The sequence below is a fragment of the Streptomyces sp. NPDC015171 genome, assembly GCF_043079545.1.
Lineage (GTDB): Bacteria > Actinomycetota > Actinomycetes > Streptomycetales > Streptomycetaceae > Streptomyces.
In genome coordinates, this window is sequence record NZ_JBIBUO010000029.1 from 1 (window position 1) to 54,877 (window position 54,877).

Here is a 54,877-nt window from a genome sequence, read left to right on the forward strand (position 1 = left end):
AAACGCCCGGTTACATTCCGAACCCGGAAGCTAAGCCTCACAGCGCCGATGGTACTGCAGGGGGGACCCTGTGGGAGAGTAGGACGCCGCCGAACTCCTTTTAAAGCTCCGGCTCTTGGGCACTGCCCAGGAGCCGGAGCTTTTTTGCGTTGAGGTAAGGTCAGGGGGCATCGTTGGCTCATTTCGCACAGGAGGCCCCCGGGTGGAGGTCCAGGAGACCCGTGTCCAGACAGACCGGGTCCTCACCATCCCCAATATCCTCAGCATGGCGCGGCTCGTTGGCGTACCCGTCTTCCTGTGGCTGATCCTCAGGCCGGAGTTCGGAGGCCCCAACAGCGACGGCTGGGCTCTTCTCGTGCTGGCCTTCAGCGGGGTCAGTGACTATCTCGACGGCAAGCTCGCCCGGCGCTGGAATCAGATCAGCAGCCTCGGCCGGCTCCTCGACCCCGCAGCGGACCGCCTCTACGTGCTTTCCACGCTGCTCGGGCTCACCTGGCGCGAGATCCTGCCGCTCTGGCTGACCGCGCTCCTGCTGCTGCGAGAGCTGGTCCTCCTGGTGATGGTGGGCATCCTCCGCCGGCACGGGTATCCGCCGCCGCAGGTGAACTTCCTCGGGAAGGCCGCCACCTTCAACCTGATGTACGCCTTCCCGCTCCTGCTCCTCAGTGACGGAAGTGGTTGGATCGCGTCACTCGCTGCCATTTTCGGATGGGCGTTCGCCGGATGGGGTACAACCCTGTATTGGTGGGCAGGAGTGCTCTACGTGGTACAGGTCCGCCGTTTGGTCCGGGCGGACACCATGGCCGATTGAGCTCGGCGATTGTCCAGACATAACACTTCGATGGCCCGCGGTCGAAAAGTGCGGGACAATCTGGACGGGTGAAGTCGGCTAGACCGTCATCTCTTGAGGAGGACGCTTCCGACATGAAGGCCGTCGTGATGGCCGGGGGCGAAGGCACGCGCCTGCGCCCCATGACCTCTAGCATGCCCAAGCCGCTCCTGCCCGTGGTCAACCGCCCGATCATGGAGCACGTGCTACGGCTGCTCAAAAGGCACGGGCTCACCGAGACCGTCGTCACCGTGCAGTTCCTGGCATCGCTCGTCAAGAACTATTTCGGTGACGGCGAAGAACTCGGCATGGAGCTCACCTATGCGAATGAGGAGAAGCCACTCGGTACCGCCGGAAGCGTCAAGAACGCCGAAGAGGCGTTGAAGGACGATGCTTTCCTCGTCATCTCCGGTGATGCCCTGACCGACTTCGACCTCACAGAGCTGATCAACTTCCACAAGGAGAAGGGTGCGCTGGTCACGGTCTGCCTGACCCGTGTGCCCAATCCGCTGGAGTTCGGCATCACCATCGTCGACGAGGAAGGCCAGGTCGAGCGCTTCCTGGAGAAGCCGACCTGGGGGCAGGTCTTCTCCGACACGGTCAACACGGGCATCTACGTCATGGAGCCCGAGGTCTTCAACTACGTCGAACCCGATGTTCCCGTCGACTGGTCCGGCGATGTCTTCCCGCAGCTGATGAAGGAAGGCAAGCCGATCTACGGCTTTATCGCCGAGGGCTACTGGGAGGACGTCGGCACCCACGAGAGCTATGTGAAGGCGCAGGCCGACGTCCTCGAAGGCAAGGTCGACGTCGACGTCGACGGCTTCGAGATCTCCCCGGGTGTGTGGGTGGCCGAGGGCGCCGAGGTGCATCCCGACGCGGTGCTGCGCGGTCCGCTGTACATCGGCGACTACGCGAAGGTCGAGGCCGGCGCGGAGATCCGCGAGCACACCGTCGTGGGATCCAACGTCGTCGTCAAGAGCGGGGCCTTTCTGCACAGAGCCGTCGTGCACGACAACGTCTATGTGGGCCAGCACAGCAATCTGCGCGGCTGTGTGGTCGGCAAGAACACCGACATCATGCGTGCCGCCCGGATCGAGGACGGCGCTGTCATCGGTGACGAGTGCCTGATCGGTGAGGAATCGATCGTCCAGGGCAATGTCCGGGTGTACCCGTTCAAGACCATCGAGGCCGGCGCCTTCGTCAACACCTCGGTGATCTGGGAGTCCCGGGGGCAGGCCCATCTGTTCGGCGCGCGTGGTGTGTCCGGCATCCTGAACGTGGAGATCACACCTGAGCTGGCGGTGCGGCTCGCCGGTGCGTACGCGACGACCCTGAAGAAGGGCTCCACCGTCACGACCGCCCGCGACCACTCCCGGGGTGCCCGGGCGCTCAAGCGTGCTGTCATCTCCGCATTGCAGGCCAGCGCCATCGACGTACGCGATCTGGAGAACGTACCGCTGCCCGTGGCCCGGCAGCAGACCGCGCGGGGCAGTGCCGGCGGCATCATGATCCGGACCTCGCCGGGCGTCCCGGACTCGGTCGACATCATGTTCTTCGACGGGCAGGGCGCCGACCTGTCGCAGGGCAGTCAGCGGAAGCTGGACCGGGTGTTCGCACGCCAGGAGTACCGGCGGGCGTTCCCCGGCGAGATCGGCGACCTCTACTTCCCGTCGAGCGTGTTCGACTCGTACACCGGATCGCTGCTGCGCAACGTCGACACGACCGGGATAGCGGAGTCGGGTCTCAAGGTCGTCGTGGACGCCTCTAACGGCAGCGCCGGGCTCGTGCTGCCCAGCCTGCTCGGCAAGCTCGGTGTGGACTCGCTGACCATCAACCCCGGTCTGGACGAGTCGCGGCCCACGGAGACGAGCGAGGTGCGGCGCAACGGACTGGTGCGGCTCGGGGAGATCGTGGCCTCCTCGGGTGCCGCGTTCGGTGTGCGGTTCGACCCTGTCGGCGAGCGGCTGTCGCTGGTGGACGAGAAGGGAAGGATCATCGAGGACGACCGGGCCCTGCTGGTGATGCTGGACCTGGTCGCCGCCGAGCGGCGCAGCGGGCGGGTCGCGCTGCCGGTCACCACGACCCGGATCGCCGAGCAGGTGGCCGCCTATCACGGCACCCAGGTCGAGTGGACCACCACCTCGCCCGACGACCTCACGCGCGTGGGGCGCGAGGAAGGCACCATCTTCGGCGGTGACGGCAAGGGCGGGTTCATCGTCCCCGAGTTCAGCGGCGTCTACGACGGCACGGCGGCCTTCGTACGGCTGATCGGGCTGGTGGCGCGGACGCAGCTCACGCTGAGCCAGATCGATGCCCGGATTCCGCGTGCGCACGTCCTCAAGCGGGACCTGGCCACGCCGTGGGCCGTCAAGGGGCTGGTGATGCGGCGGGTCGTCGAGGCCGCGGGGGACCGCTCTGTCGACACGACCGACGGTGTACGGGTCGTGGAGAGCGACGGCCGCTGGGTGATGGTGCTGCCCGACCCGGCCGAGGCGGTCACCCATCTGTGGGCGGAGGGGCCGGACGACGCCTCCGCGCAGGCTCTGCTGGACGAATGGGCGGCGGTCGTGGACAGCGCGGGGCGGTAGTCCCGGCGGCTGAGGACCGCAAAAGCCGCTGCACGCGTGCGTGCCGGACAAGTGTCCCCAAGGGGGCCTGTCCGGCACGCCGGTGGGGCCGTTCGGAGGTACTGCTCGCGACATGCGACGATGTGCGGCATGCCGCAGCAACCCCCCGTTCGGAGCAGCCCTACGCGGCCGCAGCGCCCGGACGCCTCCATGTCGTTGATCACCAACGTCATGGACCACAGCCTCGACGACGGGTACGCCGAGGCGGCCGCCCGTAAGAAGGCGGCGGGGGAGGGCGGTCTGCCGAAGACTCTCCGGGCCAAGCTGGGCCTTGCCGCGGGTCTCGTCCTCGCCGCGCTGGTCGTGACCGTGGGGGCGGCTCAGGCGCGCGTGACGGCGCCCGTGGTGGCCAAGGAGCGCCAGGAGCTGATCGATCGCATCGACAGCGAGACGGCGGACGCGGACGAGCTCGAAAGCACGGTGGACGAGCTGCGGGACGACGTCGGCGCACGCCAGCGGGCGGCCCTGAAATCGAGCGGGGGCAGCGCCGAGGCGGACCTGGCGGGGCTGCTGTCGGGGGCCGCCGCGGTGCACGGACCCGGCGTCAAGCTCGTCGTGAACGACGCGAAAGAGGCCAGTGGCGGCGGTGACGCCGCCAATCCGCGGGAGACGTCCGGGTTCTCCGACACCGGCCGGGTACGGGATCGCGACATGCAGCGCGTGATCAACGGACTGTGGGCCTCCGGGGCCGAGGCGATCTCCATCAACGGGCAGCGGCTGACCGCCCTGTCCGCGATCAGGGCCGCGGGTGACGCGATACTGGTCGACAACCGGCCGCTGGTGCCGCCGTACACGGTGCTGGCGGTGGGGGACGGGCAGCGGTTGAGCACCAGGTTCCAGAACAATGCGGACGGCCTGTATCTGCATGCCCTGGAGGGGAACTACGGCATCCGCGCCACCATCTCCACCGAGGGTGACGTCCGGTTGCCCGCCGCCCCCAGTGTGATCGTACGAACAGCACAGCCGAAGTCCGAGAAATCCGAGAAGGGCACATCGTGATCGCCGTACTGGGCCTCGTCGTGGGAGTCGTGGCCGGCCTGTTGGTCCGGCCCGAGGTTCCGGCGGTCGTCGAGCCTTATCTGCCGATCGCCGTCGTGGCGGCGCTGGACGCCGTCTTCGGTGGTCTGCGGGCCATGCTCGACGGCATCTTCGACGACAAGGTCTTCGTGGTGTCGTTCCTGTCGAACGTGGTCGTCGCCGCCCTCATCGTCTTCCTCGGCGACAAGTTGGGCGTGGGCGCGCAGCTGTCCACGGGTGTCGTCGTGGTCCTGGGTATCCGGATCTTCTCCAACGCCGCGGCGATCCGACGGCACGTCTTCAGGGCGTGATGTCGATGAGTGAGCAGAACGACCGGCACGACCGGAACGATCAGCCGGAGAACCCGTTGCGCAAGGAGCTGCCGGCCGAGGTGCCCGCGGCCCCGCCCGAGGCCGGGGGGACGGCGCAGGGGCAGCCGGGGCAGGCGCAGACGGGCAGGCAGCGGCTCGTCAAGGGCCTGTGGCCGCCGCGTTTCACCCGGGCCCAACTCATCGTGGCGCTGCTGCTGTTCGGCCTCGGCTTCGGCCTGGCCGTGCAGGTGGCGTCCAACAGTGACACCGACAGCGCACTGCGCGGCGCACGTCAGGAAGATCTTGTACGCATCCTCGATGAACTGGATTCGCGTACTCAGCGTCTTGAGGACGAGAAGCAGGGACTCGAAAAGCAGCGGTCGGAACTGCAGAGCAGCTCCGACCAGGCCGCGGAGGCACGCAAGCAGACCGCCGAGAAGGAGAAGCAACTCGGCATCCTGGCGGGCACCGTGGCCGCGGAGGGTCCCGGCATCACCATGACGATCGAGGACACGAAGGGGACGGTCCAGGCGGACATGCTGCTCGACGCGATCCAGGAGTTGCGCGCGGCCGGCGCGGAGGCGATCCAGGTCAACGGGGTCCGGGTCGTCGCCGGCACCTACTTCACCGGCTCCGACAAGACGGTGAGCGTCGACGGGAACAAGATCAACGCCCCCTATCGTTTCAAGGTCATCGGCAAGCCGCAGGACCTCGAGCCGGCGCTGAACATTCCTGGAGGCGTGGTGCAGACCCTGGAGAAGGAGCAGGCCACGGTGACCGTCGAGCGGTCGGACAAGATCATCGTGGACGCCTTGCGACAGGGGAAGCGGCCTGACTACGCTCGGTTGTCCTCCCAGTGAACCGGCGGTGCATGGGGCTCGTCCGGCGAGGGCATGAGGTTGCGGGGGGTCGGCGCACCGAAGGGGTGGTGCGTGGTGGAAACTGTTTGGTGGATACGGACGTTGTGAGAATGTCCGGCTCGGCCGGTGTAGGCAATCAGGGTTCGTCCTGCCCCACGGGCGGGTCTGTTTCGGTCAAGGGGAATCGCCCGTGAAGTTGTTTGCGAAGTTGTTCGGCAAGAGCGCGCGAGAGGGCCGCGACAACGCGACCGCCCGCCATCGCGCACAGCCTGACGCGGAGGGCCAGCGCCCACTGTTCCGGGACCAGGTCGCTGGTCCGGGCGGTGACATTTCCGGAGGTCAGAGCGCGGCGTCAGTTGACCCTGCCCAGTCCGGCGGCATAGGTTTCGGGCAACCGTCAACCTCAGGTACGGGTGGAGGGTTCACCCCCGACCCGTACGCGTCGAACGCCCCGGCGGGGCAGCCGTGGCAGGAGGATCCGTCGATGTCGGTCCTGGTGTGTACGAGGTGCGGTAACCGGAATGCGGAGAACGCCCGGTTCTGCTCCAACTGTGGGGCGCCGTTGCGCCCCGGGGTGGCGCCGGAGCGGGCCTCCGAGACGACGTCCACGATCTCGATCTCCGGTCTTGAGGCCTACGACTCCGAGGTGACCGGTCAGACGCCGCTGCCGATGCTCTCTCCGGAGGCACAGGCCGCGGTGGACGCGCTGCCGCTGGGCTCGGCGCTGCTGGTGGTGCGCCGCGGTCCGAACTCGGGCAGCCGCTTCCTGCTGGACAGCGATCTGACGACGGCCGGCCGGCATCCGCAGAGCGACATCTTCCTGGACGACGTGACGGTCTCCCGGCGGCATGTGGAGTTCCGGCGCTCCCCGGACGGCTCCTTCGCGGTGGCGGACGTGGGCAGCCTGAACGGTACGTACGTCAACCGCGAGCGCATCGATCAGGTCGCCCTGTCGAACGGTGACGAGGTGCAGATCGGCAAGTACCGGCTGGTGTTCTACGCGAGCCGGCAGGGCATCTGACCCGCCCCCGGACCGCTGTCCGGGGGGACCCCAGGGAAGGTCCATGCTGCAAACACCGAGCGGCGGTGCCGGAAGCGGTGCCGCCGCCAGGGACCGTGGGCTGATGAGCATCGGCGCGGTGCTGAACACGCTGCGCGACGAGTTCCCCGAAGTCACCATCTCCAAGATCCGCTTTCTGGAGTCGGAGGGGCTCGTCGAGCCGCAGCGGACCCCGTCGGGGTACCGCAAATTCAGTGCCGAGGACGTCGAGCGACTCGGTCACGTCCTGCGGATGCAGCGGGACCACTATCTGCCGCTCAAGGTGATCCGTGAGCACCTGGACGCCATGGAGCGGGGCGAGGCCGCTCCGCTGCCGCTGGTGGGGCGCCAGCGCACCGCGGACGACGCGGCGGCTGCCCTGGAAGGGCCCACGGTCGCCAGGATCGGCAAGGCCGAGCTGCTCGCGGCGGCGGGTATCGACGAGGCTGAGCTGAAGGAGTGGGAGTCCTACGGGCTCATCGCTCCCCTGGAGGGCGGGGCGTACGACGCCGAGGCCGTCACCGTGGCCTCGCTCGTGTCCGAACTGGGCCGGTTCGGGATCGAGCCGCGCCACCTTCGGGTGATGAAGGCCGCGGCCGATCGTGAGGCGGGGCTGGTGGACCAGGTGGTGGCCCCGCTCAAGCGCCATCGCAACCCGCAGACCAGGGCGCACGCCGAGGCCCGTGCGAAGGAGCTGGCGGGGCTCACGGTGAAGCTGCACGCGGCTCTGGTGCAGACCGCTCTGGGCGTACGGCTGCCCTGAGGCGGCGGGGCTGCCGAGCGGCCGGATCGGGCAGCTGTTCTGGGCCCGACTACCCAAACGTCCCGGGCACGGCCTAGGGTTGCTGTGTGAACGAGCTCGATGTCGTAGGTGTCCGGGTCGAAATGCCCTCCAACCAACCGATCGTGCTCCTGCGCGAAGTGGGGGGCGACCGTTACCTCCCCATCTGGATCGGGCCGGGGGAGGCTACGGCGATCGCATTCGCCCAGCAGGGCATGGCCCCCGCGCGGCCGCTGACCCATGACCTTTTCAAGGACGTGCTGGAGGCTGTCGGCCAGGAGCTGACCGAGGTGCGCATCACCGATCTGCGGGAAGGCGTCTTCTACGCGGAGCTGGTGTTCGCCAGCGGAGTGGAGGTCAGCGCCCGTCCCTCCGATGCCATAGCGCTCGCCCTGCGCACCGGAACGCCGATCTACGGCAGTGACACGGTGCTGGACGACGCGGGTATCGCCATTCCGGACGAACAGGAGGACGAAGTGGAGAAGTTCCGCGAGTTCCTCGACCAGATCTCGCCCGAGGATTTCGGCACCAGCAGCCAGTGAGGCAGGGGGCCCGGCCCGCCGTACCGGGGGATTCTCCGGGACGGCCGGGGTTCCGTGCGGTCCGCGCCCCGGCAATTGCCTCCGGCCAGTGAGAGCGTCCTACGGCTCCTCGCGAGCGCATTCGGCTAGCCTTTCCCCGCGGTGGGACACGGGAAACCACTCCTTGGGTGATTATCACTCGGCGTGCCGAGTGTGGCGATCGTTGACGCACCCCTGGTGACTGCCTACCGTCGAGAAGGCAGGTCAAGGACGGAGGTCGGCGTGAGAACGAGCGGCGACGGTACGGCTGGGGGTGCCCCCGGACGCAGTTTCGGGGAGAGCGGTCCGTACCCGCCCCCTGGCTCGCGGCCGCGCTCAGGCGGGGGACACCACCATCCCGGCAGCGCGGTGGAGCACGCTCCGCAGCTGCCGACGGCGGTGCCGAACGGCGGAGGGGTGGCGTCCATGACGTCCGAGCAGATCGGCTACCGCGGGCCCACGGCCTGCGCGGCTGCCGGCATCACATACCGGCAGCTCGACTACTGGGCGCGCACCGGTCTGGTCGAGCCCAGCGTGCGGCCGGCCCACGGATCGGGTACGCAGCGTCTCTACAGCTTCCGGGACGTGGTCGTCCTGAAGATCGTGAAGCGGTTCCTGGACACCGGGGTGTCGCTGCAGAACATCCGGACGGCCGTCCAGCACCTGCGGGAACGCGGTTTCTGCGACCTGGAGCGGATGACGCTGATGAGCGACGGCGCCACCGTGTACGAGTGCACGTCGCCGGACGAGGTCCATGCCCTGCTCCAAGGCGGTCAGGGCATCTTCGGGATCGCCGTGGGGGTGGTGTGGCGGGACGTGGAAAGCGCCCTCTCCCAGCTGCACGGCGAACGCATCGACACCGGCGAGACCCTCGTCGGGCACAACCCCGCCGACGAGCTGGCGCGGCGCCGCAACCGGGCGGTCTGACCGGCCGGGATCCCGGCCGGGTGCTCCGGCACCACGGCATTGTCAGTGCCGTGGTGCAGCATCGGAGATGTGAGAAACGCGCCCACGATCCTGCATCTCGACATGGATGCCTTCTTCGCCTCGGTGGAGCAGGCGTCCAAGCCGAGCCTGCGCGGGAAGGCGGTCGTCGTGGGCGGTCTCGGACCGCGTGGTGTGGTGGCCACCGCGTCGTACGAGGCACGGGTGTTCGGGGTCCACTCGGCGATGCCCATGGCCCAGGCTCGCCGGCTGGCACCCAACGCCGCCTATCTGGCGCCGCGCTTCACGCTGTACCGGACGATCAGCGAGCAGGTGATGGCGCTGCTGCAGGAGCTGTCACCGCTGGTCGAGCCGCTCAGCCTGGACGAGGCGTTCGTGGACCTGGAGGCCGGGGGGAGGGCCTGGGACGAGCCGTCGGCGCTGCGGGCGGGGGTGCAGCTGAGGGCGGACATCCGGGCGGTCACCGGGCTGACGGGGTCGGTGGGGCTCGCCGCCTCCAAGATGCTCGCGAAGATCGCCTCCGAGCAGGCCAAGCCCGACGGTCTGGTGCTGATCGAGCCGGGCACCGAGCGGGTGCTGCTGGGGCCGATGCCGGTGCGGATTCTGCCGGGGGTCGGGCCGGCCACCGGGGACCATCTGCGCCGGGCCGGGATCAGCACGGTGGAGGAGCTGGCGGAAGCGGGTGAGGACGAGCTGGTCCGGCTGCTGGGCAAGGCGCACGGGCACGCGCTGTACGCCATGGCGCTGGCCCGGGACGAGCGGCCCGTGGTGGCCGAGCGGGAGACGAAGTCGGTGTCGGTGGAGGACACCTACGACGTGGACATCCACGACCGGCTGCGGGTCGGTCTCGAAGTGCAGCGGCTGGCCGACCGGTGTGTGCGGCGGTTGCGCGGGGCCGGGCTGTCCGGGCGGACGATCGTGCTGAAGGTGCGGCGGTACGACTTCTCGACCCTGACCCGCTCCGAGACGCTCAGAGGGCCCACGGACGACCCCGCGGTCATCCGGGAGGCGGCGGCGCGGCTGCTGGACTCCGTGGACACCACGGGCGGGGTGCGGCTGCTCGGGGTGGGCGTGTCCGGGCTCGCCGACTACACGCAGGAGGACCTCTTCGCGCAGGCGGCGGGGGTTCACGCGGAGCAGGTCGGTGACCTCGCCGAGGAGGCCGTGCCGGAGGCGCCGGAGGCGCGGCCGGAGCCGGCGGAGAGGCAGTGGTGGGCCGGAGAGGACGTGCGGCACGCCGAATGGGGGCACGGGTGGGTGCAGGGCAGCGGGCTGGGGCGGGTGACCGTGCGCTTCGAGACGCCTGAGTCGGGGCCGGGGCGGGTGCGGACGCTGCGGGTCGGGGATCCCGCGCTGGAGTCCGCTGAGCCGTTGCCGTTGGTCGCGGCGAGCGGTCCCGCCCACTCACCCCCCGCCCGACTCGGCCAGCCGCACAGCTACCCCCACGGCGGTCCGCCCCGGATCCCGGAGGGCTCGGGCGGGGCGCCGGCCGCGGATGCGGGGGCGGGCAGTGGCGCGGAAGAGGACGCGGCTGCGGATGCGGACGCGGATCCGGTGGTGGACGCGGGGTCGGATCGATGTCCGGCCGAGGCTCCGCCTGCGGAGGCGGGCGGAGCCCCGGACGCAGACCGTGCTTCGGACGCAGACCGTGCTTCGGACGTACACCGTGCTTCGGACGCGGGACCGGCCCCCTCGGACATGGGCCAGCCCTCGGACGTGGGCCAGCCCCCGGACATAGGTCGCGCCCCCGGCCGTGGCCCGCGGCGACCACCGGACGCAGGGCTTTGGGGGGAGGGGCGTCAGCCCTCCTCCGAGCCTGCCAGTTTGCCGAAGTTGTGGTCCGGGAGGGCGGGGGGTGAGGCTACATCCAGGCCGTAGTGGTGGTAGAGCTGGAGTTCCTGTTCGGGGGAGAGGTGGCGGCCCACGCCGAAGTCGGGGGCGTCCTTGATCAGTGCGCGGTCGAAGGGCACCTTGAGGGTGTCGTCGACGAATTCGCTGGGCTCCAAGGGGACGAAGGCGTCACGGGAGAACAGACCGGTGCGTATGGCCGCCCACTCGGGCACCCCGGTCGCGTCGTCCAGGTACACCTCGTCGATGGTGCCGATCTTGGTGCCATTGCGGTCGAACGCCTTGCGGCCGATCAGGTTGCGCGGATCGATATCGGTCTGCACGGTCCCTCTCCCTCCACTTGGTCGCAACTCATCCGTAAGCACTACAAAAGAGCACATTCAATGAGGCGGCCACTCGAAGACTCCGGCATTGACCTCGCTGGTAGGCTGGCACCGGCTGTCGACCCTGTGCGGGAGAGTCCTCCGACCACCTCGGAGGCGCCGAAGGAGCAAATCCTCCCCGGAATCTCTCAGGCTCACGTACCGCACGGACGAGGTCACTCTGGAAAGCAGGGCGGGTATTGGCTCCCGCCCTCACCGACGGTGAAAGCCGGCGCCGAAGGGCGTCCGGTGAAGCTCTCAGGTTGAGATGACAGAGGGGGAGGCCGTCGGGGTACCCGCGCCGGGGTGCCCCTCGCAGGTCGTGTCAGACCAGGAGGCCTCCGTAATGACCGCCCATCGCATTCCGCTCTCCGAGCTCGAAGCGGGCATCCCGTTCGAGCAGCGTCACATCGGGCCCGACCAGGAGGCGCGGGCCAAGATGCTCGCGCAGGTCGGATACGGCTCGCTCGACGAGCTGACCGCCGCGGCGGTCCCGGATGTGATCAAGAACGCCGATGCCCTGGACCTGCCGGGGGCCCGCACCGAGGCCGAGGTCCTCGCCGAGCTGCGCTCGCTCGCCGACCGCAACCAGGTCCTCGGCTCCATGATCGGCCTGGGCTACTACGGCACCTTCACGCCGCCCGTGATCCTGCGCAACGTCATGGAGAACCCGGCCTGGTACACGGCCTACACGCCGTACCAGCCGGAGATCTCCCAGGGCCGCCTCGAGGCGCTGCTGAACTTCCAGACCGTGGTCGCCGAACTCACCGGTCTGCCCACCTCCGGCGCCTCCCTGCTGGACGAGGGCACGGCCGCCGCCGAGGCGATGTCGCTGTCCCGGCGCATGGGCAAGAACAAGAAGGGCCTGTTCCTGGTCGACGCGGACGCGCTGCCGCAGACCATCGCCGTCATCGAGACCCGCGCCGAGCCGACCGGCGTCGAGGTCGTCGTCGCCGACCTCAGCGACGGCATCCCGGCCGACATCGCCGCACGCGAGATCAACGGCGTGCTGGTCCAGTACCCCGGTGCCTCCGGTGCCGTACGGGACATCAAGCCCGTCATCGACCAGGCGCACGAGCTGGGCGCCCTGGTCACCGTGGCCGCTGACCTGCTGGCGCTGACCCTGCTCACCTCGCCGGGCGAGCTGGGCGCGGACATCGCCGTCGGCACCACCCAGCGCTTCGGTGTGCCGATGGGCTTCGGCGGCCCGCACGCCGGCTACATGGCCGTGCACGAGAAGTTCGCGCGCAGCCTGCCCGGCCGCCTGGTCGGCGTCTCCGTCGACGCCGACGGCAACAAGGCCTACCGGCTCGCGCTGCAGACCCGTGAGCAGCACATCCGCCGGGAGAAGGCGACCAGCAACATCTGCACCGCGCAGGTGCTGCTCGCCGTGATGGCCGGCATGTACGCCGTCTACCACGGTCCCGAGGGGCTCAAGGCCATCGCCCGCCGTACGCACCGGTACGCCACGATCCTCGCCGAGGGCCTGAAGGCCGCCGGTGTGGAGATCGTCCACGGCGCGTACTTCGACACCCTGACCGCCCGCGTGCCCGGCAAGGCCGCCGAGGTCGTCGCCGCCGCCCGCGAGAACGGCGTCAACCTCCGCCTGGTCGACGCCGACCAGGTCTCCCTTGCCTGCGACGAGACCACGAACCGGGCGCAGCTGAGCGCCGTCTGGTCCGCCTTCGGCGTCGACGCCGACATCGAGGCGCTGGACACGGCCGCCGAGGACAGCCTGCCCGAGGCGCTGCTGCGCACCGACGCCTACCTCACGCACCCGGTGTTCCAGCAGCACCGCTCCGAGACCGCGATGCTGCGCTACCTGCGCAAGCTGTCCGACCGCGACTACGCGCTCGACCGCGGCATGATCCCGCTGGGCTCCTGCACCATGAAGCTCAACGCGACCACGGAGATGGAGCCGGTCACCTGGCCCGAGTTCGGCCAGCTGCACCCCTTCGCGCCGGCCGAGCAGGCGCAGGGCTACCTCACGCTCATCCACGAGCTGGAGGACCGTCTCGCCGAGGTCACCGGCTACGACAAGGTCTCCCTCCAGCCGAACGCCGGTTCGCAGGGCGAGCTGGCCGGTCTGCTGGCCGTCCGCGGCTACCACCGCGCCAACGGCGACGAGCAGCGCACCGTCTGTCTGATCCCGTCCTCCGCGCACGGCACCAACGCGGCCAGCGCCGTGATGGCCGGCATGAAGGTCGTCGTCGTCAAGACCGCCGAGGACGGCGAGATCGACGTCGCCGACCTGCGCGCCAAGATCGAGCAGTACCGCGACGAGCTGGCGGTACTGATGATCACGTACCCGTCGACGCACGGCGTCTTCGAGGAGCACGTCGCCGACATCTGCGCCCAGGTCCACGAGGCCGGCGGCCAGGTCTACGTCGACGGCGCCAACCTGAACGCGCTGGTCGGCCTCGCCAAGCCGGGCCACTTCGGCGGCGACGTCTCCCACCTGAACCTGCACAAGACGTTCTGCATCCCGCACGGCGGCGGCGGTCCGGGCGTCGGCCCGGTCGCGGTCCGGGCGCACCTGGCGCCGTACCTGCCGAACCACCCGCTCCAGCCGGAGGCCGGCCCGGAGACGGGCGTGGGCCCGATCTCGGCGGCCCCCTGGGGCAGCGCGGGCATCCTGCCGATCTCGTGGGCGTACGTCCGTCTGATGGGCGGCGAGGGCCTGAAGCGGGCCACACAGGTGGCCGTGCTGTCGGCGAACTACATCGCCAAGCGCCTGGAGCCGCACTTCCCGGTGCTCTACACCGGCCCCGGCGGCCTGGTCGCGCACGAGTGCATCATCGATCTGCGCCCGCTGACCAAGGCGACCGGCGTGAGCGTGGACGACGTGGCCAAGCGCCTGATCGACTACGGCTTCCACGCGCCGACCATGTCCTTCCCGGTGGCCGGCACGCTGATGATCGAGCCGACCGAGTCCGAGGACATCACCGAGCTCGACCGGTTCTGCGAAGCGATGATCGCCATCCGCGCGGAGATCGAGAAGGTCGGCTCGGGCGTGTGGCCCGCGGAGGACAACCCGCTGCGGAACGCCCCGCACACCGCCGCCGCGCTGGGCGGCGAGTGGGCGCACGCCTACAGCCGTGACGAGGCCGTCTTCCCGCCCGGTGTCTCGACCGCCGACAAGTACTGGCCGCCGGTGCGCCGCATCGACCAGGCCTTCGGCGACCGCAACCTGGTGTGCTCCTGCCCGCCGCTGGACGCCTACGAGGACTGAGTGAACGACGCCTGAGGGCCCCTCCGCACTGCGGACGGGGCCCTCAGGCGTCGCCGGACGGTCAGGGCCGCCGCCGAACCGTCAGGCGGTCGCCAGGGACACCTCGGTCGCCTTGATCAGGGCGATGACGTCCGAGCCCACGAACAGGCCGAGATCGCCGACCGCGTCCTTCGTGATCACGGCGGTCAGCTCGTCGCCCGCCAGGGAGACCTTCACGGAGGCCATGGCCTCGCCGGTGGTGAGCCGGGCGATGGTGCCGGGGAGCTGGTTGCGGATCGACAGGCCCTCGACGCGCTGGGTGGCGAGCGACACCTCGGTCGACTTCACCAGCGCGCGGACGGGCATGCCGGGGGAGAGGGCGAGCTGCTCGACGGCCTCCAGGGTGATGGCGGCCGTCAGCTCCGGGCCGCTGTCCAGCCGGACCTTGACGGTGGCCATGACCTCGCCTGGGTGGACCTCGGTCACGGTGCCGGGGAACTGGTTGCGGATGCTCAGGGTCATGGGCACCCACCGTAGAGCGCCCGTCCGCTCAGGCCGGGTATGCGTGGGTCTGCGTCGCCTTGACCGTCGCCCAGACCGACGCACCCGGGTGCAGGTCGAGCTCGGCGGCGGCGACCGTGGTCAGATCCGCGGCGAGCGGCAGCTCGCCGGTGAGGTCGGCGCGGATCTGGTCGCCGTGCGTCTCCAGTCCCGCGACCTCGCAGCGCCACAGGTTGCGGGCACTGGCGCCGGAGGGCCGGTCCCGGAACAGGGTCACCGAGGACGGCGGGAACGCCACGAAGACCGGGCCGTCCAGCTCCTCCGTGGTGGTGATCGAGGGGCCGCCGTCGAGCCGTACCGTGTGCCCGGCCGCCTGCCCCCGGTAGAGGTTGAGGCCCACGAGCTGGGCGATGTAGTCGGTGCGGGGGTGGCGGGCGATGTCGGCGGGGGCGCCTTCCTGGACGATCCGGCCGTGCTCGACGACCACCAGCCGGTCCGCCAGCACCATGGCGTCGAGCGGATCATGGGTGACCAGCACCGAGACCGCTTCGAACTCGGCCAGGTGGCGGCGGAGCTGGGAGCGGACCTCCAGGCGGGTGCGGGCGTCCAGGGCCGCGAGCGGTTCGTCGAGGAGGAGCAGCCGGGGCCGGGTGGCCAGGGCGCGGGCGAGGGCGACGCGCTGGGCCTGGCCGCCGGAGAGGCGGCGCGGCTTGACGCCCGCGTGGTCGGCCAGGCCCATCCGCTCCAGCCACGCTGCCGCCTGGGCGCGCGCCTCCGCCTTGCCCACGCCCTGGCAGCGCGGTCCGAAGGCCACGTTGTCCAAGGCGCTCAGATGCGGGAAGAGCAGATAGTCCTGGAAGACCACGCCGACCGGGCGGGATTCCGGCGGGGTGCGCTCCAGCGAGGCCCCGTCCAGGCGCAGATGGCCGTCCGTGAGCGGGGTGAGCCCGGCCAGGGCGCGCAGGGCGGTGGACTTGCCGGCGCCGTTGGGGCCGAGCAGCGCGACGACGTCCCCGGGGGCGGCCGTCAGGGTCACGTCCAGCCGGAACGTGCCCCGGTCGACCACGAGCCGGGCGTCGAGGCCGGCCTCGGGTACGACCGCGGCGGCCGGGCTCCGGTGGGCGTCGATGTCGGTCATGGGTCCGTCCGTCGGCACAGGTGCGGGGGTCCGCCTCCATCCTCCCGGCACCATCACACTCCCGTCATCCAGCGGTCCCGGAGGCCCGCGAGCACCGCGATCGACACGGCCAGCAGGACGAGGCTGAGGGCGATGGCGGCCTCGGGGTCGTTCTGCAGGGCGAGGTAGACCGCCAGGGGCATGGTCTGCGTGCGGCCGGGGAAGTTGCCGGCGAAGGTGATCGTCGCGCCGAACTCGCCGAGCGCCCGGGCCCAGGCCAGCACCGCGCCCGCCGCGATGCCGGGTGCGATCAGCGGCAGCGTCACCCGCCGGAACGCGGTGAAGCGGGAGGCACCGAGCGTGGTCGCCGCCTCCTCGTAGCGCGGGTCGGCGGCGCGCAGGGTGCCCTCGACGCTGATCACCAGGAAGGGCATCGCCACGAACGCCTCGGCGATCACGACCCCGGTGGTGGTGAACGGCAGGGTGATCCCGAACCAGGCGTCGAGCGACTTGCCGATCACGCCGTTGCGGCCCAGTGCGAGCAGCAGTGCCACACCGCCGACCACCGGCGGCAGCACCAGCGGGAGGGTCACCAGGGCCCGTACGAGACCCCGGCCGGGGAAGTCCGTACGGGCCAGCAGCCAGGCCAGTGGCACGCCGAGTACGAGACTGACGGCGGTCGCCGCGGTGGCGCTGATCAGCGACAGCTGGAGCGCCTGCCACACCTCGGTGCTGGTCAGCAGGTCGGGCAGGCTGCGCCAGGGCGCGCGGAGCAGCAGCGCGAGCAGCGGCAGCAGCAGGAAGGCCAGGGCGAGGACCCCCGGCAGCAGCAGCGGCAGCGGCACCCCGGGCCGGCCGCGCGGGCCGACGCGACGGCGCCGCGGCCGGCCCGTGCGGGGGCCGGCCGCGGCGCCGGGCTTGTCGAGCGAGGTCACGGCTTGAGGAACCCGGCCCCGGTCAGGACCTTCTGGCCTTCGGCGGACCGCACCAGCGCGATGAACGCCTTCGCCGTGTCGGCGTTCTGGGCGTTCTTCAGCAGCGCGATCGGGTAGTCGTTGATCGCCTCGGTGGACTCGGGGAACTCCACGCCCTCCACCTTGTCGCCCGCGGCCTTCACGTCGGTCTTGTAGACGACGGCGGCGTCGGCCTCCTTCAGCACCACCTTGTTGAGGGCGGACTTGACGTCCTGCTCGTAGGAGGCCGGGGTGAGCTTGAGCTTGCTGGCGTCCAGGGCCTTCTCGGCGGCGGCGCCGCACGGCACGGTCTTGTCGCACAGGACGACCTTCAGACCGGACTTGGTGAGGTCCTTCAGCGAGGCCACCTTGTCGGGGTTGCCCGGCAGGGTGGCGATCTCCAGCTGGTTGCGGACGAACGTGGCCGGGGTGCCGACCGCGTCCTGCTTGTCCGTCACGATCTTCATCGTCTTGGGGCTGGCGGCGGCGAAGACGTCCGCCGGGGCGCCGCTGGTGATGCTGGCGGCGAGGGTGTCGCTGCCGCCGAAGTTGAAGGTGACCTTGGTGCCGGGGTGAGCCTGTTCGAACTCCTTGCCCAGGGTCGTGAAGCTCTCCTTGAGGGAGGCGGCAGCGAACACGGTGACCGTGCCGGACAGCTTCGGGGAGGCGGAGCCGGACTTGTCCGCCTTGGGGGCCGGGGAGTCGTCGGAGTCGGAGGAGGAGCAGGCGCTGAGTGCCATCAGGGCGGCGGCTCCCGCACCGGCCAGCTGCAGCATACGGGTCCGGCGCACGGAACGGGTCATGAATCTACTCCTCGGGTCCTGTGGAACAACTGTCGCGCCCCTGACACGACCGGGCATCGGCCGTGCCGCGATGATAATGCCGCATCTGCCAGGGGGATGTCTTCTGTCACATCGCATGAGCTGCGGTCTTGCGGTTTGTAGCTTGCATGTGCGTTTGTACGGCGCGCTGCTGCGGGTACGGTTCTGCGGGAGGTGGTCGACGGTGACGCTCGCGGAACTGGCCCTGACCGGCGATCTGGTACGACCCGCCCGGCTGACCGTGCCCGACCTGCGGCGCTGGCCGCAGCACCGGGCGGACGTCAGCTTCGACTGCGCGACCAGCGGCGTGCAGCACCACCGCTTCACCGGTCCGCGCCTGTACGACGTGCTGGCCGACGCGGGCCCCGGCTTCGACCCGGTCCGGCGCAAGGACCGGCTGCGGTTCCTCATCGCGGTCGCCGGCACCGACGGCCACCACGCGCTGCTGTCCTGGGCCGAGATCGACCCCGACTTCGCCGACGCGCCCGTCCTGCTGGGGGTCACCATCGACGGCACCGCGCTGGACGAGGAGGGCCCTCAGCTGGTGCTTCCCCAGGACCGCTGCGGGGCCCGCCATATCAGCGCGATCACCACGATCCGGGTGGACGGGGCATACCGCTTCGAGCCCGCCGGTGCGCCGCACGGGACAGCGGATGCCGCACGCGGTCGCGCGGCGACGGCGGCTCCGTGAACCGCACGCCCGTCGTGTCCCGCACGGCGTCGGCCGGGGCGTCGCGGAAGCGGCGCTGACCCGCACCGACCCGCGCTCCGGACGGCACCGCCGCCCGCCGTCCGCCGTGCGGGTGGGCGAGCCGGCTGCGGTCAGACGCGGTCGATGTGCACGTTGGTGGACTTCACGCGCGCGGTGGCTTCCATCCCCACCTCCAGGCCCAGCTCCTCCACCGCTTCCCGGGTCAGCAGGGAGACGAGCCGGTGCGGGCCCGCCTGGATCTCCACCTGGGCGGCGACATCGCCGAGCTTGATCGCGGTGACGATGCCGGGGAAGGCGTTGCGCACCGAGGTGTGGGAGGCGTCGTCCTCGCCGCCGCCCTTGGCCAGTTCGACCGAGAACGCGGCCAGGTCCCCGCCGTCGATGAGCCGCCGCCCGGCCTCGTCGCGGTGGGTGGTGACCCGGCCCGCGTCGGCCCAGCGGCGGGCGGTGTCCGGGCTGACGCCGAGCAGCCGCGCGGCCTGGCCGATCGTGTAGGACTGCATGCCGGTCACGATAGGGCCATCCGCCGGGAACCGTGGAGGTGGGGTTGGCCGTTGGGTATAACGCGATATAGCTTTAGTTCGTCGATGGGGCTCCTTCGGGAGCGGGCGGAATCGGGGTGAGGGTGATGGCGGCCGAGCCGGTACGGACGGGCGAGCCGTCCGGTCCGCGTGCCTCGCACGCGGACCGGGACCGGGTGGTCGAGGTACTCACGGAAGCCGCGGCGGACGGCCGGATCACGGCCGGGGAGCTGGACGACCGCGTGGGGGCGGCCCTTTCGGCGCGCACGCTCGCTGAGCTGGCGCCGCTGACGGCCGATCTGCCCGGGGAAGCCGTCCCGGCACCGGCCAAGGAGGTCGTCCGGATCGAGCAGCAGGCATCCTCCGCCACTCGGAGCGGTGACTGGACCGTGCCGCGCCGGATGGAGATCGAGTCCGCCTGGGGAGACGTGACGCTGGACTTCAGCTCCGCGGTGATCAGATACGACACGCTCCGCATCGACCTGGACATGCGCGGCGGCACCCTGCGGCTGATCACCCGGCCCGGGGTGGTCGTGGACGCCGACTCCCTGGTGATCGACTACGGGCAGACCAGACTGCGGCCGGCCGGTGAGCCCGGTGAGCCGGCCGTCCTCCGGGTGGAGATAGCGGGCCGGCTCAGCATGGGGCGGCTGGAGGCGCGGCCCCGGCGGCGCTGGTTCGGCAGAGGGGCCGCCGCCGCTGCGGTGCCGAGGGGCGGGGACGCGTTGAACGCGGGGCTGTGACACCGCTCTGTGCCGGTCGGGGTACGTCCTCGTCCTCGGTCTCGGGTCTCGGCGGATGTGTGTCCGTGGCTCCGGCAGTGTGTGCCCGCCGGGCCGGCCGGTGTGGGCACACCGTCTCAGCCGGTGTGTACCCGTGGCCGGCGGGCCGGGTTCGGTTCCGCCTCGCGGAGCACCTCGCGGGTGACCGGGGCGACCTCGCCCTGGCCGAAGAGGAAGAAACGGAGGAAGTTGGCGAACGGACTGCCCTCGGTCCACTCGAAGTAGATGTGCGGCGTGCAGCCCGTCATGTCCCGGACGTGCAGCAGCAGCGCGGCGAGCGCGTTGGGGATGGAGGCGGACTCCAGGGTCAGGACCCGGTAGCGGTTGTGCAGCACCTCGCCGCGCACGGTCAGCCCGGCCTCGAACTCGGAGGGATCCGTCACCGTGACCTCGACGAAGACGAAGTCCTCCTGCTCGGGCATCTCGTTGTCGGCCCGGATCTGCTCGACCTTGTCGCGGTACTCGGCCTTGTCGCGCCGGTCGGGCTCGTTGGCGATGAACCGTATCTTGCGGCTGGCCATGTCCCTGACGAACCGTTCCGCCATCGGGTCGAACGTCACGCTGGTCACGCGCAGCTCGAAGGCGCGGGCCAGCCGGGACAGCAGCGAGACCAGGATGATGCCGACGATGAAGCAGGCACCGATCTTCACACCGTCGGGGCGTTCGATGACGTTCACGACGGTCGTGTACAGGAACACCACGGAGATGATCGCGAAGGTGACGGTCCAGCCGCGCTGGCCGGCCTTGCGGGCCGCGATGGTCACCGCGATCGCCGCGGAGCTGATCAGCACGAGCACACCGGTGGCGTAGGCGCCGCCCTGCGCGTCGACGTCGGCGTCGAAGATCCAGGTGACCAGGAAGGCGATCAGCGTGAAGACGATGACCATCGGGCGGACGGCGCGCGCCCAGTGCGGAGCCATGCCGTAGCGCGGCAGATAGCGCGGCATGAGGTTCAGCAGGCCGGCCATCGCCGAGGCACCGGCGAACCAGAGGATCGCGATGGTCGAGACGTCGTACACCGTGCCGAAGGCGCTGCCGAGGTACTCGTGCGCGAGGAAGGCCAGCGCACGGCCGTTGGCCTGGCCGCCGGACTTGAACTCGTTCTCGGGGATGAGCAGCGTGGTGATGAAGCTGGTGGTGATCAGGAAGCCGCTCATGACGAGGGCGGCGGTGGTCAGCAGCTTCTTGGTGTCCCGGATCCGGCCGGTCGGGCGTTCCTCGGTGTCACCCTCGTCGCCCTTGACGTGCGGCATGACGGCGACGCCGGTCTCGAAGCCGGACAGACCGAGGGCGAGCTTCGGGAAGACGATCAGGGCCACGCCGATCATGACGAAGATGTTGCCGTGCTCCGTGGTGAGGGCGCTGCTCCAGTCCGTGATCACGTGTCCGGCGGTCACGACGTGGTAGAGGCCGGCGATCACGACGACGACGTTGAGCGCGAGGTAGAGCCCGACCAGCGCGGTGGCGACGCCGATGGCCTCCAGGAAGCCCTTGAGGAACACCGCGCCGAGCAGTGCCACGAGGATCAGCGTGATGATCAGCTGTTTGTCGTGCAGCGCGTTCGTCAGGTGCGGGTTCTCCACGAGGTGGGTGGAGGCGTCGGCGGCGGAGAGGGTGATGGTGATCAGGAAGTCGGTGGCCGCGAAGCCCAGCAGGGTCAGCACGAACAGCTTGCCCTGCCAGAAGGAGAGCAGCCGCTCCAGCATCGCGATGGAACCCTGGCCGTGCGGGCTCTCCTCGGCGACCCGGCGGTACACCGGAAGGGCGCCCGCCAGGGTGACTATGACGAGCACGATGGTCGCGATGGGTGAGAGCAGACCGGCCGCGAGGGCCGCGATACCCGGCTGATAGCCGAGGGTCGAGAAGTAGTCGACACCCGTCAGGCACATGACGCGCCACCAGCGCTGCACGCTGTGGACGTTCTCCGGCTCCGCCGGGTGTCCGGCGTGGCCACCGCCCTTGCCCATGTCGGCCAGTCCCTCCAGCATCCAGGCGCGCAGGCGGCTGGTACTGGGAGGGCGTTCGGTCGTGGCCATCGGCGTGCTCCTGACGTGCGGCTCAGCTCTTCCCCGGCCATCACGCGGACGGCGGCACCAGCGTAAGCAGAGCGTGACGCCCGGGCCCACGGATCAATGGGCCGCAGGCGTCAAGACTCCGTTAAGAATGGCCTGAGGGTGGAGGGAGCGCACGAAGAAGACGAGGCCGGGGGCTGTCGCCCCGGAACGGGGCCGAACGTGTGAGGCGACGGAGGCGGACACGGCCTGGCCCGGCCGGCGGCCACCCAGCGTCATGGCGTCCGCGGCTGCTCACTCCCAACCCGACGCCCGGAACACGCCCCTGGCCGTCTCGCGGTCCAGGCGGCGGGACATGCGGTGCAGGGCGGTGGTGCCGCAGAGGAGGATGCCGGCCGCCTCGGAGCGGCGAGCGCCTTCGTCGAGCCGATACCACAGGTCGGGGTTGCGGATCAGGATCTCGGGGTCGATCTCGACCCGGTTGCCCAGGGCGTCGCGCAGCACCAGGCGCTGGGCGACACCGTCCACCGGGCGTACCGCGATCAGCAGATCGGTGCGGACCCGGCGGGTGCGCAGCAGGCGGCGGGTGGCCAGCCAGCCCGGGCCGGCCGTGACCCTGGCGGGGAAGAGGACCAGGAGCAGCAGCAGGGCCAGCAGGAGCCACAGGGTGCCGCGCCACCAGCTCAGTGAGCCGGCCGCCCAGTCGACGCACAGCAGCAGTCCGAAAAGAGCGGCGGCGCACCGGAGCGAACCGCGTACCTCCTGGGGCCGGCTGCGGTCGTGCACGACGGCCCCGGTGCCGGCCGGATACGAGCCGGTCACCTGGTGGCGGATGTCGTCGCGGTGCTCCATGAGACAGACGGTAGACCTCCGCAAGGCCCGCCCATCCGCCCTTGACGGCGTCCTGATGGCGCGGCGCCGGTTCTTGACGGGACCACAGCACTCGGCCGGGCGGGGGCGGTTGCGGCGGGGCCCCGCCCGCCTCACGGACTCCCGCCCCGGGGCCCGGAGTCCTGTCTCCTGTCTCACAGCTCGCGCGTGTCGATCCGCAGATGCCAGGTGTTCCGCCGGTGGACGGAGAGCAGCTCGGACTGGAGCGGGGACGGCGGCACCGCCAGGACCGGGCAGACCGCGTGGGCCAGGCACTGCCGGGAGACCCGGCCCGAGAAGGCCCGCTGCAGCCCGCGCCGCCCCGCGCCCACCACCAGCACGTCGTTCTCCCGGTTCGCGGTCGCCACCAGCGCCCGGCCCGGGGCACCCCGTACGACGAGGGCGTGCATCGGCACGCCGGGCCCCGTCGCGCCGAAGATCTCCTCCAGCACCGCGGCCAGCCGCTGCTTGGCCAGGCGCTGCCACTCCGCCACCGGCAGACCGGTCGCGGGGGAATGCCGTGCGGCGGAGTCACCGCCCGGCGGTTCCCAGGCGAGCACCGGCCACAGCTCGGCGCCCAGCCGTCGTGCCAGTGCCGTGGCCCGCCGCAACGCCGTGACACTGCCCAGCGAGCCGCTCACACCGACCACCACTCGTGCGACCGCCGAGCCGTCGTAACCGGGCATGACTCCACCGTTCCGCACGGGCACCGGGGGGTGACGCCCCGCGGGCGTGCCCGCCTGCAAGGTCCTCGCTTCCTTCCATCCCACTCCCGCGCCGACGATTCGACCAGCCGGGGAGGGAGTCGTGCACCGGATGCCGAGGGGTGGCCGTAAGCGCTGCGTCGGCCTCCGGCTACCGTGCGCACGCGCGTCCCGACATGCGTCGGGGCCGGAGCGCACCGAGTGCGTGCGACCGGCCCCTCAGGTCACCGCGCCGTCCTCAGGCGGCGGTCATCACCTGTCCCGCACCGAGCGGGCGGTGCGGGGCGATGACGCGGCCGTCGGGCAGCAGCTCGCCGGTGTCCTCGAAGAGCAGGACGCCGTTGCACAGCAGGCTCCAGCCCTGCTCCGGGTGGTGCGCCATGAGGCGGGCGGACTCCCGGTCGGCGGATTCGGCTGTCGGGCACGGCGGCTGGTGCTGGCACATGGGCGGGATCTTTCCCTCTGTCGTGATCATGTCCGTCCCCCGTGGTGGTGAGTCGGTCTGAAGCCAGTGTTGTCCTCTGGGAGTCATTCCGCAGGGATTTCACGGCACCGCTTCTCATAGGTTCATGACGCGTCACCCGCGCGGACGGTTCAGTGCAACTGCACTGTCCCTTTGGGTGGTTTGCAGTGGCCGGATGGGACTAGTCCGACCGACAGAGATCTTTTGGCATATGCCATTCCGCACGCATTACGGCGTGCTGGAACAGTATTCGCCCGCTTGGACGCCCGTGTACCCCGCTCCCCTTTCGGGCAGCGGGGTACACGGGCGTCAGGTCAGGCGGGCGAGCCGAGCAGCGGGACAGGCGTCGCCCGGAGGGTCAGCACCGGCAGCAGGTCGGCGACCGCGAACGGGCGGTGCGCCGGTATGCCGGGCGGTGCCGGCGCGAGCGGGACGAGCAGATCGGTGGCGGCCGGGTGGCCCTCGGTGCCGTCGCCGGCCCAGTCGCCGTGCAGCCACAGCGTGAGCATGTAGAGACCGGGTACGGACAGCAGTCGTGCCTGGTAGGGCTGTTGCAGTGCCTCGGCTTGCTGGAGGGCGCGCTCGGTCGAGGCGACGTAGGGACCCTCGAAGAAGTGGGAGAAGGCCCAGCCGTCGGGGGTGAGCATGGTCTCGGCCGCCGCCACCGCGCGGTCGCCGCACCGGATCAGGAAGCGCCAGCCGGCCAGCCGGGTCGCCGACAGGCCTTGCGCGGTGATCCGGTCCAGCACATGGACGGGCAGCGGGAGTTCGGGTGTGGCGGGACCCTGCGCGGCGCGCAGGGAGGGGGTAGGGGCCTCACGGACCGCGGTGGGGGAACCGAGGGCGGTGAGGACGGAGCGCAGGGCAGGCGCGGGGGCAGGGGGCACGTGCAGCGGCATGTGGGTCGCCTCTCATTCGACAGGCGCGGCGGCGCGAGGAGGGTGGGGCGGACGGCGCTGTCTGCTCACGGAAGGCGGGAGAGGTGGGGGCCCGGTTCGGTGGGAACGAGAGTGCGGCTCGGCCTGCCGCCCGGCAACCGGGACAGCAGGAAGTGCGGCGGAATCCGGGACCGAGGGTGCCACCTTCTGCCTTGTGGACGAAGTTTATACGACGTGTGTTCGGCCGGTGTTTCGTCTATCCGATTCGGGTTGATCGGACAAGGCGGAAATGGGCCGACGTTTTGCGGAAATCATCCCGTTTCCCGGGCCGGTCCCTCGTCGCTGACCTCGCGAAACGCGCCGGTAGCGGACGGCCGATTGTCGTCGGCGTTTTTCACGAGGCGTTCGGGGCACCCGAAGGTGCAAGCTGCGGCATGCCTCGTGAATGTGCCGCCGGGAACATTCGGAAAGAGTAACGGGCGGCGGGCCCGTGTGTGACGTTATCGATCGCTTCGGCTGGGCATCATCCCACCTGACCCGGGAGCCAGGCGGCCGGCTCGTCGGCCCGCCCATCCGAGGAGGGACACTTCGATGGGGGAGAAGGTCGTGGCGGGGCAGTTCGACCTGTCCGATCGCCAGCGCTACCGCGAAAAGCTCCAAAAGTGCCTGACGGGGCTGGAGCTGCTGCTGCGCGAGAAGCGATTCGACCGGCCCAAGAACCTCATGGGAGTCGAGATCGAATTGAATCTCGCGGGGCCGGACGGTATGCCGAAAATGTTGAACGGGCAGGTACTGGAGCGCATCGCGAGCCGTGACTTCCAGACAGAACTCGCCATGTTCAACCTGGAAGTCAACATAGCTCCACACCGGTTGGGCGGCCGGGTATTCGACCGGCTCGCCGAGGAGTTGCGCACCTCGCTCGCCTATGCCCACCGCAAGGCCGGTGAGGTGGACGCGGGCATCGTGATGATCGGCATCCTGCCCACCCTCGACCGGGACGACCTGGTCTCCTCCAACCTCTCGGAGGTCGACCGCTACACCCTCCTCAACGACCAGATCGTCGCCGCCCGCGGTGAGGACTTCCGGCTCGACATCGAGGGTGTGGAGCACCTCGTCTGCACCTCGAAGTCCATCGTGCCCGAGGCCGCCTGCACCTCCGTTCAGCTGCACCTCCAGGTCACCCCGGCGCGGTTCGCCGACGTGTGGAACGCGGCACAGGCGGCCTCCGCGGCACAGATCGCCGTCGGCGCCAACTCGCCGTTCCTGTTCGGGCACGAGCTGTGGCGCGAGTCCCGGCCCCCGCTGTTCCTGCAGTCCACCGACACCCGGCCGCCCGAGCTGCAGGCGCAGGGCGTACGGCCGCGCACCTGGTTCGGCGAGCGGTGGGTCTCCTCGGCGTACGAGCTGTTCGAGGAGAACCTGCGCTACTTCCCGGCCCTGCTGCCGATCTGCGACGACGAGGAGCCGCTGGAGACCGTCGCGGCCGGCGGCGTGCCGAAGCTCGCCGAACTCGTTCTGCACAACGGCACGATCTACCGCTGGAACCGGCCGGTGTACGGCATCGCGGACGGCGTCCCGCACCTCAGGGTGGAGAACCGGGTGCTGCCGGCCGGCCCGACCATCACCGATGTCATCGCCAACGCGGCCTTCTACTACGGCCTCGTGCGCGCCCTCGCCGAGGAGTCCCGGCCGGTGTGGACCCGGCTGCCGTTCGCCGCGGCCGAGGCGAACTTCGACGCGGCCTGCCGGTACGGCATCGACGCGCGCTTCGTCTGGCCCCGGCGGGGACGGTACGGCGGCACGGGCGAGATCGACGCGGTCACGCTGGTCCGCGACGAACTGCTGCCGCTGGCCTCGGCCGGTCTGGACGCGTGGGGCGTAGAGGCCGCCGACCGGGACCTCTACCTCGGGGTGATCGACGAGCGCTGCCGGCGCCGGGTCAACGGGGCGTCCTGGCAGGCGGCCACCTTCCACCGGGCGCTGGAGCAGGGCATGTCCCGGGACGCGGCCCTGGCGGCGACGACGCGCCGGTACGCCGAGCTGATGCACATGGGGGAGCCGGTGCACACGTGGCCGGTGGGACTGCCGGAGCCGGTACCGCTCGGCTGAGCCCCGGTGCGGGGGCGGGGCGGCTGCCGCGGGTGGTCCGCCGCGGGCGGGCCATCGCGGACCGGGGGGCAGGCGGCGGGTGAGGCAGCGGGGTGAGGTGGCCGGTCCCGGGCCGCCGCCGCGTCCTCGTCCGGTACGCGTCCCCCGTACACCGTCCTCATCCGCCGTCCCCGTACGCGGTCCCCGTACTCGATCCCCGTACGCGGTCCTCGTACGCGGTCCTCGTACGCGGTCCTCGTACGTGATCTCCGTACGAGGTCCTCGCACGCATTCGCCGTCCCCGTACGCCTTCATCACAGCCGCTTCTGCGATCCTTGCCGGGCGAAGGTGGGCCAGAGGCCCGTGAGCCGGCTGGAGGCAGGGGTGCAGGTGGAGGCTGACTCGGTGGCCGATTCCTCGGTACGGGGGCGCGACCCGCGGCGGATCCTGCGGGACGAGACGCTGCTCGTACTCGCGCTCTCGCTCGGTGCGAGCGGGGTGTCCGCGCTGATCAGTTTCATCGGCTCGGTCACCAAACCGGGCGGCCTCAAGGACCAGGCGGCGACCCTCAACGCCTCGGCCGCGCCGGGCCGCCCCTGGCTCGACCTGGCCTGGCAGCTCTTCGGCATCGCCTCCGCGCTGGTCCCCGTGGCACTCGTCGCCCATCTGCTGCTGCGCGAGAGCGCCGGCACGAGCCTGCGCACCCTCGGGTTCGACCGCACCCGCCCCTGGCCCGACCTGGCCCGTGGCGCCGGCGTCGCGGCCGTGATCGGCAGCACCGGCATCGCCTTCTATCTGGCCGCCCGCGGCCTCGGCTTCAACCTCACCGTCGTACCCGAGGCACTCCCGGACGTGTGGTGGAAGTACCCGGTGCTGATCCTTTCGGCGATGCAGAACGCGATCCTCGAAGAGGTGATCGTCGTCGGCTATCTGCTGCGCAGACTGGGCCAGTTGGGCTGGACCCCGGGGACCGCGCTGGTGGCCAGCGCGGTCCTGCGCGGCTCGTACCACCTCTACCAGGGCATCGGCGGCTTCCTCGGCAACATGGCCATGGGGGTGGTGTTCGTCTGGCTGTACCGCCGCTGGGGCCGGGTGGGTCCGCTGGTCGTCGCGCACTCCCTGCTCGACATCGGCGCCTTCGTCGGTTACGCCCTCCTCGCCGGCAAGGTGGACTGGCTGCCGACGGCCTGAGACGAGCCGTCAGGCGTGCAGTTCGCCGTCGATGACCGTCACCGCGCTGCCGGTGAGCAGGGTGCGCTCGCCGCGCAGCGCCGTGCGGACGAGGCCGGTGCGGCGGGAGGCCTGCAGCCCGGTGAGGTCGTCGCGGCCGAGCCGGGCGGACCAGTGCGGGGCGAGCGCGGTGTGGGCGCTGCCGGTCACCGGGTCCTCGTCGATGCCGAGGTTGGGGAAGAAGCAGCGGGAGATGTAGTCGTAGCCGAGGCCGGGGTCGGTGGCGCGGGCGGTGGTGATGACACCGCGTGACGCGTAGCCGGCGAGGGCCTTGAGGTCGGGGGAGAGGCCGAGGACGGTCTTCTCGTCGGCCAGCTCCAGCAGCAGGTCGCCGACGTTCGGGCCGGTGTCGAAGCCGGCGACCGGCTCCGCGCCGAGCGCCTCGGCGACCCCGGCCGGGATGTCGACCGGGGTGAGCGGGGCGGTCGGGAAGTCGAGGGTGATCGAGCCGTCCGCCGCGGGTGTGGCGATCAGCACGCCGCTGCGGGTGGCGAACCGCACGGAACCCTCGTGGGCGCCGGAGGTGTGCAGGACGTGGGCCGTGGCGAGAGTGGCGTGCCCGCACATCGCCACCTCGGCGACGGGCGTGAACCAGCGCAGCGCCCAGTCCGCCTCGCCGCCCTCGGGCAGCCGGTGCGCGAAGGCGGTCTCGGCATGATTGACCTCCATCGCGACGTTCTGGAGCCAGTCGTCGCCGGGGAAGACGTCGTCCAGGAGCAGGACTCCGGCCGGGTTGCCGGCGAAGGGGCGGTCGGTGAAGGCGTCCACGATTCTGATGCGCATGGACCGACGCTAGCGGTTGCACCGGTCCCTGGACCAAGGCCAATTCACGGATGCCGGACTGATTCGCGCCGGCCCGCCGCGCGCGTCCGCAGCCAGGGGGCGAGCTGGAGGACGCCGAACGACACCTCCACGACGAGGAACGGCCACAGCACCGCGGGGCCGCCGTGCGCCAGCGCGTACGCCTGCCACAGGGAGAACAGGACGCGTGCGGCACCGTCGAGCAGACCGTGCAGCGGCAGCGGCCGCACCACGCGCAGGACGGACCAGACGACCACGACCGAACCCATCAGATTGGCGTACAGGGTCTGCATCGGGGTGAGCGCGGGCATCGTGCCGAGGCCGGCCGCGTCGCCTCCGGCCGACAGGAGGTGGTGGACCAGCGCGTACGTCCAGGGCGTGGCGAAGCCGGCCGTGACGATCAGGTCGTACCAGCCGCTGGTCCGGACGATCCGCAGGTAGGCGGGGGCGGAAGGGGCGGCAGGGGCCGCGGAGGCGGCAGGGGCAGCGGGGCTCATTCAGGGCTCCTCGGAAGGGCTCGCTCGGACGCCGCTCACGCTAGACAGCGGAGTACGCTCCAAGGTCAAGTCGACCGAGCGACGGGGGAGTCATGCGCATCGGAGAACTGGCGGCGCGCACCGGGGTGTCCAAGGACACGGTGCGCTTCTACGAGAAGATCGGCCTGATCGAGGGCGACCGGCGGCCCAACGGCTACCGTGACTTCCCGCCGGAGACGGTGCCCTGGCTGCGGTACGTGCGCACCGCGCAGACGCTCGGGTTCACATTGGCCGAGATCGGCCGGCTCGGCGCGGAGCTGCGGGAGGCCCCGGACAGCGCCGAGGCCCTGACCGCGCTGTTCGAGGAGAAGATCCGGATCGTGGACGAGCGCATGGCCGCGCTGGCGGCACTCCGCGCGGACCTCGCCGAGCGTGTCGGCACCGGCTGCCCCCTGCGGGCGGCCGGGCGGACCGACTGAGAGCCTCCGACCGCCGCGATCGACCCGGGCGCCGCCCGTGGTGCGCCCGCGGCGCTGCCCGGTGCCCCGCGCTCGACCGGACGGTCAGCCGGGTCCGCCGGATCCTCGTCGGGCAGGGTGGGGGAGGCGGTCGCCGTCCGCACGGCGGTCACGTCGCCGGACGCGGGCCGGATCGCCTGCCGGAGCGCGCCCGATGCGCTCACCGGATGCGTGGAGACCGTAACGGCCACCGAGCCGCCCGCCCCTGCGACGGCCCACACCCGCCCGCCCTGCCGGCCCACACCCGCCCGCCCGGGTTCCCAGTTCGCGTCTCGGGCCCGCAGTCTGCGTCCCCCCGGCCCGCCCGCAACTGCGTTCCCCCCGCCCCGCCCGCAGTCCGCGCCCGGCGGTCCTCACTTCGCCCCCGCCCCACCCCCGGCAAATGCCGCACATCCGGCATACAATGGACCCGGCAGTCCATTCGGAGGAGGCGGTATGGCCGGGAAGCTGACGGCGAAGGGCAGGGCGACGCGGGCCCGGATCGTCGAGGGGGCCGCCGCGGTGCTGCGCGAGAAGGGGGTCGGGGCCGCCACGCTGGACGACATCATGGCGCGGACCGGCACCAGCAAGAGCCAGCTGTTCCACTACTTCCCGACCGGCAAGGACGAACTGCTGCTGGCCGTGGCCCAGTTCGAGGCGGACCAGGTCATCGCGGACCAGCAGCCGTATCTGGGCTGCCTCGACTCCTGGGAGGCATGGGAGCGCTGGCGGGACGTGGTGGTCGAACGCTACGAGGTCCAGGGGGACCAGTGCCCGCTCGGCTCGCTGTTCCTGCAGATCGGGCGGTCCACCCCCGGGGCCCGGGCGATCGTCGTCGAGCTGATGCGGCAGTGGCAGGAGAACCTGGCGACGGGCATCCGGGCCCTGCAGTCCACCGGCAGACTGCCCGCAGGCATCGACGTCGACGCACGGGCCGCGGCCCTGCTGGCCGCGCTCCAAGGGGGCGTGTCGATCCTGCTGTCGACGGGCCGCTCGACCCATCTGCGCGCCGCTCTCGACCAGGGCATCGCCGACCTGCGCCGCGAGGGCCTCGCCACGGTGTGAACCACCGGCCCGGCAGCGGTTTCGAAAGTCGCGGAAAAAACTTCGGCGGTGATGTCGAGAACCCGCGACCGGCTCCGTCCTGGGGGTGAACGCGGCCACAATGGGCCGCACCCGCACGAGGAGAACCACGATGGCCAAGTACCTGCTGCTCAAGCATTACCGCGGCGCCCCGGCTCCGGCGAACGACGTGCCCATGGACCGGTGGACGCCGCAGGAGATCTCGGCGCACATGCGGTACATGCACGACTTCGCGGCCCGGCTGGAGAAGACCGGCGAGTTCGTCGACGCCCAGGCGCTCGCCCCCGAGGGGGCGTGGGTCCGGTACGACGGCGAGGGCCGGCCGCCGGTCACCGACGGCCCGTTCGCCGAGACCAAGGACCTCATCGCCGGCTGGATGATGATCGACGTCGACAGCTACGCGCGCGCCGTCGAACTGGCCGGGGAGCTGTCGGCAGCCCCGGGCGCGGGCGGGGAGCCGATCCACGAGTGGCTCGAGGTGCGCCCCTTCCTGACCGCGCCGCCCACCATCACGGAGTGACCCGGATGGACGAGGCCCTGCTGAGGAGCCTCACGCCGAGCGTGCTCGGGATCCTCGTCCGCCGCGGAGCCGACTTCGCGGCGGCCGAGGACGCCGTACAGGACGCGCTGGTCGAGGCGGTCCGCGGCTGGCCGGCCGGTCAGCCGCGCGACCCCAAGGGCTGGCTGGTCACCGTGGCCTGGCGCAAGTTCCTGGACGCGGCCCGCGCGGACACCGCCCGCCGCAGGCGTGAGGACCGTGTCGACGAGGAGCCCGCACCCGGACCCGCGTCCGCGGTGGACGACACGCTCCGGCTCTACTTCCTGTGCGCCCACCCCTCGCTGACACCGTCGTCCGCGGTCGCGCTCACGCTGCGCGCCGTGGGCGGGCTCACCACCCGTCAGATCGCCCAGGCATACCTGGTGCCCGAGGCGACCATGGCGCAGCGCATCAGCCGGGCCAAGCGCACCGTCTCCGGTGTGCGCTTCGACCGGGCAGGCGACGTCGCGACCGTGCTGCGCGTCCTCTACCTGGTCTTCAACGAGGGCTACTCCGGCGATGTCGACCTCGCCGCCGAGGCCATCCGGCTCACCCGGCAGCTCGCGGCCGCGATCGACCACCCGGAGGTGGCGGGGCTGCTCGCCCTGATGCTGCTCCACCACGCCCGGCGGGCCGCCCGGACCGCGCCCGACGGCAGCCTGGTGCCGCTCGCCGAGCAGGACCGGGGCCGCTGGGACACCGGGGCGATCGCCGAGGGCGTCGAGATCCTGCAGGCGGCCCTCGCCCGCGACCGGCTGGGCGAGTTCCAGGCCCAGGCCGCCATCGCGGCGCTGCACGCCGACGCGCCCACCGCCGCCGAGACCGACTGGGTGCAGATCGTCGAGTGGTACGACGAACTGGTGCTGCTGACCGACAGCCCGGTCGTCCGCCTCAACCGCGCGGTGGCGGTCGGCGAGGCCGACGGACCGCGCGCCGGCCTCGCCGCGCTCGCGCAACTCGACGACTCGCTGCCCCGGCACACCGCCGTGGCCGCGTACCTCCATGAGCGGGACGGCGATCCGGTGACGGCGGCACGGCTGTACGCCGAGGCGGCCCGCAAGGCACCCACCCTCGCCGAGCGCGACCACCTGACCCGCCAGGCCGCCCGGCTCAACTCCCGCCGGTGACGCCGACGGGCGGGTCCGCCGGATCCGCCCGCCCGCGGCAGGTCAGGCGGCGATGACGGCGACGGTGGTGCGCCCGCCGTCCACGTCGAGCACGGCGCCGTGGACGAACGCGGACTCGTCGGCGGCCAGGTACACGGCGGCGTGCGCGATGGCGTCCGGCGTGCCCACCCGGCCCGCGGGGGTGCCCTTCATCATCGCCTCGGCGGGGTGGACCTCGCCCGGGGCGAGCCGCTGCACCACTCCCGGTGAGATCGCGTTCACCCGGACGCCGTGCGGCCCGAACTCCGCCGCCCAGGCCCGGGTCAGGGTCTCCATGGCGCCCTTGGTCGAGCTGTAGAGGGCGCCGATCGGAATGCCGAGGCGCGCGATCCAGGAACCCAGGTTGATGATCGATCCGCCGCCGGCCGCCGCCATGGCGGGCGCGACGGCAGCGGTCAGGAAGAACGGGGCCTTCACATTGACCGCGTAGACCTGGTCGAAGGTCTGCTCGTCGGTGCCGGCCGTGGTGTCGCCGGGGTAGACGCCGGCATTGTTGACCAGGACGTCGACACGGCCGCCGAGGACCTGTGCCGCCTCCTCCGCCAGCGCCTTCGAGGCGGCGGCGGTGCCGTCCAGGTCGGTCCGCACGAAGTCGGCGCGACCGCCGGCCGCCCGGATCCCGTCGACCACCTCCTTACCCCGCTCCGCGCTGCGGCCGGAGACGACGACATGCGCACCCTCGGCGGCGAACGCCTCCGCGATCGCCCGCCCGATGTTGCTCGTCGCTCCGGTCACCAGGGCGTTCTTGCCCGCAAGCCGCGTCGACATGTCCACTCCATTGCTCGGTCTCTGGGGACGAGGCCCACTCTGCGACCAGAAAAATGGACTCGCAAGTCCAGAAAGCTGCCGGTCAGATCTCCCGGAAGGGCCTTGTCGCGCGACCGGTCCCGATATATCGTTGAGGCATCGCGAACGATACGCGATGCATACGTGACAGATCAGCGATGGAATGGAGTGATGGCGATGCGCAGCCACGGATTCGAGCGCGGACATCGGCACGAGGGCACCGGGGGCCGGGGCCCGGGCGGCTTCGGGGGCCGCGGTATGGGCGGCTTCGAAAGCCTGCGGGGCGCGTTCGGGCCCTTCGGCCCCGGCGGCCCTGGATTCGGCCCCGGTGGTCCGGGATTCGGTCCCGGCGGCCCCGGTTTCGGGGGGCCTTGGGGGCCGCGGGGACGGGGCGGTCCGCGGGGGCGGGCGCGGCGCGGTGATGTGCGCGCCTCGATCCTGGCCCTGCTCAAGGACCGGCCCATGCACGGGTACGAGATGATCCAGGAGATCGCCGAACGCAGCGGGGGCGCCTGGAAGCCCAGCCCCGGCTCGGTCTACCCGACCCTCCAGCTGCTGGAGGACGAGGGCCTGATCGCCAGCGAGAGCGAGGGCGGCAAGAAGCTCTTCGCCCTGACCGAGAGCGGACGCGCCGCCGCCGAGGAGGGGCCGGAGGCTCCCTGGGAGGAGGCCTCGCGCGGAGTCGACTGGGAGGCCCTCAGCGAGATCCGGCAGGCCGGCTTCGGTCTGATGGAGGCGTTCGGCCAGGTCTGGAAGACGGGCAGCAAGGAGCAGCGGGAGAAGGCGCTGGCCGTCATCAACGACGCCCGCAAGAAGCTGTACCTCATCCTCGCCGACGAGGACTGAGGCCCGTACGGCGCACCAGGCGCCCCGCGCGGAATCCGCGCGGGGCGCCTTCGTGTGTCCGGCTCAGGCCACCAGGCCGTCCAGCTTGCGCAGCGACTCGTGCAGGGCCGCCGTCGCCGAGTCCTTGAGTTTGCCCGCCATCAGCGACACCGCGGCGCCGGTGAACTCTCCGTCGATCCGCAGCGTCGTGGCGTCCCCGTCGGGGGTCAGCGTGTAGCGGGTGGCGACGGTCACCGCCATCGGGCCCTTGCCGCGGATGGCGAACACCCGGGCCGTTTCCAGCTCCTCGATGGTCCAGTCGACCTCCGCCGGGAAGCCCATCAGCTTCATGTTCTCCTGGAACGTCCCGCCCACGGCCAGCGTCTCCGGGCCGCCCCGGGGAAAGCTGGTGTGGGTCGCGTTCCACGCCCCGTACGACGGCCAGTCGGTGAGCTGGGCCCACACCTTCTCGGCCGGCGCCTGGATGCGTGCCTCCGCGCTGACTTCGGCCATACGACCACCCCTCCGGATCGGGCGTAGCGGGCTACGGTGTCGCGGAACGTAGCCGCAGGGGCGCGAACATTCAATACTGATGAACCATCAGATCTGCGGGAGCCGGGCCCAGACGCGGCACAGGCGCGGCGGGGCGCCAGGGCAAGGCGGCGCGCGTTCGCTGCGTGGAATCGGCCGGATCTCCTCCGTAAGGATGAAATCCGGGCGGCCGATGTCCACTGGACGCGGGACGCGAAAATGGTTCCCCACGGGGATGCCCCCTCTCCTCAAGGCTGATGAGGTGGGGATGTGCAACCCCGTACAGCTCACCGGACCACCCAGGACCCAGTGGTTCCGCACCAGGACGGCGCTGCCGGCCTCGGTGCCGAGCTGGCGGCGGTGGTCGCCGGTGCCCGCCGCAGGGCCGTCCGGGACGGGGACCGGCAGACCGACACCGCCCATCTGCTGCACGCCCTGCTGGAACACGACCCCGAGGCCCGCGCGGCCGTCGGGGGTCCGCCGCGGCTCGCCCGGCTCCTCGGCTACCTCGTGCAGCGCAGCATCGGCTACGGGCTGCGCTGGCAGGGCAGCGTGGAGGACTCCGGCGCGATCCCGCTCGTCCCCGCTCCCGCCGGCCCGGAGCCGGCCGCTGGTGCCGACGGCTGGTCCGCCACGGCGGCCTCCGTGGTCCCCGCGGCCCCTGCGGCCCTCGCGGCCGGAGCCGCCCGGGACGGCGCGGCCAGGGACGCCGACGGCTGGTCGCCGGCCGCGTCCGCCGCGCTCGTGGACGCCCGGACCCGGGCCCTGCGGCGGGGCGCGACCCGGATCGGCGGTACCGACCTGCTCGCGGCGCTCGCCGCCGACCCGGCGTCCCGGGCCGTCGAGGTCCTCGAACACGCCGGCATCCCGGCCCGCGAGCTGTCCGCACGGATCGAGGCCGGAGCCGGCGAGAGCGCCGACGGGAGCGAGCCCGCCTGCTGACGGCGACCGGGCCGTCCATCAGCTGAGACAGGGGTCATCGGGGATGACGCTCCTGTCGGCTCCTGTCATCATGTGCCGGTGCATACGTCTGTGAGCAGTCAGGACAGCCCCGGCAAGGGAGCCGGACTCGGTCTCGCGCTCGCCTCGGCGCTGGCCTTCGGAGGGTCCGGCGTTGCCGCGAAGCCGCTGATCGAGGCGGGCCTCGACCCCCTGCATGTGGTGTGGCTGCGGGTGGCGGGCGCCGCGCTGGTGATGCTGCCGATCGCGGTGCGGCACCGCGCCCTGCCGCGCCGACGGCCCGCGCTGCTCGCCGGGTTCGGACTGCTCGCCGTCGCCGGTGTCCAGGCCTGCTACTTCGCCGCGCTCTCCCGGATCCCGGTCGGGGTGGCCCTGCTGATCGAGTATCTGGCGCCCGCCCTGGTGCTGGGCTGGGTGCGGTTCGTGCAGCGTCGACCGGTCACGCGTGCCGCCGCGCTCGGCGTGGTCCTCGCGGCCGGCGGCCTCGCCTGCGTGGTGGAGATCTGGTCCGGGCTGAGCTTCGACGCGCTGGGTCTGGTGCTGGCGCTCGGTGCCGCCTGCTGCCAGGTCGGCTACTTCGTCCTGGCCGACCAGGGCAGCGACGCGGGGGAGTCGGCGCCCGACCCGCTCGGCGTCATCGCCTACGGGCTGCTCGTCGGAGCGGTCGTGCTGTCGGTCGTGGCCCGCCCCTGGACCATGGACTGGTCGGTGCTCGCGGGCTCGGCGGACCTGAACGGCACCGCCGTACCCGCCGCCGTCCTGCTCGGCTGGATCGTGCTGGTCGCGACGGTCGTCGCGTACATCACCGGAGTGCTCTCCGTGCGCCGGCTGTCGCCGCAGGTCGCCGGGGTCGTCGCCTGCCTGGAGGCGGTCATCGCGACCGTGCTGGCCTGGGTGCTGCTCGGCGAGCACCTGTCGGCGCCGCAGATCGCCGGCGGCGTGGTCGTCCTGGTCGGCGCGTTCATCGCCCAGTCCTCGGCGCCCGCCAAGGGGTCCCCGCAGCCGGTCGCGTCGGGTGGCGCGGAAAGGGAGCTGTCCGCTCGCGGCACCGCCGCGTGAGGCGCCCGGCCGCGGAGCCGAACGCGCGCGTCCTGTCGCGCCCGGCCGTGGAGCTGAACACGCTTGCCCTGTCGCGCCCGGCCGCGGAGCCGCACACGCGCGTCCTGTCACGCCCGGCCGCTTAAGGGGTTCGCCCGGGGGTGGTTGGGGCACTTGCCCCGGCCGCGCGAGGTGTTCGCCCCGGCCGCTTGAGGTGTTCGCCCGGGGTGCCTGAGGTGCTTGTCCCCGGCCGCCCGACGCGTGCGCCCCCGGCGCCGGCTGAGGCGGCGTCCGCGCCGGTCGCCCGCGGCGGGCCTCAGAGGTGTCCCCCTGGGCCCGCCGTCCTCCGCCGCTAGCGCGCCGCGAGGTAGTCCGGGACCTCCACGCCGGGCGTCAGGTCGGCGTTGGGGACCGGCGCGTCGTAGCCCTTGCGGAGCGGGACGACCCCGGCCCAGTGCGGCAGGGAGAGGTCGGCCGCCTCGTCGTTGGCGCCGCCGGTGCGGACCTTGGCCGAGACCTCCTCGAGGTCCAGGCGGATCACCGCGGTCGCGGCCAGCTCCTTCTTGTTCGCGGGCCGGGAGTCGGCGGCCCGGCCCGGTACGACGTGGTCGACCAGCGCGTCCAGGGCGAGGCGCCGCTCCTCGGGGTCGGTGACCTCGTGCGCGACGCCGTGCACCACGACCGAGCGGTAGTTGATCGAGTGGTGGAAGGCGGAGCGCGCGAGGACCAGCCCGTCGACATGGGTGACCGTCAGGCAGACCGGCAGGCCCGGATCGGTGTCACCGGTCATCCGCAGCGGCCGGGAACCGGTCGAGCCGTGCACGTAGAGCCGCTCGCCGACCCGGCCGTACAGCGTCGGCAGCACCACCGGGGCGCCGTCCCGGACGAAGCCGAGGTGGCAGACGTACCCCTCGTCCAATATCGCGTGCACCAGTTCCTTGTCGTACGACGCCCGGTCCGCGGAGCGCGTGGGCACGGTCCGGTCGGTCGGCGTGTACGCGGCCTGCGTTTCCTCGGTCGTGCCCTGCATGGCGGTCCCCTCCTGGCGGGATGTTTTGCACTAGTGCATAATGTTCTTTGTGCTAGGAGAATATCGGATCACCGGGCGTGGCGCAGCCGAGATCGCGGCCGGCGTCGAACAGGCGGTCGCCGCCGGGCAGCTGGCGCCGGGGCAACCCCTGCCGCCCATGCGGGAGTTGGCGGCCGAGCTCGGCGTGAACCCGAACACCGTCGCCGCCGCCTATCGCACCCTGCGCGAGCGCGGGGTGATCGAGACGGCCGGCCGCCGGGGCAGCCGGGTCCGGCCGAGGCCGGCCACCACCGGCCGCGAGGAGCTGCGGGTGGAGGTGCCGCCCGGCGGCCGTGACCTCTCCTCGGGCAACCCGGACCCGGAGCTGCTGCCCCCGCTGGCCCCGGCCCTCGCCGTGGCGGCGGAGCGGGGCGACCGCAGGCCCGTCCGCTACGGCGACGATCCCGTCGACGCGGACCTCGTGCGCCTCGCCCGCGCCGAACTGGACGCCGACGGCGTCCCCGCGGGCCCGTTGACGGTGACCTCCGGCTCCCTCGACGCCATCGAGCGCGTCCTCACCGCGCATCTCAAGCCCGGCGACACGGTCGCCGTCGAGGACCCCGGCTGGGGCAGCGCCCTCGATCTCGTCCCCGCCCTCGGCCTGCACATGGCCCCGGTCGGCGTGGACGACGACGGACCCCGCGCGGACGATCTGCGCCGCGCCCTGGAGTCCGGAGCCCGCGCCCTGATCGTCACCGGCCGCGCCCAGAACCCCACCGGCGCCTCGGTGACGGCCACGCGCGCGCGTGCGCTGCGCGCGGTGCTCCGGGACCATCCGGAGACGCTGCTCATCGAGGACGACCACGGCCACGGCATCGTGGACCTGCCGCTGCACCCGCTCGCGGGCGCCACCCGCCACTGGGCCTTCGTCCGCTCGGCCGCCAAGGCCTACGGTCCCGATCTGCGCCTCGCCGTCCTCACCGGCGACCCCGTCACCGTCGACCGGGTCAGGGGCCGGCTGCGCCTGGGGCCCGGCTGGGTGAGCCTGCTGCTGCAGCGGGCCGTGGCGCACCTGTGGACGACCGGCGCGGTGGACCGGGCGGCCGTGGCGCGGGCGTACGGCGTCCGCAGGGACGCCCTGGTCGAGGCGCTGGCCGAGCGCGGGGTGACCGCGCACGGCCGCAGCGGCATGAACGTCTGGGTGCCGGTCGCCGACGAGACCGGAGCGGTGGCCCGCCTCGTCCAGGCCGGCTGGGCGGTCGCTCCGGGCGCCCGCTTCCGGCTGGCCTCCCGGCAGGCCGTCCGCGTCACGATCTCACCGCTGTCCCGGGCGGACATCGCCCCGCTGGCCGACGCGGTCGCGGCGGCGGTACGCCCCTCTCCGGCACGCTCGTACGGCTGAGCGGCCGGGAGATCGCGAGGCCGGGCTACGCGCCCTTGCGCCGCACCTGGGTCAGCGCCGCACCGGCCAGCACGATCACCGCGCCCACCGGCGTGTTCCACCGCAGCGACTCCCCGAGGATCGCCACTCCCGCCGCCGTGGCGATCACGGGGATGAAGTACGTGACCATCTGCGCCGTGGTGGGCCCGACCTCGGCGACGAGCCCGTACTGCATCAGCACCGCGAGCCCCGTGCCCAGTGCGCCCAGCGCGGCGACGGCCAGCAGCGGAACGACCGGGAAGTGCGCGGGCGCGCTGGTGAACAGCGGTGTCACCACGGCCAGCTGCACCGTCGCGAGGAGCAACTGCCCTGCCGTCATGGACAGGTGCGAACGGCCCGTGCCGGCCAGCGTCCGGCGGACGTAGATCCAGCCCACCGGGTAGCTCAGCGAGGCCAGCAGGGCCATCGCCGTGCCCGTCGCGTCGAGGCCGTGGAAGCCCTGCCAGGCGCCCAGGACGGTCAGCACACCCAGGAACCCGAGCCCGAGCCCCGCCACCCGGACCCGGGTGGGCCGGTCCTCGGAGAGCGCGACCAGGGACAGGAGCATGCCCCACAGCGGAGACGTGGCGTTGCAGATGCCGGCCAGCGTGGACGGGATCGTCAGCTCCGCGTAGGCGAAGAGGGAGAACGGCAGCGCGTTCAGCAGGAACGCGGCCACCGCCATGTGCCCCCACAGCCGGGCCCCGCGCGGCAGCCGCTCACGCTTCACGGCCATCGCCGCCACCAGCACCGCCGTACCGAACAGCAGCCGCCCGAGGGTGACCTGGAACGGCGCGTACCCCTGTGTCCCCACCTTGATCAGCAGGAAGCTGAAACCCCAGATCAGGGACAGGGCGCCGAAGCGGAGCCGCCAGTCGAGGCGGGCCCGGGGGCGGACCGGGGACGGGGTGGCGGAAGGGACGGGGGACTGGATCCGTGAGGGGATGACCGTGCTCATGACCTCCACGATGCCGGAGGCAATCTCGTAGGACAATCGACATTTCCCGACCAGTACCTCTTAGAATCACTTACATGTTGAACCTTGAGCGCCTGCGCACCCTGGACGCGGTCGCCCGGCACGGCTCGGTCAGTGCCGCCGCCGAGGCGCTGCACGTCACCACGTCCGCGGTCTCCCAGCAGCTGGGCAAGCTGGAGCGGGAGCTGGGCCAGCAGCTCCTCGCCAAGAACGGCCGCGGCGTACGGCTCACGGACGCCGGCCGACTGCTGTCGGAGCACGCGGCGCGCATCCTGTCGCAGGTCGAGCTGGCCGAGTCCGATCTGGAGGCGCACCGAGGGCAGGTCGTCGGCGAGCTCCGGCTCTCCGCGTTCCCGACCGCCGCGCGCGGACTCTTCCCCGCCGCCCTCGGCGCGCTGCGCGCCGAGCACCCGGGGCTGCGCGTGCGCTCCAGCGAGCTGGAGCCGGAGCAGGGAATCGCCGGGGTCGTCCGCGGCGATCTCGACCTCGCGGTGGTCCTCGACTGGTACAACAAGCCGATGCCCGTGCCCGACGGCCTGGTCAAGGCACCCCTGCTGGACGACCCGGCCGATGTCGCCGTGCCCGCGGGGCACCGGCTCGCGGACCGGGACGAGGTGGATCTGGCCGAGTTCGCCGAGGACGAGTGGATCACCTGGGGCGAGGGCGAGTTCTGCCACGAGTGGCTGATCTTCACCCTGCGGTCCAAGGGCGTCGAGCCGATCGTCGGCCACCGCGCGGGCGAGACCCACACCCAGCTCGGGCTCGTCGCCGCCGGGCTCGGCGTGTGCATCGCCCCGCTCCTGGGGCGGCACCCGGTGCCCGAGGGCGTGGTCCTGGTGCCGCTCAGGCAGCGGGTGCGCCGCCATGTGTACGTGATCTGGCGCGCGGACGCCGACCGCCGGCCCTCCATCCGCGCGGCGGTGGAGGCCCTGCGCACCGCCGCCCGGAAGCTCGACTGACCCCGGCCGCCCTAGGCCCCGCCCAGCTTCCGGAAGTCCCAGGACACGATCTTCTCCGGGGTCAGCCGGGCCCAGGCGTGCCGGCCGTCGTGCGGCATCTCGTCCAGACCGAAGTTCTTGCGCGCGAACAGCGTCTCGGCCGTGTCCAGTTCGGCGCACAGCTGACCGGTGCGCGGCACCTCGCCCACGAACTCCACCCGCCCCGACAGCTCGACCCCGCGCAGCTGGTCGTACTCCTCGCCGGAGTCGACCACGACGGCCACCCGCGGATCGCGGCACAGCTGGGTCCAGCGCCGGCTGCGCACCACCGAGTACAGCCACAGCGAGCTGCTGTCCCAGGCGAACCACAGCGCGCTGACATGCGGTGTGCCGTCCGCCGACACGGTCGCGACCCGGCAGGTGCGCTGGGCGGTGAGGAATGCGTCCAGCTCGCCGGGAGTCATCATGATCCTCCGGCCCCGGCGCTGCTGAGTGACGGTCATACGGCCCCCTCTTCTCTCACGTCGTGTCAGAGGAACTCCCCTGCTGCGGAGATCCTCTGACATCACGTCAGAAAAGGGAACGGCCCGGCTTCCGCTCGTGCCCCGATGTGGCTACTCTCACCGCCCGGCCCCCGGCGAAAGGATGTGTGATGCCGTCGTACGAGCAACTCGGCGACCTCCTCGATCCCGTGAGCACCGTGCTGCTCACCGTGGAGTGCCAGCAGGGCGTCGTCGGCCCGGACAGCGCCCTGCCCGAACTCGCCCGCGAGGCGCGCTCCTCCGGCGCCCTGCACCATGTGGCCCGGCTGGTCGCCGCCGCCCACACGAGCGGTGTGCAGGTGATCCACGCCATCGCCGAGCGCCGTCCCGACGGCCGCGGCGCGAACCGCAACGCCCGCCTGTTCCGGGCCGCCGAGCGGCTGCCCCTGCAGCAGCTGAGCGGCAGTACCGCGGTCCGCCTCGCGCCCCCGATCGAGACCACCGAGGAGGACTTCGTCGTACGGCGGCTGCACGGTCTTTCCCCGATCCACGGCACCGACGTCGACGCCCTGCTGCGCAACCTCGGCTGCCGCACCCTGATCGTCACCGGGGTCTCGGCCAACGTGGCCGTCCCCAACGCGGTGTTCGACGCCGTGAACCTCGGCTACTCCGTCGTCGTCCCGTCCGACGCGATCGCGGGGGTGCCCGCCGAGTACACCCCCGCGATGATCCGCAACACCCTCGCGCTGGTCGCCACGATCGCCACCACCGACGAGGTGCTCCGCTGCTTCGAACGGTCCGCCGGACGGCGCTGAGCCGGCTCAGGCCAGCTTGATCTCGTCGCCTGAGACGGTGATCCGCGCCGCGGGCAGCGGCTGCGTCGCGGGTCCCTTCTTCACACTGCCGTCCGCCACCGAGAACTCGCTGTTGTGGCAAGGGCAGACGATCACGCCGTTCGCCACGCTGCCCACCGCGCAGCCCTGGTGGGTGCACTTGGAGGAGAACGCCTTGTAGGTGCCCGCCGTCGGCTGGGTGACCACGACACCCTGGTCCTTGAAGATCGTGCCGCCGCCCTCCGGGATGTCCGCCTTCTTGGCGAGCGCGGAGCCGCCGCCGTCCTGCGCGGACCCGGCAGAGCCGGCGGAGCCGGACCCGGCCGAGTCGTCGCCCGAACCGCAGGCGGTCAGCGCGGCGGCGAGCCCGGCCGCTCCGGCCGCCGCCATGACGGTACGACGCGCCGGTCCCCCGGGGGCGCCTTCCCGCCCGAGCGGAGCCGAGTGCTCGGGGGAGGGCTGGAGCGATGCGCTGGTCATGTGGGAATTCCCTTCCGCGGAACGCTGTGTCATCCGCCCTGGGGTACGGCCGCGGGGCGGCGCCCGTTCAGACGGCAGCCGGATCCCCGCCCTCCGGTGATGAGCGGGCCGTGAGCCACGGCTTCCGGCCGGCGGCCAGGTCCGGCCCGCTGCCGCACCCCAGTAACCTGGGTCGATGCTCAAGGAAGTCACCGCGACCCGCTACATCACGCCGCTGCGTGAGGGCGGCTCGCTGCCGGGGCTCGTCGAGGCCGACGACTTCGGGACCTATGTCATGAAGTTCACCGGCGCGGGACAGGGCCGCAAGACCCTGGTCGCCGAGGTGGTGTGCGGCGAACTCGCCCGGCGCCTCGGATTCCGCATGCCCCGGCTGGTCGCCATCGAGCTGGACCCGGTCCTCGGGCTCGGCGAGCCCGAGCAGCAGGTGCAGGACCTGCTGCGGGCCAGCGGCGGCACCAACCTCGGCATGGACTTCCTGTCCGGCGCGCTCGGCTTCGACCCGCTCGCCTTCCCGGTGAGCCCCGAGGAGGCCGGCCGGATCGTCTGGTTCGACGCGCTGGTCAACAACGTCGACCGCTCCTGGCGCAACCCCAACCTCCTGGTGCACCAGGGCGAGCTGTGGCTCATCGACCACGGCGCCACGATGATCTGGCACCACAACTGGCCCTCCGCCAACGCCTCGGCGGCCCGCCCCTACGACGCCTCCGACCACGCCCTCGCCCGCTTCTCCCCGGACGTCCGGGCCGCGGCCGCCGCACTGGCGCCCCGGGTCACCGAGGACCTGCTCACCGAGGTCACCGCCGAGATCCCGGACGCCTGGCTCGCCGGCGAACCGGGCTTCGGCACCCCGGACGACCTGCGCCGGGCCTACGCGCGACCACTGCTCGCCCGGGCCGCAGCCGTCCACGAGCGCATCACCGGCATCGAGGGGACCAAGTGAGCGAGACCCGTATCCACATGGCCGGCCATGTCACCGAGCGGCACATCACCCGGGCCGGGCAGGGCGGCGGCCGTGACGTGTTCGAGTACGCCCTGCTGCAAGTGGTCCCCCGGGTGGAGCGCGGGGAGTGCATCAACGCGGGCGTGGTCGTGTACTGCCGCGCCCGGGCCTACGTGGGCGCCCTCATCCATCTGGACGAGGCGCGGCTGCTCGCGCTGGACCCGGCCGCCGACGTCGCCGGGGTGCGTGCCGCGCTGCGTGCGATCGAGCGGCACTGCGCGGGCGGCGAGGAGGCCGGGCAGGCGGCGGGCGACGACGCCGGGCGCCGCTACCGCTGGGTGATCGCGCCCCGCTCCACCGTGGTCAGGCCCGGGCCCGTGCACACCGGTCTGACCGCCGACCCGGCCGCCGAGACGGAGCGATTGCTCGACCTCCTGGTGAGGTAATGGATCACACCGGCCGGATGTGCCGTTGACACCGGGTGCCAGGGCTTCTAGCGTCACGGGTGCTGAAGGTACTAAGCGGTCGCTCACCGCATGACAGGGCCCTCGCCGAGGGCCCGGCAGGTTCTCTCAAGGGCGAGGAGAAGCAGTAATGTCCACCACTGAACAGCGGGTCGCCGTAGTCACCGGCGCGGCGCGCGGCATCGGCGCGGCCACCGCCGTACGACTGGCCGCCGAAGGCCACGCGGTCGCCGTGATCGACCTGGACGAGGCCGCCTGCAAGGACACGGTCGAGAAGATCACCGCGGCCGGCGGCAAGGCGATCGCGGTCGGCGCCGACGTCTCCGACGAGGCGCAGGTCGAGGCGGCCGTCGCCCGCATCGCCCAGGAGCTGGGCGCTCCGACGATCCTCGTCAACAACGCGGGCGTGCTGCGCGACAACCTGCTGTTCAAGATGAGCGCCACCGACTGGGACATGGTCCTGAACGTGCACCTGCGCGGCTCGTTCCTGATGACCAAGGCCGTTCAGAAGCACATGGTCGACGCGGGCTTCGGCCGGATCGTCAACCTGTCCTCCTCCTCGGCGCTCGGCAACCGCGGCCAGGCCAACTACTCGGCCGCCAAGGCCGGTCTGCAGGGGTTCACCAAGACCCTCGCCATCGAGCTGGGCAAGTTCGGCATCACCGCCAACGCCGTCGCCCCCGGCTTCATCGCCACCGAGATGACCAAGGCCACCGCCGACCGCGTGGGCATGGGCTTCGACGACTTCAAGAAGGCCGCCGCCACCCAGATCCCGGTACAGCGGGTCGGTGAGCCGGAGGACATCGCCAACGCCATCGCGTTCTTCACCGGCGAGGCGGCCGGCTTCGTCTCCGGCCAGGTGCTGTACGTCGCCGGCGGACCGCTCGACTAGGGATTCAGAGGTAGCAGGGACATGACTGAACTCCCGGAGCTCTCCGGCAGGGCCGCGCTCGTCACCGGCGCCAGCCGCGGCATCGGCTACGGCGTCGCCGAGGCGCTCGTCGCGCGCGGCGACCGCGTGTGCATCACCGGCCGCAACGAGGACGCCCTCAAGGAGGCCGTCGAGCGGCTCGGCGCCGAGCGCGTCATCGGCGTCGCGGGCAAGGCCCACGACCTGGACCACCAGGCCGAGGCCGTCGAGCGCGCCATGGCGGCCTTCGGCCGGGTCGACTTCCTGGTCAACAACGCGGGCACCAACCCGGTCTTCGGCCCGATCGCGGACCTCGACCTGAACGTCGCCCGCAAGGTGTTCGAGACCAATGTGATCTCCGCGCTCGGCTTCGCCCAGAAGACCTGGCACGCCTGGCAGAAGGACAACGGCGGCGCGATCGTCAACATCGCCTCGATCGCGGGCCTGGCGCCCTCGCCGTTCATCGGCGCCTACGGCGTCAGCAAGGCCGCGATGATCAACCTCACCCAGCAGCTGGCGCACGAGTTCGCGCCGAAGGTGCGGGTCAACGCGATCGCCCCGGCCGTGGTCAAGACCAAGTTCGCGCAGGCGCTGTACGAGAACCGCGAGGAGGAGGCGGCGGCGGCCTACCCCCTCGCCCGGCTCGGGGTGCCCTCCGACATCGGCGGGGCCGCGGCCTTCCTCACCTCCGCGCAGTCCGACTGGGTCACCGGTCAGACGCTCGTGGTGGACGGCGGCATCTTCCTCAACGCCGGCGTGGGCTGAGCCCGGCCATCTTTCCGGGCGCCGAATATCGGACGGATCGGCGCCCGGAATGCCGTACGGAATCCGCACAGCGGACTGACAACGTCGTCAGAGCCGAATCGATCAAGAAAGCCTGTTTCCGGGGAGGTTCAGGGGGCCGAAACGCTGCGGTATGGTCTGCCAACCCTTGGTACGGCAGATCGAGGAGCGTGCACGTGTTCATCCGGAACCGATTCCTGCGGGGCGGCGCGGCGATCGTGTCCCTGGCACTGGTCACCGGCTGCAGCCTGCTCTCCGACGGCGACCCCGACAGCCAGGGGCCGATCGTCGTGGGCACCACCAGCGTCCCCAGCACGCTGGACCCGGCCGGCGCGTGGGACGGTTCCTGGGAGCTGTACCGCAACATATTCCAGACACTCCTCGCCTACCCCAACGGCGCCACCACCCCCCAGCCCGACGCCGCCGAGAGCTGTTCCTTCACCGACCCCGCCAGCCGCACCTACCACTGCAGGCTGCGCCCGGGGCTGAAGTTCTCCGACGGCGACCCGCTGAACGCCGAGGCCGTGCGGCACGCGATCGACCGCATCCGCAGGATCGACGCCCCCGGCGGCCCCGCCGGGCTGCTCGGCAGCCTGGACCGCGTCGAGACCTCGGGCGACCGCGACATCGTCTTCCACCTCAACCAGTCCGACGCCACCTTCCCGTTCGTGCTGGCCACCCCCGCCATGTCGATCGTCGACCCGGACGACTACCCCGCCGACGCGCTGCGCAAGGACACCACGGTCCACGGCTCCGGCCCGTACAAGCTCCAGTCCTACGAGGAGGACGCGCAGGCCGTCCTGGCCCGCAACGACAGCTACCAGGGGTTCGCCAAGCGGCAGAACGACGCGGTGACCATCCGCTACTTCAAGGACTCCGCCGGCATGGTCAAGGCGCTGCGGGACAAGCAGATCGACGTCACCTACCGGGGGCTCGCCGCCGACGACATCCTCGCCCTGCAGCAGCACGACAGCGAGGACCTGCAACTGGTCGACGGTGCCGGCACGGACATCAGCTACCTGGTGTTCAACCCCAAGGACCCGTGGGCCAAGCAGCCCGCCGTGCGCAAGGCCGTCGCCCAGCTCGTGGACCGGGGCGCGATCGCGCACAAGGTCTACAAGGACACCGTCGACCCCTTGTACTCGATGGTCCCCAAGGGCCTGACCGGCCACGCCACCGGCTTCTTCGACGACTTCGGCGACCCGGACGCCGGCAAGGCCCGCAAGATCCTCACCGACGCCGGCATCACCCGGCCCGTCCCGCTCACCCTCTGGTACACCACCGACCGCTACGGCTCCGAGACGGCCCTGATGTTCCGGGAGCTGAAGCGACAGCTGGACGGCTCCGGCCTGTTCGACATCACCCTGAAGGGCCGCCCCTGGAAGACCTACGTGGTCGGCTACCAGAAGGCCGAGTACCCGGTGTTCGGACGCGGCTGGTTCCCGGACTTCCCGGACGCGGACAACTTCATCGCCCCCTTCGTCGGCGAGCACAACGCCCTCGGCACGCCCTACCCGGCCAAGGAGATCACCGGCCGGCTGCTGCCCCACGCGCGCGCGGAGAGCGACCGCGCCCGGACCGTCAAGGACGTGGAGGCGGCCCAGCAGATCATGGTGGACGACGCCCGGCTGATCCCGCTCTGGCAGGGCCGGCAGTACGTGGCGGCCAGCGACGACATCTCCGGGGGCGAGCAGGCCCTCGACCCGTCGACGATCATGATGATGTGGACACTGCATCGCAAGACCAGCTGGTGAACCGCCTCGCGGCACCGGTTGTCAGTGGTCGCCTGTAGGTTCTGAAGCCTGGAAGTGACCGCACACCGCAGTTGATTCACACCGTGAGGACGTTGACGTGACCGACATCGCCATGCTGCCCGAGTCCTGGCGCGGGGTTCTGGGCGACGAGCTGCAGCAGCCCTACTTCAAGGAGCTGACCGAGTTCGTCGAGGAGGAGCGGGCGAAGGGTCCCGTCTACCCGCCGCGCGAGGAGGTCTTCGCCGCGCTGGACGCGACGCCGTACGAGCAGGTGAAGGTGCTCGTCCTGGGCCAGGACCCGTACCACGGCGAGGGCCAGGGCCATGGCCTGTGCTTCTCGGTCCGCCCCGGTGTGAAGACCCCGCCCTCCCTGCGGAACATCTACAAGGAGATGCAGGAGGAGCTGGGCCTGCCCGTCCCGGACAACGGCTATCTGATGCCGTGGGCCCGGCAGGGCGTGCTGCTGCTCAACGCGGTCCTCACCGTCCGGGCCGGCGAGGCCAACTCGCACAAGGGCAAGGGCTGGGAGAAGTTCACGGACGCGGTGATCCGCGCGGTGGACTCCCGCCCCCACCCGGCGGTCTTCGTGCTGTGGGGCAACTACGCGCAGAAGAAGCTCCCGCTGATCGACGAGAGCCGGCACGTGGTCGTCAAGGGCGCGCACCCCTCGCCGCTGTCCGCGAAGAAGTTCTTCGGCTCCCGCCCGTTCACGCAGATCAACGAGGCGATCGCCCGCCAGGGCCACCAGCCGGTCGACTGGCGGATCCCGAACCTGGGCTGACGGCGCCGCGCGCGAACCGCCACCGGGGCGGTGCGGCTCCCCGGCGGCGCGCGGCTGTGCCGTGCGGGCGCGAGCGGCCGGGGCGGCCCGCATCCGGCGCCGGCCGCGACTCACGGCCTCCTTGACCGGGAATCCCCGCGGCGCCGGTTAGCGTCAGGAGCGCACAGTCGGCAACAGCCCGGAGGTCATCGTGGCGGAGCGACAGGAGCAGGCGGCGCCGGACGCCGTGCTGACGCGGATCGGGCAGGTCGTGATGCTGCACCACGGCGGTGACCGCGAGGAGGCCCGCAGCCGGTTCCTCGACCTGTGGGCGGAGATCGGCGAGGACGGCGACCCCCTGCACCGCTGCACACTCGCCCACTACCTGGCCGACACCCAGGACGATCCGGGGGACGAACTCGCCTGGGACCTGCGGGCGTTGTCGGCGGCCGAGGAGCTGGCCGACGGCCGCGCGGGCGGTGACCCGGCCGGCGTCCAGGGCTTCTTCCCCTCCCTGCACCTCAACCTGGCCGCCGACTACGTCAAGCTGGGCCGCGCCGGGGCCGCCCGCAGCCATCTGCGCCGGGCCCGCACCGCCGCGGACTCCCTCGCCCACGACGGCTACGGCGAGGGGGTCAGGTCCGCGATCAGCCGTCTGGAGTCGCGGCTGGCAGAGGACGGCCCTCCGGGCGGCGACGGCTGGGTGCCGCCCCGCCAGCGCCCCAGCTAGGGCACGTCCGGCGGGGGCTCCCGGCTCAACGCCCGTAGGTCCGCTCGCAGATCCGTGCCTCGGGGCTGTCCTTGCGCCAGCCGCCGTACATCTTGCCCAGGGCGCACACGTCAGGGGAACTCGGCACCGCCGGGGCCGGAGCGGGCACGCCGGCGACCGGTCGCCGGGGCCGGTCCGGGTGCCGGCCGGCGTGCGGCGGCTCGGGCGGGGCCGCCGGCCGGTGCGCGGCCTGCGGCGCGGCCGGGGGCCGGTGCCGGGCGGGCGGCCGGGAGCGCTCCGGGTGCCGGGACGGCCCGACCATCTCCAGCGCCTCGACGGCCGGTGCCTGCACCACCCGGGGCTCCGCACTGCCGTCTGGCCGGGGCGCGGTCGGCTGCGAGGGAGCGGTGTCGGCGGGCGCCCCCGGTGTCACCGGGTGCCGCACCGTCACACAGCCGGAGAGGGCCGTGACGGCCACGGTGACCAGAAGCGCTGCGGTGGTCGTCATTCGATACACCCGCGCAACTCTGCTGGTTCGGCAGCCGGGTTGGCGCCAGGCCGCCGAGTCCGATGCCCCGGACGGGTGATTGCGTGCCCCGTGCGGAGGGTTTTCCGGTACCGGGGCTGACGTCCGTACCGCCGCTCCGCGTCCCGGCAGGCCCCGGCGACCGGCACCACCCGGTGGCCGCCGTGCTCGCCGCCACCCGCCCCGAGGACGTGCTCCGGCACGACGTCCCTCACCTCGCCGAGCCCCTGCCCGCCCGCCACTCGGGCCGCACGGTCCTGCTCGGCGGTGCCGCCCACGCCATGCCGCCGACTCTCGGCCAGGGCGGCGACCAGCCGGCGAGGACGCCGTCCTCCTCGCCCGCCACGGCGCCGATCCGGCCGCCCGCACCGCCGACCGGCTCCCGCGGACCACCGCCCCAGCCGCCGGGCCGTCCGGCCCGGCCTGGCGGACGGCCGTGCCGTCACCGCCCTGCGCAACACGGCCGGCGCGGCCCTCTCGGCGGCCGGCCCCGCCCTGTTCCCGCACGGCTTCGACGGCATCGCCGACTGGCGGCCACCGTATGCTTCCGGCAGGGAACACGCAGGCCAGCGGTAGAGGAGAGCACGTGAAGGTCGGCTGCATCGGACTCGGGGACATCGCGCGGAAGGCGTACCTGCCGGTGCTGGGCACGCAGCCGGGCATCGACCTCCATCTGCAGACCCGCACGCCCGCCACGCTCGACCGGGTCGGGGACACGCTCCGGCTGCCCGATGAGCAGCGGCACACCACCCTGGACTCGCTGCTCGCGGCCGGCCTGGACGCGGCCTTCGTGCACGCGCCCACTGCCGTCCACCCCGAGATCGTCACCCGGCTGCTGGAGGCCGGCGTCCCCACGTACGTGGACAAGCCGCTCGCCTACGAACTCGCCGACTCCGAGCGGCTGGTCGCCCTCGCCGAGCGGCGCGGCGTCTCGCTGGCCGTCGGCTTCAACCGGCGGCACGCCCCCGGGTACGCGCAGTGCCTCGACCACCCGCGCGAGCTGATCCTCCTGCAGAAGAACCGGGTCGGGCTGCCCGAGGAACCGCGTTCGATGATCCTGGACGACTTCATCCATGTCGTCGACACCCTGCGCTTCCTGGTGCCGGGCCCGGTCGACGACGTGACCGTCCGCGCCCGCGCCCAGGGCGGCCTGCTCCACCATGTCGTGCTCCAGCTCGGCGGCGACGGCTTCACCGCGCTCGGTGTGATGAACCGGCTCAGCGGTTCGAACGAGGAGATCCTCGAGGTGTCCGGGCAGGACACCAAGCGCCAGGTGGTCAACCTCGCCGAGGTGATCGACCACAAGGGGCAGCCGACCGTCCGCCGGCGCGGCGACTGGGTTCCGGTGGCCCGCCAGCGCGGCATCGAACAGGCGGTCCTCGCCTTCCTCGAGGCCGTACGGGAGGGGCGGCGGCTCAGTGCCCGTGACGCGCTGGCGACCCATGAGCTGTGCGAGCGCGTGGTACGAGCGGTTCAGGACCACCCCGGCGCGGCCTGAGCGCCCGCGCCCCCTCGGTCACCCCCAGCGCGGCCAGCACCAGCAGCGCGCCGTACACCGTCCAGTCGCCGTAGCGGACGTACGGCGTGATGCCGTGCGCGAGCGGTACGTCGTACACGTGCGCGGTGCTCGCGCCGGTGCCGAGCCAGGGGCCGAGGCGCCGTCCGTCCGGACCGTAGACCGCGGACACTCCGGTGAGGGTGGCGTGCACCATCGGGCGGCCGGTCTCGGCGGCGCGCAGCGCGGCCAGCGAGGCGTGCTGCGCGGGGGCCCAGCTGTGCTGGAAGGACGAGGTGGAGGACTGGCCGAGGAGGAGGTCGGCGCCGTCCTCGGCGAGGTGCCGGCTCATGTCGGGGAAGGCGGTCTCGAAGCAGATCAGCGGGCCGATCCGCAGCCCGTGCCCGACGTCCATCACGGTCTGCCGGGTGCCGCGCCGCCGGTCCTCGCCGGCGGCCCGGCCCACCGAGGTGGCCCAGCCGAGCAGTGAACGGGCCGGTATGTACTCGCCGAACGGCACCAGCCGCATCTTGTCGTACCGGTCACCGGTCGGGCCGTCCGGGCCGACCAGCACCGAACTCTTGTAGATGCCGGGCCGGTCGGAGCGGCGCGCGTCCACGTTCACCAGCACATCGGCGCCGGTCGCCCGGGACAGGGCGGTCAGCCGCCGGGTCAGGTCGGGGCGGTCGTCCAGATCGAAACCGACGCTCGATTCGCCCCACACCACCAGGTCGACGTCCTGCCCGGCGACTTGCCTGGTCAGCCGCTCCTCCCGGTCGAAGCGCTGGTCGCCACTGGCCTCTCCGGCCACGACACCCGGCTGTACGACGGCGATCCGTACCCGCCCGTCGACGTCCGGGCGCGGTGCCCACACCCAGGCGGCCGACGTCGCGGCGGCCGTGGCGACCAGCGCGGCCAGGGCCGGCAGGCGCAGCTCGCGGACCCGGACGAGGCCGGCCACCGCCACGTTGACGGCCACCACCAGGAAGCTGAGCAGCCACACCCCGCCCACGGAGGCCAGCCGCAGTGCCGCGTCCACCTGCCACTGGCTGGCGCCCAGCATGCCCCACGGCCCGCCGAGACCCTGCCAGGACCGGACCAGTTCCACCGCGAGCCAGGCCGACGGCAGCACCAGCAGGGCGAGGGCGCCCCGGCCCGCCGAGGGCACGCCGCCGAGGAGCCGGCGCACCAGCCAGCCCCAGGGCGCCCAGAGCAGGCCCAGCAGCGCCGCGATCAGGAAGATGAACACGTGCAGGCTCGGCAGCAGCCAGTGGTGCACGGCCACCAGGAAGCCGAACCCGCCGCACCAGCCGTCGTACGCGGCCCGCCGTCCGGTCGGCGCCGAGCGGGCCAGCAGGATCCAGGGCACCAGGGCCGCGTACGCGAACCACCACAGCGAGGGGGCGGGGAAGGCGAGTACGGGCAGGGCACCGGCGAGAGCGGCGGCACCCGAGCGGCGCCAGGGGGAGGTCAGCCAGCGGTCGATGGTTCTCATACCGGCCCTCCCTACCCAGCCCTGCCTCCAGTGTGCGCGCCGGAGGCGATCTCTGACACAGGAGGCCGGTTCACGGCGAGGGAGGCCCGTTCACCACGGGGAAGGACGGCTCACCACGGGAAGGACGGTTCACCGCGGGGGAGGACGGTTCAGTCGCCCACGGCGGCCGGGTCGCGCTCGGGCAGCCGCCGCCACTTCTCCTGGACGACGACCTCGCGCAGCCGCCAGCCGTCCTCGGTGCGCAGCAGCCCGAAGTCGTACCGGCCTCCGCACACCAGGTCGGGTGCGGCGGCCCCGCCGGGACCGGCGAAGCGCATCGGGTTGAGGTAGTCGGCCCGCACCCGGGCGGTGTCCCCGGTGTCCTGCTCCAGGATCCCGAACCGCACCTGCCGGTTGACGATCAGATGCTGGCGCATGGCGAACAGGGCCAGGCTCTCGGCGAGCCAGCCGGCGACCCGTTCCGCTTCGCCCTCGATACCGCCCGCCGACCGGTAGTCGGCCCGTCCGTCCGCCGTGAACAGCCGCCGGTACGCCGTCCAGTCGCCGTCGTCCACCGCCACCGCGTACGCGGTGACCACATCGTCCACGGCCAGTCGGTCCCTCACGGTGGCGAACTCCGCACGCTGCGTCATCGGCACAGTCTTGGGCACGGCGGACGCGGAGCCAAGAGGTGTGCGCGGTGAACATTCGGTGCCGCCGGTGCGCCGGGCCGCTCCGCCCGTCGCGTTCCGCTTCCGCCGGCCGGGTCAGCGGGGGACACCTGCCTCGTCCAGGTACCGGTGCATGGCCTCGGCGGGCAGGCTCGGATTGGCCAGGGCGCGGGCCGACAACTCCGGATCCCGGCAGGCCCGGAGGATGAGTTCGACCGGCAGCGCGGGGTGCGCCGCAGCGGCGCCGCGCACCCGTTCGTCCGGGTCGGCGAGCAGCCGCACCATGATCTCGGCGGGGGCCTTCGGGTCCAGGCCGGCCAGCCGTCGCCGCTCCGGATCCGGGTCGCCGGCGAAGCGCTGTGCGCCGCCCTCGCGCGGGAAATTCGGGTGTGCCGGCAGAGCGCCCTTGGTGATGACCTCGCAGTCCAGATAGGTCCGCAGCACCACCTCGCCGTCCACGGTCGGCTGGTTCTCGCACAGCAGGAGCCGCACGGGGTAGTCGTCGTCCTCGGCGAGCAGGCCGACGGCGTCGGCGGGGAGGTGCGGGCTGACGGCCGCGCTGCGTCGCAGCAGGGTGTTGGCGGACCGGGCGCAGCGGCGCAGGACGTCGGGGTCGGCGCAGTCGCGGACCCATTCGACGGGCTGGAGCCGGTCGGCCGGGGTGATGGTGATGTCGACGGCGGCGCGTTCCGCCTCGGTCAGCTCGGGCCGTACCGACACCGCGAGGCGCACGCTGTGCGCGTCGTCGTCCGCGAGCGTCCTGACGATGTCGACGGGCACGCCGAGGTTGTACGCCAGTTCCCGCCGGTCCGCCTCCTCGGGGCTGTTCGCGAGCCGTTCGGCGGTCGCCGTGGTCATGGCGCCGTACCGGATCACGTCCTGCCGGCGGAACCGTCCGATGTCCGCGGCGAGAAGGAGGTCCGTGCGGTCCGCGTCCGTTCGGCAGGCCTCCAGCATGGCCTCCTGCCGTACCGAGTCCTCGGCGTCGCCGAGCAGCCGGGCGCGGGTGCCCTCGGACAGCAGGGGCCAGTGGTGGCAGGCGGCCTGCCGGAGGTCCGCGTCCTGGTGGCCGGCGAGTGCGGCGACCAGGCTCGGCGCCGTGTGCCGGCAGAAGGCCGCGCTGCTGCGGACGCGTGGGTCCGGGTCGGCGAGCAGGCGCCGTTGCGCGGACAGCGGCAGCGGTGACACGGGGATCCGGAACCAGTCGGGCCCGATGGCCAGTGAACGGCGCACCCGCGGATCGGGATCGTCCACGAGCCGGGCGCGCTGTTCCGCCGTCACCCCGGGGTTCCCGGCGAACGCTCCCCGCAGCCGGCGGTCGGGATGCGCGACGACGGCGTCGACCACCTCGTCAGGCAGCGCGCGCCAGGCGATCGTGTCCCAGGCCGCGATGGCTTCCTCGCACAGCAGCCTGGTCAACACCTCGACCGGAGCCCCGGGATTGCGCGCGATCGCGGCAATGGTCCCTCGGTGGCCGTCCGTTGCGGACATGGTGCCCCTCCCTGTC

The 54,877-nt window shown here is 72.0% G+C and carries 55 protein-coding genes, 1 rRNA gene, 2 pseudogenes and 1 riboswitch; of the genes and pseudogenes, 35 read left to right on the plus strand and 23 right to left on the minus strand.

Annotation, left to right across the window (positions count from 1 at the left end):
- The 11 genes and pseudogenes from rrf to ACF073_RS39290 form a co-directional block, all read left to right on the plus strand.
- A 5S ribosomal RNA gene (gene rrf, locus ACF073_RS39240) occupies positions 1-95 on the plus strand; the annotation flags it as partial.
- 107 nt (positions 96-202) lie between these two features.
- Positions 203-811, plus strand: coding sequence for a CDP-alcohol phosphatidyltransferase family protein (locus ACF073_RS39245; protein WP_392076309.1), 609 nt, complete (start codon positions 203-205; stop codon positions 809-811).
- A gap of 113 nt (positions 812-924) precedes the next feature.
- A complete protein-coding gene (locus ACF073_RS39250) occupies positions 925-3,420 on the plus strand; it encodes a sugar phosphate nucleotidyltransferase (RefSeq protein WP_392076310.1) in 2,496 nt (831 codons plus the stop codon).
- Positions 3,421-3,540: 120 nt separating this feature from the next.
- Complete coding sequence (locus ACF073_RS39255) at positions 3,541-4,458, plus strand: DUF881 domain-containing protein (protein WP_392076311.1); 918 nt, start codon at positions 3,541-3,543, stop codon at positions 4,456-4,458.
- Positions 4,455-4,787 (plus strand): small basic family protein, encoded by a 333-nt coding sequence (locus ACF073_RS39260; RefSeq protein ID WP_003988855.1) that lies wholly within the window; start codon positions 4,455-4,457, stop codon positions 4,785-4,787. The genes ACF073_RS39255 and ACF073_RS39260 overlap by 4 nt, the downstream gene beginning before the upstream one ends.
- Before the next feature lie 5 nt (positions 4,788-4,792).
- A complete protein-coding gene (locus ACF073_RS39265) occupies positions 4,793-5,647 on the plus strand; it encodes a DUF881 domain-containing protein (RefSeq protein ID WP_392076312.1) in 855 nt (284 codons plus the stop codon).
- Positions 5,648-5,837: 190 nt separating this feature from the next.
- Entirely contained in the window at positions 5,838-6,668 is an 831-nt protein-coding gene (locus tag ACF073_RS39270; RefSeq protein ID WP_392076314.1) for an FHA domain-containing protein, read from the plus strand.
- A gap of 43 nt (positions 6,669-6,711) precedes the next feature.
- Positions 6,712-7,449 (plus strand): MerR family transcriptional regulator, encoded by a 738-nt coding sequence (locus tag ACF073_RS39275; RefSeq protein WP_392076315.1) that lies wholly within the window; start codon positions 6,712-6,714, stop codon positions 7,447-7,449.
- Positions 7,450-7,535: 86 nt separating this feature from the next.
- Positions 7,536-8,009, plus strand: coding sequence for a bifunctional nuclease family protein (locus ACF073_RS39280; protein ID WP_026253112.1), 474 nt, complete (start codon positions 7,536-7,538; stop codon positions 8,007-8,009).
- Between the two features lie 261 nt (positions 8,010-8,270).
- Positions 8,271-8,954 (plus strand): MerR family transcriptional regulator, encoded by a 684-nt coding sequence (locus tag ACF073_RS39285; protein ID WP_392076316.1) that lies wholly within the window; start codon positions 8,271-8,273, stop codon positions 8,952-8,954.
- Positions 8,955-9,023: 69 nt separating this feature from the next.
- Positions 9,024-10,463, plus strand: a pseudogene (locus ACF073_RS39290) (DNA polymerase IV); the annotation flags it as partial.
- 308 nt (positions 10,464-10,771) lie between these two features.
- Here ACF073_RS39290 and ACF073_RS39295 read toward each other — a convergent pair.
- On the minus strand, positions 10,772-11,143 hold the full coding sequence (locus ACF073_RS39295) for a PRC-barrel domain-containing protein (protein ID WP_392076317.1): 372 nt from the start codon (positions 11,141-11,143) through the stop codon (positions 10,772-10,774).
- A 119-nt stretch (positions 11,144-11,262) separates the two neighbouring features.
- Positions 11,263-11,357: riboswitch (glycine riboswitch) on the plus strand.
- A gap of 171 nt (positions 11,358-11,528) precedes the next feature.
- Here ACF073_RS39295 and gcvP point away from each other — a divergent pair.
- Positions 11,529-14,414 (plus strand): aminomethyl-transferring glycine dehydrogenase, encoded by a 2,886-nt coding sequence (gene gcvP / locus ACF073_RS39300; RefSeq protein ID WP_392076318.1) that lies wholly within the window; start codon positions 11,529-11,531, stop codon positions 14,412-14,414.
- An 81-nt stretch (positions 14,415-14,495) separates the two neighbouring features.
- Here the strand turns inward: gcvP and ACF073_RS39305 are convergent, their stop codons facing one another.
- Genes ACF073_RS39305 through modA form a run of 4 tightly spaced genes read right to left on the minus strand, consistent with a single transcriptional unit; the run spans position 14,496 to position 17,767 of the window.
- The gene (locus tag ACF073_RS39305) at positions 14,496-14,915 is read right to left on the minus strand and encodes a molybdopterin-binding protein (protein WP_392076319.1); all 420 of its coding nucleotides are present in this window, start codon (positions 14,913-14,915) and stop codon (positions 14,496-14,498) included.
- A gap of 28 nt (positions 14,916-14,943) precedes the next feature.
- Positions 14,944-16,032 (minus strand): ABC transporter ATP-binding protein, encoded by a 1,089-nt coding sequence (locus ACF073_RS39310; protein ID WP_392076320.1) that lies wholly within the window; start codon positions 16,030-16,032, stop codon positions 14,944-14,946.
- 53 nt (positions 16,033-16,085) lie between these two features.
- On the minus strand, positions 16,086-16,946 hold the full coding sequence (gene modB, locus ACF073_RS39315; protein WP_392076321.1) for a molybdate ABC transporter permease subunit: 861 nt from the start codon (positions 16,944-16,946) through the stop codon (positions 16,086-16,088).
- Positions 16,943-17,767, minus strand: coding sequence for a molybdate ABC transporter substrate-binding protein (gene modA, locus ACF073_RS39320; RefSeq protein WP_392076323.1), 825 nt, complete (start codon positions 17,765-17,767; stop codon positions 16,943-16,945). The genes modB and modA overlap by 4 nt, the downstream gene beginning before the upstream one ends.
- Positions 17,768-17,915: 148 nt before the next feature.
- Here modA and ACF073_RS39325 point away from each other — a divergent pair, with 148 nt between their 5' ends.
- On the plus strand, positions 17,916-18,476 hold the full coding sequence (locus tag ACF073_RS39325) for a molybdopterin-dependent oxidoreductase (protein WP_392076378.1): 561 nt from the start codon (positions 17,916-17,918) through the stop codon (positions 18,474-18,476).
- Between the two features lie 131 nt (positions 18,477-18,607).
- Here the strand turns inward: ACF073_RS39325 and ACF073_RS39330 are convergent, their stop codons facing one another.
- Positions 18,608-19,000 (minus strand): molybdopterin-binding protein, encoded by a 393-nt coding sequence (locus ACF073_RS39330; RefSeq protein ID WP_392076324.1) that lies wholly within the window; start codon positions 18,998-19,000, stop codon positions 18,608-18,610.
- Positions 19,001-19,125: 125 nt separating this feature from the next.
- Here ACF073_RS39330 and ACF073_RS39335 point away from each other — a divergent pair, with 125 nt between their 5' ends.
- Positions 19,126-19,761, plus strand: a complete 636-nt coding sequence (locus tag ACF073_RS39335; protein ID WP_392076325.1) for a DUF1707 domain-containing protein — start codon at positions 19,126-19,128, stop codon at positions 19,759-19,761.
- Between the two features lie 116 nt (positions 19,762-19,877).
- On the opposite strand, the gene ACF073_RS39340 is transcribed toward ACF073_RS39335, so the two are convergent.
- From ACF073_RS39340 to ACF073_RS39360, 5 genes are all read right to left on the minus strand, one after another.
- Positions 19,878-21,836 (minus strand): amino acid transporter, encoded by a 1,959-nt coding sequence (locus ACF073_RS39340; RefSeq protein WP_392076326.1) that lies wholly within the window; start codon positions 21,834-21,836, stop codon positions 19,878-19,880.
- A gap of 270 nt (positions 21,837-22,106) precedes the next feature.
- On the minus strand, positions 22,107-22,664 hold the full coding sequence (locus tag ACF073_RS39345; protein ID WP_392076327.1) for a hypothetical protein: 558 nt from the start codon (positions 22,662-22,664) through the stop codon (positions 22,107-22,109).
- A gap of 173 nt (positions 22,665-22,837) precedes the next feature.
- Positions 22,838-23,368, minus strand: a complete 531-nt coding sequence (locus ACF073_RS39350) for a universal stress protein (RefSeq protein WP_392076328.1) — start codon at positions 23,366-23,368, stop codon at positions 22,838-22,840.
- Between the two features lie 256 nt (positions 23,369-23,624).
- Positions 23,625-23,831, minus strand: coding sequence for a DUF5999 family protein (locus ACF073_RS39355; RefSeq protein ID WP_392076379.1), 207 nt, complete (start codon positions 23,829-23,831; stop codon positions 23,625-23,627).
- Between the two features lie 332 nt (positions 23,832-24,163).
- Positions 24,164-24,748, minus strand: a complete 585-nt coding sequence (locus tag ACF073_RS39360; protein ID WP_392076329.1) for a hypothetical protein — start codon at positions 24,746-24,748, stop codon at positions 24,164-24,166.
- A 570-nt stretch (positions 24,749-25,318) separates the two neighbouring features.
- On the opposite strand from ACF073_RS39360, the gene ACF073_RS39365 reads away from it, so the two are divergent.
- Both ACF073_RS39365 and ACF073_RS39370 read left to right on the plus strand, forming a co-directional pair.
- Positions 25,319-26,836: a glutamate--cysteine ligase gene (locus tag ACF073_RS39365; protein WP_392076330.1), complete on the plus strand. Its 1,518-nt coding sequence runs from the start codon at positions 25,319-25,321 to the stop codon at positions 26,834-26,836.
- 363 nt (positions 26,837-27,199) lie between these two features.
- Positions 27,200-28,006 carry a CPBP family intramembrane glutamic endopeptidase gene (locus tag ACF073_RS39370; protein ID WP_392076380.1) on the plus strand — a complete coding sequence of 269 codons (807 nt, stop codon included), beginning with the start codon at positions 27,200-27,202 and terminating at the stop codon, positions 28,004-28,006.
- Between the two features lie 9 nt (positions 28,007-28,015).
- Here ACF073_RS39370 and ACF073_RS39375 read toward each other — a convergent pair whose 3' ends face one another.
- Both ACF073_RS39375 and ACF073_RS39380 read right to left on the minus strand, forming a co-directional pair.
- Positions 28,016-28,828, minus strand: a complete 813-nt coding sequence (locus tag ACF073_RS39375; RefSeq protein ID WP_392076331.1) for a PhzF family phenazine biosynthesis protein — start codon at positions 28,826-28,828, stop codon at positions 28,016-28,018.
- Positions 28,829-28,872: 44 nt separating this feature from the next.
- Entirely contained in the window at positions 28,873-29,343 is a 471-nt protein-coding gene (locus ACF073_RS39380; protein ID WP_392076332.1) for a hypothetical protein, read from the minus strand.
- 92 nt (positions 29,344-29,435) lie between these two features.
- Between ACF073_RS39380 and ACF073_RS39385 the strand changes: the two genes are divergently transcribed.
- The 4 genes from ACF073_RS39385 (at position 29,436) to ACF073_RS39400 (ending at position 32,567) form a co-directional block, all read left to right on the plus strand.
- A complete protein-coding gene (locus tag ACF073_RS39385; RefSeq protein ID WP_392076333.1) occupies positions 29,436-29,801 on the plus strand; it encodes a MerR family transcriptional regulator in 366 nt (121 codons plus the stop codon).
- 474 nt (positions 29,802-30,275) lie between these two features.
- Positions 30,276-30,884 carry a TetR/AcrR family transcriptional regulator gene (locus ACF073_RS39390; RefSeq protein ID WP_392076334.1) on the plus strand — a complete coding sequence of 203 codons (609 nt, stop codon included), beginning with the start codon at positions 30,276-30,278 and terminating at the stop codon, positions 30,882-30,884.
- A 130-nt stretch (positions 30,885-31,014) separates the two neighbouring features.
- On the plus strand, positions 31,015-31,422 hold the full coding sequence (locus ACF073_RS39395) for a YciI family protein (protein ID WP_392076335.1): 408 nt from the start codon (positions 31,015-31,017) through the stop codon (positions 31,420-31,422).
- A 5-nt stretch (positions 31,423-31,427) separates the two neighbouring features.
- Entirely contained in the window at positions 31,428-32,567 is a 1,140-nt protein-coding gene (locus ACF073_RS39400) for an RNA polymerase sigma factor (protein WP_392076381.1), read from the plus strand.
- A gap of 42 nt (positions 32,568-32,609) precedes the next feature.
- Here the strand turns inward: ACF073_RS39400 and ACF073_RS39405 are convergent, their stop codons facing one another.
- Positions 32,610-33,374, minus strand: coding sequence for an SDR family NAD(P)-dependent oxidoreductase (locus tag ACF073_RS39405; RefSeq protein WP_392076336.1), 765 nt, complete (start codon positions 33,372-33,374; stop codon positions 32,610-32,612).
- 195 nt (positions 33,375-33,569) lie between these two features.
- Between ACF073_RS39405 and ACF073_RS39410 the strand changes: the two genes are divergently transcribed.
- Entirely contained in the window at positions 33,570-34,238 is a 669-nt protein-coding gene (locus tag ACF073_RS39410; protein ID WP_392076337.1) for a PadR family transcriptional regulator, read from the plus strand.
- Positions 34,239-34,301: 63 nt separating this feature from the next.
- On the opposite strand, the gene ACF073_RS39415 is transcribed toward ACF073_RS39410, so the two are convergent.
- On the minus strand, positions 34,302-34,730 hold the full coding sequence (locus tag ACF073_RS39415; protein ID WP_392076338.1) for an SRPBCC family protein: 429 nt from the start codon (positions 34,728-34,730) through the stop codon (positions 34,302-34,304).
- Positions 34,731-35,057: 327 nt separating this feature from the next.
- On the opposite strand from ACF073_RS39415, the gene ACF073_RS39420 reads away from it, so the two are divergent.
- Positions 35,058-35,690, plus strand: a complete 633-nt coding sequence (locus ACF073_RS39420) for a Clp protease N-terminal domain-containing protein (RefSeq protein ID WP_392076339.1) — start codon at positions 35,058-35,060, stop codon at positions 35,688-35,690.
- Positions 35,691-35,762: 72 nt separating this feature from the next.
- Positions 35,763-36,767 (plus strand): DMT family transporter, encoded by a 1,005-nt coding sequence (locus ACF073_RS39425; protein ID WP_392076340.1) that lies wholly within the window; start codon positions 35,763-35,765, stop codon positions 36,765-36,767.
- A 331-nt stretch (positions 36,768-37,098) separates the two neighbouring features.
- Here the strand turns inward: ACF073_RS39425 and ACF073_RS39430 are convergent, their stop codons facing one another.
- Positions 37,099-37,776, minus strand: coding sequence for a pyridoxamine 5'-phosphate oxidase family protein (locus tag ACF073_RS39430; RefSeq protein ID WP_392076341.1), 678 nt, complete (start codon positions 37,774-37,776; stop codon positions 37,099-37,101).
- A 49-nt stretch (positions 37,777-37,825) separates the two neighbouring features.
- Here ACF073_RS39430 and ACF073_RS39435 point away from each other — a divergent pair, with 49 nt between their 5' ends.
- On the plus strand, positions 37,826-39,157 hold the full coding sequence (locus ACF073_RS39435; protein WP_392076342.1) for an aminotransferase class I/II-fold pyridoxal phosphate-dependent enzyme: 1,332 nt from the start codon (positions 37,826-37,828) through the stop codon (positions 39,155-39,157).
- Positions 39,158-39,182: 25 nt separating this feature from the next.
- On the opposite strand, the gene ACF073_RS39440 is transcribed toward ACF073_RS39435, so the two are convergent.
- A complete protein-coding gene (locus ACF073_RS39440) occupies positions 39,183-40,133 on the minus strand; it encodes a DMT family transporter (protein ID WP_392076382.1) in 951 nt (316 codons plus the stop codon).
- 74 nt (positions 40,134-40,207) lie between these two features.
- Here ACF073_RS39440 and ACF073_RS39445 point away from each other — a divergent pair, with 74 nt between their 5' ends.
- Complete coding sequence (locus tag ACF073_RS39445) at positions 40,208-41,110, plus strand: LysR family transcriptional regulator (protein WP_392076343.1); 903 nt, start codon at positions 40,208-40,210, stop codon at positions 41,108-41,110.
- A gap of 11 nt (positions 41,111-41,121) precedes the next feature.
- Here ACF073_RS39445 and ACF073_RS39450 read toward each other — a convergent pair whose 3' ends face one another.
- Positions 41,122-41,592 carry a pyridoxamine 5'-phosphate oxidase family protein gene (locus ACF073_RS39450; RefSeq protein WP_392076344.1) on the minus strand — a complete coding sequence of 157 codons (471 nt, stop codon included), beginning with the start codon at positions 41,590-41,592 and terminating at the stop codon, positions 41,122-41,124.
- A 149-nt stretch (positions 41,593-41,741) separates the two neighbouring features.
- On the opposite strand from ACF073_RS39450, the gene ACF073_RS39455 reads away from it, so the two are divergent.
- On the plus strand, positions 41,742-42,386 hold the full coding sequence (locus ACF073_RS39455) for a cysteine hydrolase (RefSeq protein WP_392076345.1): 645 nt from the start codon (positions 41,742-41,744) through the stop codon (positions 42,384-42,386).
- Positions 42,387-42,392: 6 nt separating this feature from the next.
- On the opposite strand, the gene ACF073_RS39460 is transcribed toward ACF073_RS39455, so the two are convergent.
- Entirely contained in the window at positions 42,393-42,884 is a 492-nt protein-coding gene (locus ACF073_RS39460) for a Rieske (2Fe-2S) protein (protein ID WP_392076346.1), read from the minus strand.
- Positions 42,885-43,059: 175 nt separating this feature from the next.
- Here ACF073_RS39460 and ACF073_RS39465 point away from each other — a divergent pair, with 175 nt between their 5' ends.
- The 7 genes from ACF073_RS39465 to ACF073_RS39495 all read left to right on the plus strand — a co-directional run bounded on the left by ACF073_RS39465 (position 43,060) and on the right by ACF073_RS39495 (position 49,225).
- Entirely contained in the window at positions 43,060-43,824 is a 765-nt protein-coding gene (locus tag ACF073_RS39465; RefSeq protein WP_392076347.1) for a HipA family kinase, read from the plus strand.
- Positions 43,821-44,270, plus strand: coding sequence for a DUF3037 domain-containing protein (locus tag ACF073_RS39470; RefSeq protein WP_392076348.1), 450 nt, complete (start codon positions 43,821-43,823; stop codon positions 44,268-44,270). Before ACF073_RS39465 ends, ACF073_RS39470 begins: the two co-directional genes overlap by 4 nt.
- A gap of 148 nt (positions 44,271-44,418) precedes the next feature.
- On the plus strand, positions 44,419-45,180 hold the full coding sequence (fabG, locus tag ACF073_RS39475; protein WP_392076349.1) for a 3-oxoacyl-ACP reductase FabG: 762 nt from the start codon (positions 44,419-44,421) through the stop codon (positions 45,178-45,180).
- A 21-nt stretch (positions 45,181-45,201) separates the two neighbouring features.
- On the plus strand, positions 45,202-45,963 hold the full coding sequence (locus ACF073_RS39480) for an SDR family oxidoreductase (protein ID WP_392076350.1): 762 nt from the start codon (positions 45,202-45,204) through the stop codon (positions 45,961-45,963).
- 194 nt (positions 45,964-46,157) lie between these two features.
- On the plus strand, positions 46,158-47,735 hold the full coding sequence (locus ACF073_RS39485; RefSeq protein ID WP_392076351.1) for an ABC transporter substrate-binding protein: 1,578 nt from the start codon (positions 46,158-46,160) through the stop codon (positions 47,733-47,735).
- A gap of 97 nt (positions 47,736-47,832) precedes the next feature.
- Positions 47,833-48,516 (plus strand): uracil-DNA glycosylase, encoded by a 684-nt coding sequence (gene ung / locus ACF073_RS39490; RefSeq protein ID WP_392076352.1) that lies wholly within the window; start codon positions 47,833-47,835, stop codon positions 48,514-48,516.
- Positions 48,517-48,706: 190 nt separating this feature from the next.
- Positions 48,707-49,225 carry a hypothetical protein gene (locus ACF073_RS39495; protein WP_392076353.1) on the plus strand — a complete coding sequence of 173 codons (519 nt, stop codon included), beginning with the start codon at positions 48,707-48,709 and terminating at the stop codon, positions 49,223-49,225.
- 25 nt (positions 49,226-49,250) lie between these two features.
- Here the strand turns inward: ACF073_RS39495 and ACF073_RS39500 are convergent, their stop codons facing one another.
- On the minus strand, positions 49,251-49,712 hold the full coding sequence (locus tag ACF073_RS39500) for a hypothetical protein (protein WP_392076354.1): 462 nt from the start codon (positions 49,710-49,712) through the stop codon (positions 49,251-49,253).
- A gap of 155 nt (positions 49,713-49,867) precedes the next feature.
- Here ACF073_RS39500 and ACF073_RS39505 point away from each other — a divergent pair.
- A pseudogene (locus ACF073_RS39505) lies at positions 49,868-50,306 on the plus strand (monooxygenase); the annotation flags it as partial.
- Positions 50,307-50,316: 10 nt separating this feature from the next.
- Positions 50,317-51,228 carry a Gfo/Idh/MocA family protein gene (locus ACF073_RS39510; protein ID WP_392076355.1) on the plus strand — a complete coding sequence of 304 codons (912 nt, stop codon included), beginning with the start codon at positions 50,317-50,319 and terminating at the stop codon, positions 51,226-51,228.
- Here the strand turns inward: ACF073_RS39510 and lnt are convergent.
- The 3 genes from lnt to ACF073_RS39525 all read right to left on the minus strand — a co-directional run bounded on the left by lnt (position 51,146) and on the right by ACF073_RS39525 (position 54,861).
- A complete protein-coding gene (gene lnt, locus ACF073_RS39515; protein WP_392076356.1) occupies positions 51,146-52,720 on the minus strand; it encodes an apolipoprotein N-acyltransferase in 1,575 nt (524 codons plus the stop codon). The genes ACF073_RS39510 and lnt overlap by 83 nt on opposite strands.
- 149 nt (positions 52,721-52,869) lie before the next feature.
- Positions 52,870-53,352, minus strand: a complete 483-nt coding sequence (locus ACF073_RS39520; RefSeq protein ID WP_392076357.1) for a nuclear transport factor 2 family protein — start codon at positions 53,350-53,352, stop codon at positions 52,870-52,872.
- A gap of 114 nt (positions 53,353-53,466) precedes the next feature.
- Positions 53,467-54,861, minus strand: a complete 1,395-nt coding sequence (locus tag ACF073_RS39525) for a hypothetical protein (RefSeq protein ID WP_392076358.1) — start codon at positions 54,859-54,861, stop codon at positions 53,467-53,469.
- Positions 54,862-54,877: the final 16 nt, after the last annotated feature.

Coding starts and splice junctions, on each gene's coding strand:
- ACF073_RS39520 (WP_392076357.1), bottom strand. CDS start 53,352: ATGACGCAGCGTGCGGAGTTCGCCACCGTGAGGGACCGACTGGCCGTG.
- ACF073_RS39410 (WP_392076337.1), top strand. CDS start 33,570: ATGCGCAGCCACGGATTCGAGCGCGGACATCGGCACGAGGGCACCGGG.
- ACF073_RS39355 (WP_392076379.1), bottom strand. CDS start 23,831: ATGTGCCAGCACCAGCCGCCGTGCCCGACAGCCGAATCCGCCGACCGG.
- ACF073_RS39465 (WP_392076347.1), top strand. CDS start 43,060: ATGCTCAAGGAAGTCACCGCGACCCGCTACATCACGCCGCTGCGTGAG.
- ACF073_RS39340 (WP_392076326.1), bottom strand. CDS start 21,836: ATGGCCACGACCGAACGCCCTCCCAGTACCAGCCGCCTGCGCGCCTGG.
- ACF073_RS39480 (WP_392076350.1), top strand. CDS start 45,202: ATGACTGAACTCCCGGAGCTCTCCGGCAGGGCCGCGCTCGTCACCGGC.
- ACF073_RS39380 (WP_392076332.1), bottom strand. CDS start 29,343: ATGAGCCCCGCTGCCCCTGCCGCCTCCGCGGCCCCTGCCGCCCCTTCC.
- ACF073_RS39350 (WP_392076328.1), bottom strand. CDS start 23,368: ATGCCCGGTTACGACGGCTCGGCGGTCGCACGAGTGGTGGTCGGTGTG.
- ACF073_RS39375 (WP_392076331.1), bottom strand. CDS start 28,828: ATGCGCATCAGAATCGTGGACGCCTTCACCGACCGCCCCTTCGCCGGC.
- ACF073_RS39415 (WP_392076338.1), bottom strand. CDS start 34,730: ATGGCCGAAGTCAGCGCGGAGGCACGCATCCAGGCGCCGGCCGAGAAG.
- ACF073_RS39455 (WP_392076345.1), top strand. CDS start 41,742: ATGCCGTCGTACGAGCAACTCGGCGACCTCCTCGATCCCGTGAGCACC.
- gcvP (WP_392076318.1), top strand. CDS start 11,529: ATGACCGCCCATCGCATTCCGCTCTCCGAGCTCGAAGCGGGCATCCCG.
- ACF073_RS39250 (WP_392076310.1), top strand. CDS start 925: ATGAAGGCCGTCGTGATGGCCGGGGGCGAAGGCACGCGCCTGCGCCCC.
- ACF073_RS39460 (WP_392076346.1), bottom strand. CDS start 42,884: ATGACCAGCGCATCGCTCCAGCCCTCCCCCGAGCACTCGGCTCCGCTC.
- ACF073_RS39440 (WP_392076382.1), bottom strand. CDS start 40,133: ATGAGCACGGTCATCCCCTCACGGATCCAGTCCCCCGTCCCTTCCGCC.
- modA (WP_392076323.1), bottom strand. CDS start 17,767: ATGACCCGTTCCGTGCGCCGGACCCGTATGCTGCAGCTGGCCGGTGCG.
- ACF073_RS39305 (WP_392076319.1), bottom strand. CDS start 14,915: ATGACCCTGAGCATCCGCAACCAGTTCCCCGGCACCGTGACCGAGGTC.
- ACF073_RS39450 (WP_392076344.1), bottom strand. CDS start 41,592: ATGACCGTCACTCAGCAGCGCCGGGGCCGGAGGATCATGATGACTCCC.
- ACF073_RS39445 (WP_392076343.1), top strand. CDS start 40,208: ATGTTGAACCTTGAGCGCCTGCGCACCCTGGACGCGGTCGCCCGGCAC.
- ACF073_RS39430 (WP_392076341.1), bottom strand. CDS start 37,776: ATGCAGGGCACGACCGAGGAAACGCAGGCCGCGTACACGCCGACCGAC.
- ACF073_RS39335 (WP_392076325.1), top strand. CDS start 19,126: ATGGCGGCCGAGCCGGTACGGACGGGCGAGCCGTCCGGTCCGCGTGCC.
- ACF073_RS39275 (WP_392076315.1), top strand. CDS start 6,712: ATGCTGCAAACACCGAGCGGCGGTGCCGGAAGCGGTGCCGCCGCCAGG.
- ACF073_RS39310 (WP_392076320.1), bottom strand. CDS start 16,032: ATGACCGACATCGACGCCCACCGGAGCCCGGCCGCCGCGGTCGTACCC.
- ACF073_RS39360 (WP_392076329.1), bottom strand. CDS start 24,748: ATGCCGCTGCACGTGCCCCCTGCCCCCGCGCCTGCCCTGCGCTCCGTC.
- ACF073_RS39400 (WP_392076381.1), top strand. CDS start 31,428: ATGGACGAGGCCCTGCTGAGGAGCCTCACGCCGAGCGTGCTCGGGATC.
- ACF073_RS39390 (WP_392076334.1), top strand. CDS start 30,276: ATGGCCGGGAAGCTGACGGCGAAGGGCAGGGCGACGCGGGCCCGGATC.
- fabG (WP_392076349.1), top strand. CDS start 44,419: ATGTCCACCACTGAACAGCGGGTCGCCGTAGTCACCGGCGCGGCGCGC.
- ACF073_RS39255 (WP_392076311.1), top strand. CDS start 3,541: ATGTGCGGCATGCCGCAGCAACCCCCCGTTCGGAGCAGCCCTACGCGG.
- ACF073_RS39525 (WP_392076358.1), bottom strand. CDS start 54,861: ATGTCCGCAACGGACGGCCACCGAGGGACCATTGCCGCGATCGCGCGC.
- ACF073_RS39345 (WP_392076327.1), bottom strand. CDS start 22,664: ATGGAGCACCGCGACGACATCCGCCACCAGGTGACCGGCTCGTATCCG.
- ACF073_RS39395 (WP_392076335.1), top strand. CDS start 31,015: ATGGCCAAGTACCTGCTGCTCAAGCATTACCGCGGCGCCCCGGCTCCG.
- ACF073_RS39265 (WP_392076312.1), top strand. CDS start 4,793: ATGAGTGAGCAGAACGACCGGCACGACCGGAACGATCAGCCGGAGAAC.
- lnt (WP_392076356.1), bottom strand. CDS start 52,720: ATGAGAACCATCGACCGCTGGCTGACCTCCCCCTGGCGCCGCTCGGGT.
- ACF073_RS39500 (WP_392076354.1), bottom strand. CDS start 49,712: ATGACGACCACCGCAGCGCTTCTGGTCACCGTGGCCGTCACGGCCCTC.
- ACF073_RS39330 (WP_392076324.1), bottom strand. CDS start 19,000: ATGCAGTCCTACACGATCGGCCAGGCCGCGCGGCTGCTCGGCGTCAGC.
- ACF073_RS39365 (WP_392076330.1), top strand. CDS start 25,319: ATGGGGGAGAAGGTCGTGGCGGGGCAGTTCGACCTGTCCGATCGCCAG.
- ACF073_RS39405 (WP_392076336.1), bottom strand. CDS start 33,374: ATGTCGACGCGGCTTGCGGGCAAGAACGCCCTGGTGACCGGAGCGACG.
- ACF073_RS39385 (WP_392076333.1), top strand. CDS start 29,436: ATGCGCATCGGAGAACTGGCGGCGCGCACCGGGGTGTCCAAGGACACG.